This window comes from Aeromicrobium sp. 9AM (assembly GCF_902506105.1).
Lineage (GTDB): Bacteria > Actinomycetota > Actinomycetes > Propionibacteriales > Nocardioidaceae > Aeromicrobium.
In genome coordinates, this window is sequence record NZ_LR733304.1 from 2,427,482 (window position 1) to 2,482,583 (window position 55,102).

General features: G+C 70.1%; 55 protein-coding genes and 2 riboswitches (2 of these 57 cut by a window edge). Of the genes, 34 read left to right on the forward strand and 21 right to left on the reverse strand.

Annotated features, from left to right (window positions below):
- Positions 1-269 carry the 5' end (the start) of a D-alanyl-D-alanine carboxypeptidase/D-alanyl-D-alanine-endopeptidase gene (gene dacB / locus BOSE46_RS18510; protein ID WP_159541631.1) on the reverse strand. It extends 1,138 nt beyond the left edge of the window, so the window shows 269 of its 1,407 coding nt (coding positions 1-269); it begins with the start codon at positions 267-269; its stop codon lies beyond the left edge, outside the window.
- A 76-nt stretch (positions 270-345) separates the two neighbouring features.
- On the opposite strand from dacB, the gene BOSE46_RS18515 reads away from it, so the two are divergent.
- Genes BOSE46_RS18515 through BOSE46_RS18525 form a run of 3 tightly spaced genes read left to right on the forward strand, consistent with a single transcriptional unit; the run spans position 346 to position 3,408 of the window.
- Complete coding sequence (locus tag BOSE46_RS18515; protein WP_056209957.1) at positions 346-837, forward strand: inorganic diphosphatase; 492 nt, start codon at positions 346-348, stop codon at positions 835-837.
- A gap of 23 nt (positions 838-860) precedes the next feature.
- A complete protein-coding gene (locus BOSE46_RS18520) occupies positions 861-2,210 on the forward strand; it encodes a dipeptidase (RefSeq protein WP_159541632.1) in 1,350 nt (449 codons plus the stop codon).
- Positions 2,211-2,250: 40 nt separating this feature from the next.
- Positions 2,251-3,408 (forward strand): PQQ-dependent sugar dehydrogenase, encoded by a 1,158-nt coding sequence (locus BOSE46_RS18525; protein ID WP_159541633.1) that lies wholly within the window; start codon positions 2,251-2,253, stop codon positions 3,406-3,408.
- On the opposite strand, the gene BOSE46_RS18530 is transcribed toward BOSE46_RS18525, so the two are convergent.
- Complete coding sequence (locus BOSE46_RS18530) at positions 3,389-3,997, reverse strand: TetR/AcrR family transcriptional regulator (RefSeq protein ID WP_236551801.1); 609 nt, start codon at positions 3,995-3,997, stop codon at positions 3,389-3,391. The genes BOSE46_RS18525 and BOSE46_RS18530 overlap by 20 nt on opposite strands.
- A 76-nt stretch (positions 3,998-4,073) precedes the next feature.
- Here BOSE46_RS18530 and BOSE46_RS18535 point away from each other — a divergent pair, with 76 nt between their 5' ends.
- A complete protein-coding gene (locus BOSE46_RS18535) occupies positions 4,074-5,540 on the forward strand; it encodes an NAD(P)/FAD-dependent oxidoreductase (protein ID WP_159541635.1) in 1,467 nt (488 codons plus the stop codon).
- Positions 5,537-6,844 carry a cytochrome P450 gene (locus BOSE46_RS18540; protein WP_159541636.1) on the forward strand — a complete coding sequence of 436 codons (1,308 nt, stop codon included), beginning with the start codon at positions 5,537-5,539 and terminating at the stop codon, positions 6,842-6,844. The genes BOSE46_RS18535 and BOSE46_RS18540 overlap by 4 nt, the downstream gene beginning before the upstream one ends.
- Positions 6,845-7,045: 201 nt before the next feature.
- On the opposite strand, the gene BOSE46_RS18545 is transcribed toward BOSE46_RS18540, so the two are convergent.
- Positions 7,046-9,565 carry an RNA helicase gene (locus tag BOSE46_RS18545; RefSeq protein WP_159541637.1) on the reverse strand — a complete coding sequence of 840 codons (2,520 nt, stop codon included), beginning with the start codon at positions 9,563-9,565 and terminating at the stop codon, positions 7,046-7,048.
- Positions 9,565-10,116 (reverse strand): phosphatase PAP2 family protein, encoded by a 552-nt coding sequence (locus BOSE46_RS18550; RefSeq protein ID WP_159541638.1) that lies wholly within the window; start codon positions 10,114-10,116, stop codon positions 9,565-9,567. Before BOSE46_RS18550 ends, BOSE46_RS18545 begins: the two co-directional genes overlap by 1 nt.
- Before the next feature lie 67 nt (positions 10,117-10,183).
- Here BOSE46_RS18550 and BOSE46_RS18555 point away from each other — a divergent pair, with 67 nt between their 5' ends.
- Positions 10,184-11,143 (forward strand): NADPH:quinone oxidoreductase family protein, encoded by a 960-nt coding sequence (locus BOSE46_RS18555; RefSeq protein ID WP_159541639.1) that lies wholly within the window; start codon positions 10,184-10,186, stop codon positions 11,141-11,143.
- Positions 11,144-11,146: 3 nt separating this feature from the next.
- Here the strand turns inward: BOSE46_RS18555 and BOSE46_RS18560 are convergent, their stop codons facing one another.
- The 4 genes from BOSE46_RS18560 to BOSE46_RS18575 all read right to left on the reverse strand — a co-directional run bounded on the left by BOSE46_RS18560 (position 11,147) and on the right by BOSE46_RS18575 (position 17,332).
- Entirely contained in the window at positions 11,147-13,465 is a 2,319-nt protein-coding gene (locus tag BOSE46_RS18560) for a GNAT family N-acetyltransferase (RefSeq protein ID WP_159541640.1), read from the reverse strand.
- Positions 13,462-14,760: a lysine N(6)-hydroxylase/L-ornithine N(5)-oxygenase family protein gene (locus BOSE46_RS18565; RefSeq protein ID WP_159541641.1), complete on the reverse strand. Its 1,299-nt coding sequence runs from the start codon at positions 14,758-14,760 to the stop codon at positions 13,462-13,464. The genes BOSE46_RS18560 and BOSE46_RS18565 overlap by 4 nt, the downstream gene beginning before the upstream one ends.
- Complete coding sequence (locus tag BOSE46_RS18570; RefSeq protein ID WP_305782141.1) at positions 14,757-16,223, reverse strand: aspartate aminotransferase family protein; 1,467 nt, start codon at positions 16,221-16,223, stop codon at positions 14,757-14,759. Before BOSE46_RS18570 ends, BOSE46_RS18565 begins: the two co-directional genes overlap by 4 nt.
- 104 nt (positions 16,224-16,327) lie before the next feature.
- Positions 16,328-17,332, reverse strand: coding sequence for an aldo/keto reductase (locus tag BOSE46_RS18575; protein ID WP_201299672.1), 1,005 nt, complete (start codon positions 17,330-17,332; stop codon positions 16,328-16,330).
- A 101-nt stretch (positions 17,333-17,433) separates the two neighbouring features.
- Between BOSE46_RS18575 and BOSE46_RS18580 the strand changes: the two genes are divergently transcribed.
- Positions 17,434-18,291, forward strand: a complete 858-nt coding sequence (locus tag BOSE46_RS18580; RefSeq protein ID WP_159541642.1) for a helix-turn-helix transcriptional regulator — start codon at positions 17,434-17,436, stop codon at positions 18,289-18,291.
- A 9-nt stretch (positions 18,292-18,300) separates the two neighbouring features.
- Complete coding sequence (locus BOSE46_RS18585; protein ID WP_256366730.1) at positions 18,301-18,936, forward strand: DUF2461 domain-containing protein; 636 nt, start codon at positions 18,301-18,303, stop codon at positions 18,934-18,936.
- Positions 18,937-19,037: 101 nt separating this feature from the next.
- On the opposite strand, the gene BOSE46_RS18590 is transcribed toward BOSE46_RS18585, so the two are convergent.
- Positions 19,038-20,024 carry an aldo/keto reductase gene (locus BOSE46_RS18590; RefSeq protein ID WP_159541643.1) on the reverse strand — a complete coding sequence of 329 codons (987 nt, stop codon included), beginning with the start codon at positions 20,022-20,024 and terminating at the stop codon, positions 19,038-19,040.
- Complete coding sequence (locus tag BOSE46_RS18595; RefSeq protein ID WP_159541644.1) at positions 20,021-20,407, reverse strand: MerR family transcriptional regulator; 387 nt, start codon at positions 20,405-20,407, stop codon at positions 20,021-20,023. The genes BOSE46_RS18590 and BOSE46_RS18595 overlap by 4 nt, the downstream gene beginning before the upstream one ends.
- Positions 20,408-20,474: 67 nt before the next feature.
- Between BOSE46_RS18595 and BOSE46_RS18600 the strand changes: the two genes are divergently transcribed.
- Together BOSE46_RS18600 and BOSE46_RS18605 are read left to right on the forward strand one after the other, a co-directional pair.
- Positions 20,475-20,867 carry a helix-turn-helix transcriptional regulator gene (locus BOSE46_RS18600; protein WP_236551802.1) on the forward strand — a complete coding sequence of 131 codons (393 nt, stop codon included), beginning with the start codon at positions 20,475-20,477 and terminating at the stop codon, positions 20,865-20,867.
- A gap of 106 nt (positions 20,868-20,973) precedes the next feature.
- Positions 20,974-22,188 (forward strand): hypothetical protein, encoded by a 1,215-nt coding sequence (locus tag BOSE46_RS18605; protein ID WP_159541646.1) that lies wholly within the window; start codon positions 20,974-20,976, stop codon positions 22,186-22,188.
- A gap of 74 nt (positions 22,189-22,262) precedes the next feature.
- Here BOSE46_RS18605 and BOSE46_RS18610 read toward each other — a convergent pair whose 3' ends face one another.
- Positions 22,263-23,300: an NADP-dependent oxidoreductase gene (locus tag BOSE46_RS18610; RefSeq protein WP_159541647.1), complete on the reverse strand. Its 1,038-nt coding sequence runs from the start codon at positions 23,298-23,300 to the stop codon at positions 22,263-22,265.
- A 50-nt stretch (positions 23,301-23,350) separates the two neighbouring features.
- Here BOSE46_RS18610 and BOSE46_RS18615 point away from each other — a divergent pair, with 50 nt between their 5' ends.
- On the forward strand, positions 23,351-24,187 hold the full coding sequence (locus BOSE46_RS18615) for an SCO6745 family protein (RefSeq protein WP_159541648.1): 837 nt from the start codon (positions 23,351-23,353) through the stop codon (positions 24,185-24,187).
- Positions 24,188-24,203: 16 nt separating this feature from the next.
- Positions 24,204-25,169, forward strand: coding sequence for a non-homologous end-joining DNA ligase (gene ligD / locus BOSE46_RS18620; protein ID WP_159541649.1), 966 nt, complete (start codon positions 24,204-24,206; stop codon positions 25,167-25,169).
- A gap of 3 nt (positions 25,170-25,172) precedes the next feature.
- Here ligD and BOSE46_RS18625 read toward each other — a convergent pair whose 3' ends face one another.
- Complete coding sequence (locus BOSE46_RS18625) at positions 25,173-25,601, reverse strand: organic hydroperoxide resistance protein (RefSeq protein WP_159541650.1); 429 nt, start codon at positions 25,599-25,601, stop codon at positions 25,173-25,175.
- A 93-nt stretch (positions 25,602-25,694) separates the two neighbouring features.
- Between BOSE46_RS18625 and BOSE46_RS18630 the strand changes: the two genes are divergently transcribed.
- On the forward strand, positions 25,695-26,258 hold the full coding sequence (locus tag BOSE46_RS18630; RefSeq protein WP_159541651.1) for a TetR/AcrR family transcriptional regulator: 564 nt from the start codon (positions 25,695-25,697) through the stop codon (positions 26,256-26,258).
- Here the strand turns inward: BOSE46_RS18630 and BOSE46_RS18635 are convergent.
- Positions 26,255-26,812, reverse strand: coding sequence for a TetR/AcrR family transcriptional regulator (locus tag BOSE46_RS18635; RefSeq protein ID WP_159541652.1), 558 nt, complete (start codon positions 26,810-26,812; stop codon positions 26,255-26,257). The genes BOSE46_RS18630 and BOSE46_RS18635 overlap by 4 nt on opposite strands.
- Positions 26,813-26,908: 96 nt before the next feature.
- Between BOSE46_RS18635 and BOSE46_RS18640 the strand changes: the two genes are divergently transcribed.
- Complete coding sequence (locus tag BOSE46_RS18640; protein WP_159541653.1) at positions 26,909-27,613, forward strand: SDR family oxidoreductase; 705 nt, start codon at positions 26,909-26,911, stop codon at positions 27,611-27,613.
- Here the strand turns inward: BOSE46_RS18640 and cobF are convergent, their stop codons facing one another.
- Positions 27,614-28,348 carry a precorrin-6A synthase (deacetylating) gene (gene cobF, locus BOSE46_RS18645; protein ID WP_159541654.1) on the reverse strand — a complete coding sequence of 245 codons (735 nt, stop codon included), beginning with the start codon at positions 28,346-28,348 and terminating at the stop codon, positions 27,614-27,616.
- Positions 28,345-31,998 (reverse strand): cobaltochelatase subunit CobN, encoded by a 3,654-nt coding sequence (gene cobN, locus BOSE46_RS18650; protein ID WP_159541655.1) that lies wholly within the window; start codon positions 31,996-31,998, stop codon positions 28,345-28,347. The genes cobF and cobN overlap by 4 nt, the downstream gene beginning before the upstream one ends.
- Positions 31,999-32,024: 26 nt before the next feature.
- Positions 32,025-32,133: riboswitch (cobalamin riboswitch) on the reverse strand.
- 62 nt (positions 32,134-32,195) lie between these two features.
- Between cobN and BOSE46_RS18655 the strand changes: the two genes are divergently transcribed.
- The 8 genes from BOSE46_RS18655 (at position 32,196) to BOSE46_RS18685 (ending at position 38,032) form a co-directional block, all read left to right on the forward strand.
- On the forward strand, positions 32,196-32,675 hold the full coding sequence (locus tag BOSE46_RS18655) for an SRPBCC family protein (protein WP_159541656.1): 480 nt from the start codon (positions 32,196-32,198) through the stop codon (positions 32,673-32,675).
- 36 nt (positions 32,676-32,711) lie between these two features.
- A complete protein-coding gene (locus tag BOSE46_RS18660; RefSeq protein WP_159541657.1) occupies positions 32,712-33,254 on the forward strand; it encodes a ribonuclease H in 543 nt (180 codons plus the stop codon).
- Positions 33,251-33,976: a (2Fe-2S)-binding protein gene (locus tag BOSE46_RS18665; protein ID WP_159541658.1), complete on the forward strand. Its 726-nt coding sequence runs from the start codon at positions 33,251-33,253 to the stop codon at positions 33,974-33,976. Before BOSE46_RS18660 ends, BOSE46_RS18665 begins: the two co-directional genes overlap by 4 nt.
- A gap of 53 nt (positions 33,977-34,029) precedes the next feature.
- Positions 34,030-34,419 carry a hypothetical protein gene (locus BOSE46_RS18670; protein ID WP_159541659.1) on the forward strand — a complete coding sequence of 130 codons (390 nt, stop codon included), beginning with the start codon at positions 34,030-34,032 and terminating at the stop codon, positions 34,417-34,419.
- A gap of 35 nt (positions 34,420-34,454) precedes the next feature.
- Positions 34,455-35,333, forward strand: coding sequence for a sulfite reductase subunit beta (locus BOSE46_RS18675; protein ID WP_159541660.1), 879 nt, complete (start codon positions 34,455-34,457; stop codon positions 35,331-35,333).
- 76 nt (positions 35,334-35,409) lie between these two features.
- A complete protein-coding gene (locus BOSE46_RS21520; protein WP_159541661.1) occupies positions 35,410-36,060 on the forward strand; it encodes a precorrin-8X methylmutase in 651 nt (216 codons plus the stop codon).
- Positions 36,057-37,565: a precorrin-2 C(20)-methyltransferase gene (locus BOSE46_RS18680; RefSeq protein WP_159541662.1), complete on the forward strand. Its 1,509-nt coding sequence runs from the start codon at positions 36,057-36,059 to the stop codon at positions 37,563-37,565. Before BOSE46_RS21520 ends, BOSE46_RS18680 begins: the two co-directional genes overlap by 4 nt.
- Before the next feature lie 26 nt (positions 37,566-37,591).
- Positions 37,592-38,032: a hypothetical protein gene (locus BOSE46_RS18685; protein WP_159541663.1), complete on the forward strand. Its 441-nt coding sequence runs from the start codon at positions 37,592-37,594 to the stop codon at positions 38,030-38,032.
- A 1-nt stretch (position 38,033) separates the two neighbouring features.
- On the opposite strand, the gene cobM is transcribed toward BOSE46_RS18685, so the two are convergent.
- Complete coding sequence (cobM, locus tag BOSE46_RS18690; RefSeq protein WP_159541664.1) at positions 38,034-38,792, reverse strand: precorrin-4 C(11)-methyltransferase; 759 nt, start codon at positions 38,790-38,792, stop codon at positions 38,034-38,036.
- Positions 38,789-40,024 carry a precorrin-6y C5,15-methyltransferase (decarboxylating) subunit CbiE gene (gene cbiE, locus BOSE46_RS18695; protein WP_159541665.1) on the reverse strand — a complete coding sequence of 412 codons (1,236 nt, stop codon included), beginning with the start codon at positions 40,022-40,024 and terminating at the stop codon, positions 38,789-38,791. Before cbiE ends, cobM begins: the two co-directional genes overlap by 4 nt.
- A 73-nt stretch (positions 40,025-40,097) precedes the next feature.
- A riboswitch (cobalamin riboswitch) is annotated at positions 40,098-40,230 on the forward strand.
- Between the two features lie 45 nt (positions 40,231-40,275).
- Between cbiE and BOSE46_RS18700 the strand changes: the two genes are divergently transcribed.
- From BOSE46_RS18700 to BOSE46_RS18745, 10 genes are all read left to right on the forward strand, one after another.
- Positions 40,276-42,324 (forward strand): putative cobaltochelatase, encoded by a 2,049-nt coding sequence (locus BOSE46_RS18700; RefSeq protein WP_159541666.1) that lies wholly within the window; start codon positions 40,276-40,278, stop codon positions 42,322-42,324.
- Positions 42,324-42,938, forward strand: a complete 615-nt coding sequence (gene cobO / locus BOSE46_RS18705; protein WP_159541667.1) for a cob(I)yrinic acid a,c-diamide adenosyltransferase — start codon at positions 42,324-42,326, stop codon at positions 42,936-42,938. Before BOSE46_RS18700 ends, cobO begins: the two co-directional genes overlap by 1 nt.
- Entirely contained in the window at positions 42,932-45,364 is a 2,433-nt protein-coding gene (locus tag BOSE46_RS18710; RefSeq protein WP_201299674.1) for a cobyrinate a,c-diamide synthase, read from the forward strand. The genes cobO and BOSE46_RS18710 overlap by 7 nt, the downstream gene beginning before the upstream one ends.
- Complete coding sequence (cobA, locus tag BOSE46_RS18715; protein WP_159541668.1) at positions 45,355-46,332, forward strand: uroporphyrinogen-III C-methyltransferase; 978 nt, start codon at positions 45,355-45,357, stop codon at positions 46,330-46,332. The genes BOSE46_RS18710 and cobA overlap by 10 nt, the downstream gene beginning before the upstream one ends.
- Positions 46,329-46,784 (forward strand): histidine phosphatase family protein, encoded by a 456-nt coding sequence (locus tag BOSE46_RS18720; RefSeq protein WP_159541669.1) that lies wholly within the window; start codon positions 46,329-46,331, stop codon positions 46,782-46,784. The genes cobA and BOSE46_RS18720 overlap by 4 nt, the downstream gene beginning before the upstream one ends.
- Positions 46,785-46,927: 143 nt before the next feature.
- Positions 46,928-47,140, forward strand: coding sequence for a CbtB domain-containing protein (locus BOSE46_RS18725; protein WP_056210964.1), 213 nt, complete (start codon positions 46,928-46,930; stop codon positions 47,138-47,140).
- A gap of 66 nt (positions 47,141-47,206) precedes the next feature.
- Positions 47,207-47,992 (forward strand): CbtA family protein, encoded by a 786-nt coding sequence (locus BOSE46_RS18730; RefSeq protein WP_159541670.1) that lies wholly within the window; start codon positions 47,207-47,209, stop codon positions 47,990-47,992.
- Positions 47,989-49,023 (forward strand): nicotinate-nucleotide--dimethylbenzimidazole phosphoribosyltransferase, encoded by a 1,035-nt coding sequence (gene cobT, locus BOSE46_RS18735; RefSeq protein WP_159541671.1) that lies wholly within the window; start codon positions 47,989-47,991, stop codon positions 49,021-49,023. Before BOSE46_RS18730 ends, cobT begins: the two co-directional genes overlap by 4 nt.
- Before the next feature lie 10 nt (positions 49,024-49,033).
- The gene (locus tag BOSE46_RS18740; RefSeq protein WP_159541672.1) at positions 49,034-49,789 is read left to right on the forward strand and encodes an adenosylcobinamide-GDP ribazoletransferase; all 756 of its coding nucleotides are present in this window, start codon (positions 49,034-49,036) and stop codon (positions 49,787-49,789) included.
- A gap of 12 nt (positions 49,790-49,801) precedes the next feature.
- Positions 49,802-50,248, forward strand: a complete 447-nt coding sequence (locus BOSE46_RS18745; RefSeq protein ID WP_159541673.1) for a GNAT family N-acetyltransferase — start codon at positions 49,802-49,804, stop codon at positions 50,246-50,248.
- A gap of 9 nt (positions 50,249-50,257) precedes the next feature.
- Here BOSE46_RS18745 and cobU read toward each other — a convergent pair whose 3' ends face one another.
- Complete coding sequence (gene cobU, locus BOSE46_RS18750) at positions 50,258-50,788, reverse strand: bifunctional adenosylcobinamide kinase/adenosylcobinamide-phosphate guanylyltransferase (protein ID WP_159541674.1); 531 nt, start codon at positions 50,786-50,788, stop codon at positions 50,258-50,260.
- A gap of 59 nt (positions 50,789-50,847) precedes the next feature.
- Here cobU and BOSE46_RS18755 point away from each other — a divergent pair, with 59 nt between their 5' ends.
- Together BOSE46_RS18755 and BOSE46_RS18760 are read left to right on the forward strand one after the other, a co-directional pair.
- The gene (locus BOSE46_RS18755) at positions 50,848-51,780 is read left to right on the forward strand and encodes a cobalamin biosynthesis protein (protein WP_159541675.1); all 933 of its coding nucleotides are present in this window, start codon (positions 50,848-50,850) and stop codon (positions 51,778-51,780) included.
- On the forward strand, positions 51,777-52,490 hold the full coding sequence (locus BOSE46_RS18760; RefSeq protein ID WP_159541676.1) for an SDR family NAD(P)-dependent oxidoreductase: 714 nt from the start codon (positions 51,777-51,779) through the stop codon (positions 52,488-52,490). Before BOSE46_RS18755 ends, BOSE46_RS18760 begins: the two co-directional genes overlap by 4 nt.
- Here BOSE46_RS18760 and BOSE46_RS18765 read toward each other — a convergent pair.
- The 3 genes in view from BOSE46_RS18765 to BOSE46_RS18775 are tightly spaced (each overlapping or abutting the next) and all read right to left on the reverse strand, a layout consistent with a single transcriptional unit that may run on beyond the window.
- On the reverse strand, positions 52,474-53,208 hold the full coding sequence (locus BOSE46_RS18765; RefSeq protein WP_159541677.1) for a cobalt-precorrin-6A reductase: 735 nt from the start codon (positions 53,206-53,208) through the stop codon (positions 52,474-52,476). The genes BOSE46_RS18760 and BOSE46_RS18765 overlap by 17 nt on opposite strands.
- Complete coding sequence (locus BOSE46_RS18770) at positions 53,205-54,689, reverse strand: cobyric acid synthase (protein ID WP_201299754.1); 1,485 nt, start codon at positions 54,687-54,689, stop codon at positions 53,205-53,207. Before BOSE46_RS18770 ends, BOSE46_RS18765 begins: the two co-directional genes overlap by 4 nt.
- Positions 54,686-55,102, reverse strand: the 3' portion of a protein-coding gene (locus BOSE46_RS18775; protein ID WP_159541678.1) for an antibiotic biosynthesis monooxygenase. 150 nt of this gene lie beyond the right edge of the window; the window shows 417 of its 567 coding nt (coding positions 151-567); its start codon lies off the right edge, out of view — the gene reads right to left on this strand; it ends in the stop codon at positions 54,686-54,688. The genes BOSE46_RS18770 and BOSE46_RS18775 overlap by 4 nt, the downstream gene beginning before the upstream one ends.

Below are 55,102 nucleotides of genomic sequence, written 5' to 3' on the forward strand. Positions count from 1 at the left end.
ACCGGCCGGACCGCGGCCTTGAGCTTGGCCGGGTCGATGTCGCCGGGCGCGGGGCGCCGCGGTGCGGACTCGGCGGGCTGGGTGTCAGTCGTCAGCGAGCGGGGCGGGATGACGTTGGCGGGGCCGCAGTCGCCGTCGCAGATCAGGCCGTTGAGGTCGCCGCGGGACCACAGGAAGATGCCGAGCGCCACGACGATCGCGAGGACCAGCGAGGGGATGACGAACGCACCGCGTGGCTTCGCGACCCTGCTTTCCCCGTGAGACGGCACATGCGCCAGACTATAGAGACCCCGTTGCGCCGCGCTCAGGGCGCGCGCACCCCGAATTCAACCGCCGGAGGCACCAGTGATTTTCGACGTCACCGTGGAGATCCCCAAGGGCAGCCGCAACAAGTACGAGGTCGACCACGCGACGCATCGCATCCGCCTCGACCGCACGCTGTTCACCGCGACGCAGTATCCCGCTGACTACGGTTTCATCGACGACACGCTCGGCCTCGACAGCGACCCGCTGGATGCCCTCGTGCTGCTGTCGGAACCGACCTTCCCCGGCTGCGTGATCTCCTGCCGCACGATCGGCATGTTCCGCATGACCGACGAGGCCGGCGGAGACGACAAGGTGCTGTGCGTCCCGGCCAAGGATCCGCGCCAGGAGCACCTGCGCGACATCCACCACGTGCCGGAGTTCGACCGCCTCGAGATCGAGCACTTCTTCACGGTCTACAAGGACCTCGAGCCCGGCAAGTCGGTCGAGGGCTCCACCTGGACCGGTCGCGTCGAGGCGGAGGCCGAGATCCAGGCCAGCTACGACCGGTTCAAGGCCAACGGCGGCTACTAGCCCGTTCTCGTAGGGTCGGAGGCATGACGTCCTCCAGCCCCGGCGACCTGCGCGCCGCCCTTGCCGCCGTCCTGCCGTCCGTCCGCGCCGACCTCGAACAGCTGGTCCGGATCCCGTCCGTCAGCGCTGCGCCCGAGCACGCGGATGACGTAGAGGCGTCGGCCGAGGCCACGCGCGCCTTGTTCGCCGCCGAGGGGTTCGACACGCAGATCCTGCGAAGCGGCGGCGGGGCTCCCGCGGTGCTGGCCCACAAGCCAGGGCCCCCCGGCACGCCGACGGTGCTGCTGTACGCGCACCACGACGTGCAGCCGGAGGGCGATCACGACGCATGGGACTCCTCGCCGTTCGAGCCGACGGAGCGCGACGGCCGCCTCTACGGCCGTGGCGCCGCCGACGACAAGGCCGGCATCGCGGCACACCTCGCTGCGGTACGCGCGCTCGGTGACGCCCTGCCGGTCGGCGTCAAGGTGTTCGTGGAGGGCGAGGAGGAGATCGGGTCGCCGACCCTCGAGGCATTCATCGGCGAGCACGGATCGCTGCTGGAGGCCGACGTCATCGTGATCGCCGACTCGGGCAACTGGGACATCGGTGAGCCGGCACTGACGACGAGACTGCGTGGCCTCGTGCGCGCGACCCTCGAGGTCCGCACGCTCCGCCACGGCGTCCACTCCGGGATGTTCGGCGGAGTCGTGCCGGATGCGCTGATGGCGCTGACCCGCGTCCTGGCCTCACTGCACGACGACGACGGCTCGGTCGCGGTCGCCGGTCTGGTGACCTCCGAGGCTGCTGACGTCGACTACCCGGAGGACCGGCTCGCCCACGAGTCAGGCCTCGCCGACGGCGTACGCACGATCGGCACGGGCTCGTACGTCGAGCGCATGTGGACCAAGCCGTCCCTCACGGTGACCGGCATCGACGCGCCCAGCACGGCGGCAGCCAGCAACACGCTCGTCCCCGCCGCAACCGCCATGATCTCGATGCGAATCGCGCCGGGTGACACGTGCGAGGCGGCGTTCGAGCGCCTCCAAGAGCACGTCCTGGCCCATGCTCCCTGGGGCGCGCAGGTCACCCTGACGTACGCGGACGGCGGCGATCCCACGACCCTCGATGCGACCGGACCGGCGTACGACGCCGCCCGCGAGGCGATGACGGCGGCCTGGGACGGTGTGGCTCCGATCGACATGGGGGTCGGTGGGTCGATCCCGTTCATCGCGACGTTCGCCGACGCGTTCCCGCAGGCCTCCGTGCTGGTCACCGGCGTCGAGGACCCCGACACCCGCGCGCACGGCACCAACGAGGGCCTGCACCTCGCGGAATGGGAGCGCGCCTGCCTCGCCGAGGTCCTGCTGCTGGCCAGGCTCGGCGAGTCGTAGCCCGCGAGCGCGTTGACCCTGTCACGCGCACACTGGACGGATGAAGCGTTGGTCCCTCGTCGCAGTTGCCATGGTCCTGCTGTCCGCAGTCATCGGCCCCGCCTCCGCCCAGCCGACGCGCCCCACGCTGACGGTCACGGTCGTCAGGTCAGGCCTCGACATCCCGTGGGACGTGGCCTTCCTGCCCGACGGATCGATGCTCTACACCGAGCGGGCCCGCAAGCGCCTCACCCTGCGAGAGCCCGACGGTGATGAGCGGATCCTGCTCAACGCGCCGCCCGGGATGTGGTCCTCCGGCGAGACCGGTCTGATGTCGGTCGAGGTCGCCGCCGACTTCGCCACGACGCACGACATCATCACGTGCCACGGCTTCCAGTCCGGCTCGACCCAGGACGTACGCGTCGTGCGCTGGCACCTTGACGACGCGCTCACCACGGCGACGATCAAGCGGACGCTGGTCCGCAGCCTGCCGTCGACGAGCGGGCGGCACGGCGGCTGCGCCCTGCTGAAGGGGCCCGGCAACACGCTCTACATCGGCACCGGCGACGCCGCGACCGGCACCAACGCACAGAGCCTGTTCTCCGGCGGCGGCAAGGTCCTGCGGGTCGACGCCTCGACCGGCGGCACACTGCCCGGCAATCCGTTCCGGTCCAGCGCCAACCTGATGAAGCGCAAGGTCTTCACGTACGGCCACCGCAACGTCCAGGGTCTCGCCCGTCGCGCCGACGGCAGGGTGTGGTCGGTCGAGCACGGCAGCTATCGCGACGACGAGGTCAACCTGCTGCACACCGGCGGCAACTACGGCTGGAACCCCGTGCCACGCCGGAGCGGCGACCCTTCGTACAACGAGGGCGCGAACTCTCCGATGACCGACGACAGCCTGCCGGGCAAACAGATCAAGGCCAGGTGGCGATCAGGTGATCCGACGGTCGCGACCAGCGGTGCGACCTTCGTCAGCGGATCCGGGTGGGGAGCGTGGAACGGGGCTCTGGTGGTGACGGCGCTCAAGGACACCTCCGTACGCATCTTCCTGCTCAGCTCGTCCGGCACGCTGCTGGCGACGTGGAAGCCGGCTGTCCTCGACGGCACGTACGGCCGGTTGCGGGCCGCGGTGCGCGGGCCTGACGGCTCGGTCTACCTGACCACGTCGAACGGCTCGGACGACAAGATCCTGAAGGTCACACCGTCGAGCTCTTGAGCAGGGCACGCATCGTGTCGGCGAAGACCCCGACGTCGATCGTGCTGTCGAGCGAGCGCAGCGTGCCGAGCCCGATGCCGAGGCTGAGCAGCGTCGTCGCCGCCTGGTCAGGATCGACGACGTCCCCGAGGCCGGCCTCGGTGGTCACCCGGCGGACCAGCTCGGCGATCGCGGCCCGGATCTCCCGGTGCCGCTTGACGAGCTCGGTCGCGACGTAGGGGCTCTGGCGGGCGATGGCGCCGAACTCGACCTCGAGGGCGGTCCAGCGCGGCTGACCCAGTCCTTCGCGGGCCCAGGCGGCGAAGGCCTCGATGCGGCCATCGAGGTCGGTGTCCTGCGAGAACGCCGTGACGACGCCCTCAATCTGCTCCTCGTGGATGCTGTCGAGCACCGCCATGCAGAGCTGTTCCTTGCCGGCGAAGTTGGAGTAGACCGCGCCCTTGGAGAAGCCGGCACGCACCGCGACCTTGTCGAGCGACGTCGCGGCGTAGCCGTCCGACAGGAACATCTCGCGTGCGACGACGATGAGCCGCTCGCGCGTCTGAGCCTGCCGCTCGGCCCTGCTGACCCTCACGTTGTCGACTGCCACAACCGCTCCTCGTCCGTCGGGCCCTGTGGCCCGAGACACTCTTGCATCGTACTCAGATACCGATAGTATCTGAAACGTGATCAAAACGGACATCCTCATCGTCGGCACCGGCTTCTCAGGAATGGGCATGGCCATGAAGCTGCGCGAATCCGGCCGCGGCGACTTCATCGTCATCGAGAAGGCGGACGACGTCGGCGGCACGTGGCGCGACAACACCTACCCCGGCGCCGAGTGCGACATCCAGAGCCACATGTACTCGTTCTCGTACGAGCTCAACCCCGACTGGAGCCGCGAGTACTCCGCCCAGCCGGAGATCTGGGACTACATGCGGACGGTCGCGAAGAAGAACGCGCTCTACGACCTCATCCACTTCAACACCGAGCTCACGGGTGCGGTGTGGGACGAGGACCGGTTGCGCTGGACCGTCACCACGAGCCAGGAGACGTACGACACGCGGGTCCTGATCTCGGGCATCGGCGGCCTGCACATCCCCAACATCCCCAAGCTCACGGGTGCCGAGACGTTCCAGGGCCCGCACTTCCACTCCGCGCAGTGGCAGCACGACGTCGACCTGACCGGCAAGAAGGTCGCCGTCATCGGTACGGGCGCGAGCGCCATCCAGTTCCTCCCGCAGATCGCGCCCGAAGTCGGCCAGCTCGACGTCTACCAGCGCACGGCTCCCTGGGTCGTGCCCAAGCACAACCACGAGATCACCGGCCGCAAGAAGGCCTTCATCTCCAAGATCCCCGGCGGGACCCGGCTCTATCGCAACAGCCGCTACTGGCTCAACGAGGCCCAGCAGCTGGGCTTCACCGGACCGTTGCAGAACATCTCGAGCCTGGTCGAGAAGCAGGTCTCGGCCTACATCCGCAAGACGGTCGACGATCCCGAGACGGCCGAGAAGCTCATCCCCGACTACCGGCTGGGCTGCAAGCGCGTGCTCAAGACCGACAACTACATCCCCATCTACAACCGCGACAACGTCGCCCTCATCACCGAGGGCATCGAGGAGATCCGCCCCGACGGGATCCTCGCCAAGGACGGCACGTTCCGCGAGGCGGACGTCATCATCTACGGCACGGGGTTCCACGTGACGGACGCGTTCGAATGGGTCCACGTCACCGGCAAGGGTGGCCGAGACCTCTCCGACACGTTCAAGAAGGAGGGCATCGAGACCTACCTCGGCATCTCGGTCGCGCACTTCCCCAACTTCTTCTTCATGCTCGGCCCCAACACGGCGCTGGGCCACAACTCGGTCGTCTTCATGATCGAGCAGCAGACGAAGTGGATCATCAACATGCTCGACTCGATGAACGAGCGTGGTGCGCAGGCCGTCGAGCCCACCTCCGAGGCGCAGCGCGAGTTCAACGACGAGCTGCAGGAGAAGGTCAGCAAGGGAGTGTGGAGCCAGGGCGGCTGCACGAGCTGGTATCTCGACAGCCATGGCAAGAACCGCACGATCTGGCCCGGCTTCACCTTCCGCTACTGGTGGGAGACCCGCAAGGTCAAGGCGCACGACTTCGTCTGGGAGAAGGCGGCATGAGCCTCGCGCAGGACTACGACCTGCCTGATGGGCCGAGCATGTCTCCGGCCCGGATGACGTGGAAGTTCCTGCGCGACCGGGCCGGGACCGTCCCGGCGTACCACCAGGAGTACGGCGACACGTTCTCGCTGCGGATCCTGCCCGGCCCTCGTACGCTCGTCGTGTTCAGCGACCCGGCGGACATCAAGGAGATCTTCGCCGCCGACCCGTCGCAGTTCCACGCGGGCGAGGGCAACGCGATCCTCAAGCCCGTCATGGGCGAGCACTCGGTGCTGCTGACGGACGACGCCGAGCACCAGCGGGCCCGCAAGCTGCTGATGCCGGCATTCACCGGCCCGTCGATGCGGGCCTACCAGCCGCTCGTCGAGGCGATCGCCAAGATCGAGGTCGACTCGTGGCACGACGGCGACACCCTCGTGACCCTCGATCGGATGAACGCCATCACGCTCGACGTGATCCTGCAGGTCGTGTTCGGCGTGACCGACGAGGAGCGGCTCTCGGTGCTGCGACCCAAGGTCAACCGCATGGTCAACATCGACGCCAAGATGCTGCTCGCCTGGTCGTACCCGCGACTCTTCAAGCTGCCGCCCTGGCGCGGCTACTTCAAGAACCAGCAGGAGGTCGACGAGCTCCTGTACGCCGAGATCGCCGAGCGGCGGGCGGCACACGACCTCGACGGCCGCGACGACGTACTCTCACGGCTGCTGCGGGTCGGCGCCTCCGAGGGCGAGACGCCGCTGACCGACGCCGAGATGCGCGACCAGCTCGTCACGCTGCTGCTGGCCGGGCACGAGACGACCGCCTCGGCGCTGTCGTGGACGCTGCACGAGCTGGGCCGTGACCCAGAGATCCTGGCTCGCGCCGTCGCCGCCGCGGACACGGGCGACGACGCGTACCTCGAGGCCTGCCTCAAGGAGTCGATGCGCCTGCACCCGATCATCGACTTCGTCGCTCGTACGCTGCAGAGCGACCAGGTCGTCGCGGGCCGGTTGCTGCCTCGCGGCACGACGGTCACGCCATCGATCATGCTGTCGCACAGCCGTGAGGCGAGCTTCGCGGACGCGCACCTGTTCAAGCCTGAGCGGTTCACCGCCGAGAAGGTCGCGGCCAACACCTGGATCCCGTTCGGCGGTGGCGTACGCCGGTGCATCGGAGCGGCGTTCTCGTTGATGGAGGGCACGGTCGTGCTGCGCGAGGTGCTGCAGCGCTACGAAGTGACCGCCGACGCCGTCGCACCCAACAAGCTCCGCAACATCACGAACGTGCCGGGCGACAAGGCCCCGCTGCGGCTGACGATGCGCTAGACCGCGTTCGCCAATGAGGCCGCCCGCGGCCGAATGTGAGCGAAGCGAGGCGAACCAACGCAAGGTCGAGGACTCGCGCAATCCTGCTGTCTCACCACGCCTCGGTCGCTCGTCCCTCCCCCACTCGCTGCGCTCGCGGGAGGTGCCCCCAGCTCCCTCACACTCCTCGCAGAGCTCGTCGCTGGCGAGCGAATGCAGACGTCAGAGAGGGCCGACGTCCAGGATCGTGACCACCGCTTCGCCTGCCTCGTCCGACGCCGGCAGGTCGACCTGGGCCGTGATGCCCCAGTCGCGGTCGCCCTCGGGGTCGTCGAACGTCTGGCGCACCCGCCACGTGATCGCGCCCTCCTCGACCATGAACAGGTCGGGCCCTCGCGCCGCCGGACCGGTGCCGATCGAGTCGTACTCCTCGCGATAGGCCGCGATCGCCGCCATCCACTCCGTCGCGTCCCAGCCGTCCTCGCCGTCGAGCTCGCCCAGCGCACTCCACCGGCCCAGAGCCGCGAGCTCGACCCGGCGGAACAGCGCATTGCGGACGAGGACCCGGAACGCCCGCGCGTTGCCGGTGACGGGCCGCGGGGGAGCGCTGCCCTCGGCCTTCGCACGCACCTCGGCGGGATCGGTGTCCGGGTTGATCAGCTGCTCCCACTCGTCGAGCAGGCTCGAGTCGGTCTGGCGTACGAGCTCGCCGAGCCACTCGGTGAGGTCGATGAGCTCCTCGTTGCGCAGTTGCTCGGGCACCGTGCGCAGCAGCGTCTTGTAGACGTCGGAGAGGTAGCGCAGGACGAGCCCCTCGGACCGGGCGAGCTGGTAGTCGCCGATCAGCTCGGAGAACGTCATCGCGCGCTCCCACATCTCGCGCACGACCGACTTGGGCCGCAGCTCGTGGTCGGCGACCCACGGGTGCCCCTTGCGATAGGACTCGTACGCGACGCCGAGCAGCTCCTCGAGCGGCTTGGGGTGGGTGATCTCCTCGAGCAGCTCCATCCGCTCGTCGTACTCGATGCCGTCCATCTTCATCTCGTTGATCGCCTCGCCGCGGGCGCGATGACGCTGGGCGTTGATGATCGGTCTCGGGTCGTCGAGCGTCGCCTCGACCACCGAGACCATGTCGAGCGCGTATGCCGGGTCGTCGCGGTCGAGCAGCTCGAAGGCCGCGACGGCGAACGGCGACAGCGGCTGGTTGAGGGCGAAGTTGGCCTGCAGGTCGACCGTCAGGCGGAGCCTACGACCGTCGGCGTCCGGCGGGTCGACCTGCTCGACGACGCCGCCGGTGAGCAACGCGTCGATGATCTCGTCGACCTCGGCGAGCAGGCGGTCCTGCGACTCCTCGGTCTCGTCGCTCTCCCGCAGCAGCCGCTCCAGCGACGCGCGGGCGTCGCCGCGTCGCGAGATGACGTCGAGCACCATCGCGTGGCTGACTCGCATGCGCGAGACGAGGGCCTCGGGCGTACCGGTCGAGAGCTTGGTGAACGTGCCCTCGCCCCACGACACGAAGCCTTCGGGCGCCTTCTTGCGCTGGATCTTGCGCTGCTTCTTGACGTCGTCGCCGGCCTTGCGGACCAGGCGGGCGTTCTCGATGTCGTGCTCGGGCGCCTCGACGATGACGTGGCCGACGGTGTCGAAGCCGGCCCGGCCCGCGCGCCCCGCGATCTGCTGGAACTCGCGCACCTGCAGCTGGCGCTGGCGGACGCCGTCGTACTTCGACAGGCCGCTGAAGAGCACGGTGCGGATCGGCACGTTGATGCCGACGCCGAGCGTGTCGGTGCCGCAGACGACCTTGAGCAGGCCGGCCTGGGTCAGCGTCTCGACGAGCCGGCGGTAGCGCGGCAGCATGCCCGCGTGGTGCACGCCGACCCCCATGCGTACGAGCCGCGAGAGGGTCTTGCCGAACGCCGAGGAGAACCGGAAGTCGCCGAGGTGCTCGGCGATGACGTCGCGCTCCTCGCGGGTCGCGACCTTGATGCTCGTCAGCGCCTGCGCGCGCTCGAGCGCCGAGACCTGCGTGAAGTGCACGACGTACACCGGCGTCTGGTTCGTCTCGATCAGCTGCTCGAGGGTCTCCTGGATCGGCGTCGAGACGTACTCCGAGATGAGCGGGACCGGGCGCTCGGAGGTCGTGACGAGCGCGGTCGACCGGCCCGTACGCCTCGACAGATCGGCCTCGAACCGCGTCGTGTCGCCCAGCGTCGCCGACATCAGCAGGAACTGCGCCTTGGGCAGCTCGATCAGCGGCACCTGCCAGGCCCAGCCGCGGTCGGGATCGGCGTAGAAGTGGAACTCGTCCATCACGACCAGGCCGATGTCGGCGTTGGCACCCTCGCGGAGCGCCATGTTGGCGAGGATCTCGGCGGTCGCCGCGATGATCGGGGCGTCGGCGTTGACCGCGGCATCACCGGTGACCATCCCGACGTTGTCGGCACCGAAGATGTCGCAGAGGTCGAAGAACTTCTCGCTCACGAGGGCCTTGATCGGTGCGGTGTAGACGCTGCACTCTCCGCGAGCCAGCGCGGCTGCCATCGCCGCGGTCGCCACGAGGCTCTTGCCGGAGCCGGTCGGCGTCGCCAGGATCACGTTGGAGCCGGCGACGCACTCCAGGATCGCCTCGTCCTGCGCGGGATAGAGGGTGAGCCCGCGTCGGTCGACCCATTGAGTGATCGCGTCGTATACGACGTCCTCGTCCGTCGTCACGCCCTTGGGCAGCAGGTCGATGAGCCGCATCAGGCGGTCTTCCCCGTGGGCAGGCCGATGCGTCGCCACAGCAGCAGTGTGCCGCCGATCATGACGATCCCGACGGCCCAGCCGACGAGCACGTCCGTCAGCCAGTGGCCGCCGAGGTAGACCATCGCGGCGCCCGTGACGATGCAACCGGCTGCTCCGGTGAGCCCTACCGTGCGGCGGGCGGACGTCGATGTCCACTGCGGGACCATCAGGATCGCGACGAGGATCGACGAGGTCAGCACCGCATGGGACGAGGGCATCGCCGACCCGTGCAACGTCGTCAGCGCGAGGTCGGCCGGCGGGCGCGGTCGGTCGATCCGGTGCTTCAGGTTGCCGTTGACGATGACCATCGCCAGGAACGCGAACCCGACGGATGGCAGGTCCAGCCACATCCTGCGGACCACCAGGACCAGCAGGCCGACCACGACGAGGGCGGCGAGGAACACCGTCGACTCGCCGACGTCCTCGAGCACCCGACAGATCTTGGTGAGCACGGTGATCCGGTGATCTGCGCACCAGCGGGCTACTTCGACGTCGACGGATGCGCGCATGGGCACAAGAGTACGGACCGGATCGGGTGCTAAGCGCTCGCTTAGTCCGTACGCTAGTCTCGCGGACATGAAAGCCGTACAGATCACGTCTCTCGACGGCCCCTCAGCGGTCGAGCTCGTCGAGCTCCCCAGCCCCGAACCGGCCGCCAACCAGGTGCTCATCCGCGTACGCGCGGCCGGCGTCGCGTTCCCCGAGGTGCTCCAGAGCCGCGGGCTCTACCAGCTCAAGCCCGACCTGCCGTTCACGCCGGGCGCCGAGATCGCCGGCGAGGTCATCAGCGCTCCGGACGGTTCCGGCTTCTCGCCGGGCGACCGCGTGGCAGCGCTGTGCCTGCTCGGCGGGTTCGCCGAGGAGGCCGTCGCGCAGGTCGACCTGACGTTCCCGATCCCCGACAGCATCTCGTACGAGCAGGGTGCCGCGATCGTCTTCAACTACGGCACCGCCTACTTCGCCCTCGTCGAGCGCGGTCGCCTCGAGGCCGGCGAGTCGGTGCTGGTGCACGGCGCGGCCGGAGGCGTCGGCACCGCGGCGATCCAGGTCGCCAAGGCGTTCGGCGCCGAACGGGTCATCGCCGTCACCTCGACGCCCGAGAAGGGCGCAATCGCGCTGCAGGCGGGTGCCGACGCGTTCGTGCTGCCCGACGGGTTCAAGGACGCGGTCGCCGAGCAGGGTGGCGTCGACATCGTGGTCGACCCCGTGGGCGGCGACCGGTTCACCGACTCGCTGCGCAGCCTCAAGGCGGACGGCCGCCTGCTGGTCATCGGATTCACCGCCGGCGAGATCCCGACGGTCAAGGTCAACCGCCTGCTGCTCAACAACGTGTCGGTCGTCGGTGTCGGCTGGGGTGCGTACGCCCTGGCGCGCCCGGGTCACGTCGCCAAGGAGTGGGCGGCGCTCGCGCCGCACCTCGAGAGCGGTGCCCTGCGCCCCGTCGTCGGCCCGACGTTCCCCCTCGCCCAGGCGACGCAAGCACTCCTCACGCTCGACGAGCGCCGCGCCACCGGCAAGGTCCTGCTGCTGCCCTGATCGTCACCGGGAGATCGGGTTGACCAGAGTGCCGGCGAAGATCAGCGACTCGGCCTGGTCGGACAGGTCCACCATCTCCTTGGTGTTGCGCAGCTGCAGCCTGTTGAGGCACGAGTGATCGAACTCGGGGACGAACAGGTCGATCCGCGCGAACGCCTCGGCCAGCTCCGGATGCGCGGCCTGGTGGGCGGTGATCGTGCCCGCGACGAGTGCCCAGAACTCGTCCGGGCCCAGCACCCGGTCCTCGGCAAGGATGCCGGCAAGGAAGCGCAGGAATCCGTCGAACACATCGGTCAGCACCGCCAGCGGCTTGACCCGCTCCGGCACCGTCACGCGCACCCGCTCGACGTCGGCGGGCAGCGGCAGGTCACCCATCACGGCGATCTCCTCGCCGATGTCCTTCATCAGCACGCGCGTCGGCACGTGGTCCTCCATGACGAGGATGAGGTTCTCGCCGTGGGGCATGAACGCCAGCTCGTAGCGGTGCAGGCAGTGCACGATCGGGCGGAGATACGCCCGAAGGTAGCTCGCGACCCACTCCCTGGGTGACACCCCCGACGCCCCGATCAGCTCGGTGACCAGGTGACGGCCGTCCCGGTCGCGGTGCAGCAGGGAAGCCATCGTCGCGAGTCGTTCACCGGCGGCGAGCTGCGGCAGCGGGCTCTCCCGCCAGAGCGCGGCCAGCATCTTGGTGTACGCCGACGGCGTCCCGAGCCGGTGATAGGCGTCGCCGGTGTAGCCGATCGCCGCGCGCTCGCGCAGCACACCGAAGCCACACTCACGCAGCTCCTCGTCGGCGTCGACGAGCCCCGCGACCCAGTCGTTGATCGCCGGTGTCGCCCGCATGTACGCCGGCGAAAGCCCCCGCATGAACCCCATGTTCTGGATCGAGAGCGCGGTCTTGACGTAGTGCCGTTCGGGGCGGTCGGCGTTGAAGAACGTACGGATCGATTGCTGGGCGCGATAGCGGTCGTCGCTGCGGCCCAGGCAGACGATGTCGCGCCGGGCGACATCGGGAGCGAACGTGATCGCCAGCTTGTGCTCCCACTGCCACGGGTGCGCGGGCATCAGCAGGTAGTCGTCAGGGTCCAGGCCGAGATCGCGCAGCTCGGCGTCGAAGCACTCACGGGTCGAGGCGTCGAGCTCCCCGGCGTACAGGGCTTCCTCGTCGAGCCCCGCACCCAGCGAGAGATGCGCCTTGGTGCGGAGCACCGCGAGCCACACCACCGCGAAGGGCTGCCCAGCCTCCGGCGCGTACGCGGTGAAGTCCGATGCCGAGAAGCCGATGCGGCCGTTGTTGGCGACGAATCCGGGATGTCCCTCGGTCATCGCCGCTTCGATCGTCTGGAAGTCGGCGTGGACGAGGTCGGCCGAGGTCAGCGTGCCGTGGACGTGCTTCCATGCGGCGCTCGCGAGCGTGCTGCTGATCTCCTCGAGGTAGGTCGGCAGCAGCGCCTCGGGGATGCCCAGGACCTCCGCGTGCTCTGCGATGAACGCGAGAGCGTCCAGGTCGGCGGGCTCGCCATCGACCTCTCGCGTCACCGACCACGGCTCGACGACCCAGTGCTCGAGCTCGTGCCGATGCGCGTGGAACCGGTAGCGGGTGTCGCCGATCGTGACCTGGTGATCATGGCCGATGGGCTCCGGCATGAGCAGCCGCTCGTGCGAGAACTCCGCCAGCGCCTTGGCGACCAGGAACCGGTGCGCGCGCTCCATGGCGTCAGGCGTCAGGTGCGAGGCGACCCGCTGGGCCTCGTCGCGGCGGATCGCGCTCGCCAGGAACTGCTCACGGGTGCACGTGCTGAGCGCCGCGGTCTTGCCGGCGAGCTGCACCTCGCGCTCGACGCGGAAGCCTGCCGCCGTGTTGAGTGCGGCGATGCGCTCGTTGCGGATGTCGGGCTCGACGACGACCCGGCGATGGCGCGGATCGTCGAGGCAGAGCTCCATCACGGCGCGGAACACCGCAGAGGTGAAGCCGTGGCGCGGCCGGTCCGTCGGCGCGACGAGCACGTGCATGCCGATGTCACCGTCGCGCACCTCGTACGCGCCGGCGAGCTCGCTGTGGGCGGGATCGTACGTCTCGGCGAGGAACGCCGGTTCGCCGTCGACACGGCCGAGCCAGGCGCCGTGGTGCGGGTCGGCCGCGATGTCGGCGTATGCCGTCCGCACCTCATCGACGGTCGCAGCCTGCATGCCCCAGTAGACCGATCGCGGGTGCGTCACCCAGGAGTGGAGGGCCGCGGCATCACGGTCGAGGTCGACGGGTTCGATCGTGATCCGGCCGATGCGGGTGGCCCGGGCGAGAAGGGCGGTCGTGGTCATACCGGCACCTCCGTCCGAGCCGGTGCCGGCACTCCGAACTCCTGGAACGCGATCCGCTCCTCGACCGGATAGACCTCGCGCCCGCACATCGCGTTGACGATGACCGAGTTGCGGAAGGCGCCCATACCGAGGTCGGGCGCCACGAGGCCGTGGGTGTGCTCCTCGGCGTTCTGCACGAAGATCTGCTCCTGTTCGTCGATCGTGTAGCCGGCCGCGACGGCGTAACGGCCTCGTTCGTCCCAGCGGATCCGGTCCGTGATCGGTCCGACGAATCCCGGCACGTGTGACCGGTATCCCGTCGCGAGGACCAGCGCCTCGGACTCCAGCGCGAACGGCACCTCGAGCTCGGTGTGCCGGAGCTCGAGGTCGTACGCGCCCCTCGACTCATCCCAGGCCGCGCCGGCCAGCTCGGTGTTGGTCAGCAGGCGCGTGGGCACCTCGCCGTGCACCTGCTTGCGATAGAGCGAGTCGTAGATCGTGTCGATGAGGTCCCCGCTGATGCCCTTGTAGAGCTGGCGCTGCGAGCGCAGGAGCTCGTCGCGCTTCTGCATCGGCAGCGCCCGGAAGTACGCGGTGTACTCCGGCGAGGTCATCTCGAGCGTGAGCTTGGTGTACTCCATCGGGAAGAACCGCGGCGATCGCGTGGCCCAGACGAGCTCATAGCCGTACGAGTCGATGTCCTCGAGCAGGTCGAGGTAGACCTCGGCCGCACTCTGCCCGCTGCCGACGATCGTGATCGAACGCTTCGCCTGCAGGGCGGCCTTGTGGGTGAGGTAGTCGGCGGTGTGGATCACGGGTCCGTCGAGTCCGCGCAGCGCAGGAGGAACGTGCGGCTGCGTCCCCGTGCCGAGCACCATGCGCCTCGCCCGGTACGTCTCGGTGTCGCCGTTGCGGAGCCGGGCCGTGACGACGTACGCCTCACCGTCGTGCTCGACGCGATCGACGTGTCGGCCGAATCGGATTCCCGCGATTTGCCCCGCAGCCCACCGGCAGTACTGGTCGTACTCGGCGCGCAACGGGTAGAAGCTCTCGCGGATGTAGAACTTGTAGAGCCGGCCGGTCCGCTTGAGGAACTCGAGGAACGAGAACCGCGACGTCGGATCGGCCATCGTGACGAGGTCGGCCATGAACGGGACCTGCAGCGTCGCGTCGGCGAGCATCATGCCGGGGTGCCAGCTGAAGTCGTCGCGCGCCTCGAGGAAGATCCCGTCGAGCCCGTCGACCGGTTCCGCGAGGCAGGCCAGCCCGAGGTTGAACGGCCCGAGCCCGATGGCGGCGAAGTCGTACGTCCTCATCCGCGGGCCTCCGCTCGCAGCTCGTCGAGCAGCTCGCGGCCGATCTCGCGGATCAGGTCGAGCACGGCTCGCAGGTCGTCGGCGGTCGTCTCGGGGTTGAGCAGGGTGAACTTCAGCCACGCGCGGCCGTCCACCACCGTGCCGGCGATGACAGCGTTGCCGCGGCCGGCGATCGTACGGCGAATCCGCGGGTTGACCTCGTCGGCGATCCCCTCCGGCACGCCCGCAGGGCGGAAGCGGAACACCAGGGTGCTCAGGGTCGGCGCCACCACGACCTCGAAGTCAGGGTCGTCGCGGAGTAGTCCGTGGCCGACGTGGGCCAGGTCGATGACGTCGTCGAGGTAGTCACCGATCGCGTCGGCCCCCATCACGCGCAGTGTGAGCCACAGCTTGAGGGCGTCGAAGCGGCGCGTGGTCTGCAGGCTCTTGTCGACCTGGTTCGGCAGTGCCGCGGACCGCGGGTTGAGGTAGTCGGCGTGGTAGGTCACGTGCCTCAGGTCGTCGCCGCGGCGGACGATGACGGCGCTAGAGCTGACGGGCTGGAAGAACGTCTTGTGGAAGTCGATCGTCACCGAGTCGGCGCGCTCGACGCCGTCGATGAGGTGCCGTCGCCGGGTCGACACCAGCAGCCCGCCGCCGTACGCCGCGTCGACGTGCAGCCACACGCCGTGGTCCGCGCAGACATCGGCGACGCGGTTCAACGGATCGATGCTGCCGAAGTCCGTCGTGCCGGCAGTCGCGACGACTGCCATGGGGATCAGCCCGGCTGCCCGCGCCCGGGTGATCTCGGCGTCAAGCAGCCATGGGTCCATGCGATGCCGGTCGTCGGTCGGCACGGTGACCACAGCGTCGAGGCCGAGGCCCAGCACGTTCGCCGACTTCTGCACACTGAAGTGGCTGTCGCGTGACGCGAAGATCCGGAACCGGGTGAGCGTCTGTGCGAGCGGCTCAGCCGGGTCGGCATCCCCCGAGAGGTACGCCTGTCCGCGCGCGACAAGCAGGGCCTGGAGGTTGGACTGCGTACCGCCGCTCGTGAAGACCCCGTCGGCCTCCTCCCCGAATCCGATCCGTCCAGCGGCCCAGTCCACGAGCCGGCGCTCCACCAGCGTGCCGCCCGCGCTCTGGTCCCAGGTGTCGAGCGAGGAGTTGACCGCCGAGACGAACAGCTCGGCCACGAGGGCGGGGATCACGACCGGGCAGTTGAGGTGCGCCAGGTAGCGGGGCTCGTGGAACCAGACCGCATCGTCGAGATAGACCGTCCGCATCTCGTCGATGACCGCGTCGAGGTCTCCCAACGGCTGGTCGAGATCGACCTCCGCGACACGATGGGCCACCGAGGGCACGCCCGTGCCGGAGAACGGTTGGGTCACCCCGGCGACATGTCCGACGAGGGCGTCGAGCCCCGACGTCATGTCGTCGCGATAGCGGTCGAGATTGCGTGCGTTGAACAGGTGGTGGCGCACCACCACTCCTTCCCCCGAAGGTGTGTACTTAGGTCAGGCTTACCTAAGCAATGACCAACGGACAAAAGCAACCCGATGGGAGTTTGCTCACACGCCGGGTGGGTTCAGCGCTCGCTGTCGAGCATCGCCATCTGCTCCTCGGCGTAGCGCGTGCCGGCGACCTCGTCGGCCGGCATGGCAGCCTCGATCGCCGCGAGCTGCTCCTCGGTGAGCGTCACCTCCGCCGCACCGAGCGTCTCGGCGAGGCGCTCACGCGTACGGGCGCCGACGACCGGGACGATGTCGTCGCCGCGGGACGCGACCCACGCGATGGCGGCCTGCGCGACCGTGATGCCGGAGTCCGAGGCGACCTCGCGCATGGCCTCGACGAGCTGGAGGTTGCGGTCGAGATTCTCGCCCTGGAACCGGGGCGTGTGCGAGCGGAAGTCACCCGCACCGGTCTTCGACGCGTCGTAGTGCCCGCTGATCAGGCCGCGCGACAGCACGCCGTACGCCGTGATGCCGATGCCCAGCTCACGGCAGGTGTCGAGGATCTCGCCCTCGATGCCGCGGGAGTTCAACGAGTACTCGATCTGCAGGTCCGAGATGGGGTGCACGGCGTGGGCACGGCGGATCGTGTCGGCGCCGACCTCGGACAGGCCGATGTGGCGGACGTGGCCGGCCTCGACCAGCTCGGCGATCGCGCCGATGGTCTCCTCGATCGGGACGGCCGGGTCGAGCCGGGCCGGGCGGTAGATGTCGACGTGGTCCGTGCCGAGCCGCACGAGTGAGTACGCGAGCCAGGTCTTCACCGCGGCGGGCCGGGCGTCGAAGCCGAACCACGCGCCGTCGGGGCCGCGGAGGGCGCCGAACTTGACGCTGATGTCGACGGCGTCGCGGTCATGGTCCTTGAGGGCCTCGGCGAGCAGCAGCTCGTTGTGGCCCATGCCGTAGAAGTCGCCGGTGTCGAGCAGGGTCACCCCGGCGTCGAGGGCGGCGTGGATCGTCGCGATGCTCTCGTCGCGGTCCGAGGGTCCGTACAGTGCGGACATCCCCATCAGGCCGAGGCCGATCGCGGGGGTCGAGCCGAGGGTGCCGAGGGTCTTGGTGGTCAGTGTCGAAGTGGTCATGCCTCCAGCCTGCGTCGGGTCGGCCGTCTGCGGGAGAGGAGCGTTCAACCACGGACTGGCGATCCCTGTTTACGGCTTCGCGCGCGAGCGATGATGGACGTATGGATCGCAGCTCGCTCGCCGACTTCCTCCGCCGTAGGCGCGAGGCGCTGCAGCCCGCCGATGTCGGGCTCACGGTCGGTCCCCGCAGGCGCGCTCCCGGCCTGCGCCGCGAGGAGGTCGCACACCTCACCGGTATGTCGGTCGACTACTACGCCCGGCTCGAGCAGGCCCGCAGCCCCCAGCCGTCGATCCAGATGCTCCGCGCCCTCGCCCGTACGCTGCGCCTGTCCGAGGACGAGACCGACCACCTCTACCGGCTCTCCGGCCACGCGGCGCCCGACCGTACGGGCTCATCGACGCGTGTACGCCCGGTGCTGCTCCGGGTCATCGACCAGCTTCATGACTGCGCCGCGTTCGTGGTGTCCGACCTCGGCGTCGTCCTGGCCCAGAACCGGCTGTCGAAGCTCCTGCAAGGTGATCGCAGCGGACTCACCGGCGTCGAGGCGAGCATGACGTGGCGCTGGTTCGCCCACCCCGAGACCCGGGCCACCCCACTGGAGGACCAACCCGGGCAGAGCCGCATCCGGGTCGCCGACCTGCGCGCGACCTGGTCCCGGAGACCTCACGACGCCGATGTCGTGGCCATGATCGACGCGCTCATGGCGACCGGCAGCGAGTTCGCCGACATCTGGGAGCAGCACGAGGTCGGCCTCCGCCATCCGGCGTCGAAGCGGCTCGTCCATCCCAAGGTCGGGCTGCTCGAGGTCGACTGCGAGACGATGGCCACGGCCGAGGAGGGCCAGACCCTGGTGATCCTTGGTGCGGCGCCGGGCACCGAGACATACGGGAAGCTGCAGCTGCTCCACGTCCTGGGCGAACAGCGTCTCGGCGAGCAGGACGTGGCGGTCACGAAGTAGCCTCGCAGGGTGCCTGAGTTCACCGGTTTCCCCGTCGCGGCCCTCGACTTCTACGACGACCTCGAGATGGACAACACGAAGTCGTACTGGGAGGCCCACCGGGCGACGTACGACGGGGCCGTGGCCGCGCCGATGAAGGCTTTGGTCGGCGCCCTCACCGACGAGTTCGGCGACGCGAAGGTGTTCCGGCCCTACCGCGACGTGCGGTTCGCCAAGGACAAGACGCCCTACAAGACCCACCAGGGCGCGTTCGTGCCCAAGGGACCGTCGACCGGATACTACGTCCAGGTCGGCGCTCCCGGCGTACGCGTCGGAGTCGGCTTCTACGAGGCGTCGTCACCGCGCCTCGCGAGCATCCGCGACGCGATTGTCGACAAGCGGCGAGGCGGCGAGCTCGAGGAGATCCTCGCGACGATGCAGGCGGCCGGCTGGGAGCTCGGCGGTGACCGGCTCAAAACTGCACCCCGTGGGTTCGACGTCGACCACCCACGCATCGAGCTGCTGCGGCACAAGTCCATGACCTTGGGCAAGAGCTACGGCTTCGAGCCGTTCATCCACACGCCCGAGCTGCTCGAGCACGTCCGCGCCGACTGGCGCGAGGCGACCCCGTTCGTCGAGTGGGTCCTGCACTACGCCAAGGCGTAACCGGCGGTAGTTGAGATGCGGAGCGAAGCGGAGCCTCGAAACCACAGTGGTTTCGAGGCTTCGGCCGCGGGCGGCCTTCGCACCTCAACCAGCGGGAGTCGTCAGACGTGGACGGCGCGCATGCCGGCTTCGTCGTAGCGGTCCCCCTGGGTCACGCCCACGGGGGCCGCGTCGGCGAGTGCAGCCAGGTCGTCGGCGGTGAGCTCGACATCGACCGCGGCGACGTTCTCCTCGAGGTACGTCCGGCGCTTCGTGCCCGGGATCGCGACGACGCCGTCCTGGTGCAGCACCCACGCCAGCGCGAGCTGGCCGGGCGTGACGCCCTTGGCGCCGGCCAGTGCCCGCACCTTGTCGACGACCGTCAGGTTGTGCGTCATGGCCTCCTCGCGGAAACGCGGCATGTTGCGCCGCCAGTCGTTGTCGGGCAGGTCGGTCGGCGACGAGATCGCGCCAGTCAGCACCCCACGGCCCAGGGGCGAGTACGCGACGAACTCGATGCCGAGCTCGCGAGTCGTGTCGAGCACGCCGTTGACCTCGGGGGTGCGCTCGAACAGCGAGTACTCCGTCTGGACCGCGGTGATCGGATGCGTCGCGTGGGCGCGGCGGACCGTCTCGGGCGCCGCCTCGGACAACCCGAGGTAACGGACCTTGCCCTCCTCGACGAACTCCGCCATCGCGCCGACCGTCTCCTCGATCGGGACGTTCGGGTCGACGCGGTGCAGGTAGTAGAGGTCGATCGTCTCCATGCCGAGATGCCGGAGCGAGCGCTCGACCGCCTTGCGCGCGTACGCCGGGCTGCCGTCGGGCGGTCCCATGGTGCCGTCGTCCTCGATGTGGGTCGCGAACTTCGTCGCGAGCGCGAACTCGTCACGCCGGTGCCCGATCGCCTGACCGATGAGCTGCTCGTTGAGGAACGGCCCATAGATCTCGGCGGTGTCGATCATCGAGACGCCGAGGTCGAGCGCCCGGTTGAGGGTTGCGGTCGACTCCGTGTCGTCACGGTCGCCGTAGAACGCCGACATCCCCATCGCGCCGAGTCCCTCGACGCTGGCCTCGAGGCCCTGGTTCCCCCATGCGGTGGTCTTCATCCGTTCACCAATTTCTTGTAGTGGTCGATCTTGCGGTTGATCGCGGCGAGATGCGTCTGCACCTCGTTGAGCTCCTCGAGCACGTGCTCTCGATGCGCCTCGAGGATCGCCATCCGCTCCGGTTCACTGCCGTCGACGCGGTAGAGCTCGACGAAGCGACGGATGTCGCGGATCGGCATACCGGTGCGCCGCAGCATCACGAGCGTGCCGAGCCAGCGCACGTCGTCCTCGGTGTAGCGGCGCTGTCCCGACGCCGAGCGTTCGGGACGGTGGAGGGACAGGCCCTCCTTCTCGTAGTAGCGCAACGTGTCGACGCTCAGCCCGCTCAGCTCGGCGGCGCCGCTGATGGTCAGCCCCTCTGCGGGGACCTCGGTCACTGTCATGCCTTCAGCATTCACCCTGGAGTGCGCTCCAGGTCAAATCAACGGCGGGCGCTGTCATCATGGTCTCGTGGCCAACGAGGACCTGGTCCTGCTCCGCAGGGCGCGCGACACGATCGACCGCGAGTACGCCAAGCCGCTCGACGTGGAAGCCCTGGCCCGCGTCGCCCTGATGTCGTCGGGCCACTTCTCTCGGAGCTTCCGGGCGGCGTTCGGCGAGTCGCCGTACGGCTATCTCATGACGCGCCGCATCGAGCGCGCCATGGCCCTGCTGCGACGCGGCGACCTGTCGGTCACGGATGTCTGCTTCGAGGTCGGCTGCTCCTCGCTCGGCACGTTCAGCACCCGGTTCTCCGAGCTGGTCGGTGAGAGCCCCAGCGCCTATCGGGCCCGCGATCACGGGGACAACGAGGGCGTACCGGCGTGCATCGCCAAGGTCCTCACCCGGCCGCTGCGCCGCTGACGGCTACCCGAAAGTAATTTAGGTCTTCCCAAAGTGTGACGTGCGCCACTAGGTTCGGTCCGGGCCCGAAGGGTCGGAGGGAGCACGTCCGCCTAGGAGGCACCGCATGTCGCTGGTCACCCGAGCACGTCCACTCGTCGGAGGGCTGAGTCTGGCCCTCGCCGCACTCACACTCGTCGCAGCGCCGGCACATGCCGACGGCCCCGGCAGCGGCACGCCGTACGTCGTGTCGGTCGGCGACTCCTACATCTCCGGTGAGGCCGGTCGCTGGGCCGGTTCGTCCAACGACAGCGCCTCGCGCGCGGACGCATTGGGCGGCACGGCGTACTTCGACAACGCCGGCAACAACGCCGAGCAGATCAACCGGTGTCACCGCAGCAAGAGCGCCGAGATCTACATCGGTGGCGGCACGCTGGGCCTCAACCTGGCGTGCTCGGGCGCCAAGACCGCGACGTCGGACGGCAGCGACTTCAAGCCGGGCCTCGACTTCTACGACAACGGCGCCGGCAAGCAGGGCCAGGCCAAGATGCTGCAGCAGTTCGCCGCGACGCACAACGTCACGATGGTGGCCGTCTCGATCGGTGGCAACGACTTCAACTTCGCCAGCGTCGTGCAGTCGTGCGTGACCGACTTCCTCACGTCGCCGACCTGGTGGAAGGACTATTGCAAGGACGACAGCAGCGTCGTCGCCAACTTCACGAGCAGCAACGTGGCGGCGGTCAAGACGCGGATCGCGAATGCGTACGCCAACATCCGGACCGCGATGCGCAACGCCGGCTACGCCGACAGCTCGTGGACCCTGCTGGTGCAGAACTACCCGTCACCGGTGCCCAACGGCTCGGGCTTCCGCTACGGCGAGAGCGGCTACTCGCGGCAGAACACCGGCGGCTGCGGGTTCTGGAACGCCGACGCCGACTGGGCCAACAGCACGGCGCTGCCGACCATCAACAACACCGTGACCGGCGCGATCAGCCAGGCCGGCATCACGAACGCCAAGACGCTCAACCTGGCGTCGACGTTCAACGGCCGGCGGCTGTGCGAGAGCACGGTCGGCCTGTACGAGGAGGTTGGCCTGACGAACTGGACGGCCCAGACGGCGGTCGACCGTACGGAGTGGGTCAACCAGATCCGGACGGTGACGACGGCCGGCAGCAGCCCGTACTACATCCAGGAGTCACTGCACCCCAACTACTGGGGCCAGCTCGCGACCCGATCCTGCGTCCGTCAGGCGTACAACGCCGGTACGCCGAGGAGTGGCTCGTGCGTGCGCACCGGCACCGGCCTCACCCCGTCGGGCGAGCCGAGGATGACCCTGCAGTAGAACCTCGCTGGGAGTGACGTTTGGGTCGCGAAACGCCGTGTGACCGCGACGCAAACGTCACTCCCAGCGGGAGTTCAGCGGGTCGGGTCGGGGCCGACCTGAACGAGCAGCTTGCCGAAGCTCTTGCCCTTGAGCAGGCCGGCGAACGCCTCGGGCGCGTTCTCGAGTCCTTCGACGACGTCCTCGCGATGACGCAGCGTGCCGTCGCGGAGCCAGCCTGCGGCGTCGGACTGGAACGCCGCGTAGTGCGCCTTGACGAACTCGGTCTGGATGAACCCGCGCACCGTGAGGCTCTTGGTCAGGATCGTGGTCATCAGCCGCGATGAACGGTCGGGCCCGGGTGGCAGCTCGGTGTCGTTGTAGTGCGCGACGAGTCCGCACACCGGCACCCGTGCGTACGTGTTGAGGTGCGGCAGCACGGCGTCCCACACGTGCCCGCCGACGTTCTCGAAGTAGACATCGATGCCGTCGGGCACGGCGGCCTTGAGGTCGTCGGCGAAGGTCGGCGAGCGGTGGTCGATGGCGACGTCGAAGCCGAGCTCCTCGAGCCAGGCCACCTTGTCGGGACCGCCGGCGATGCCGACCGCGCGAGCACCCTTGATCCGCGCGATCTGGCCGACCGCGGAGCCGACGGGGCCGGCGGCGGCAGCCACCACGACGGTCTCGCCCGGCTGCGGCTGGCCGATCTCGAGCAGTCCGGCGTACGCCGTGAAGCCCGTCATCCCGAGCACGCCCAACGCGGTCGAGACCGGCGCCTGGGCAGGGTCGAGCTTGCGCACGTGCTTGGCCGAAGCGACGCCGTACGCCTGCCAGCCGACGTACGCCAGCACGATGTCGCCGGGTCGCAGCGAGTCGTCGTTCGACTCGACGACCTCGGCGACCGTGCCGCCCTCCATCACGTCGCCGACCTCGACCGGCGCGGCGTACGACTTCGCGGCGCTCATGCGCCCGCGCATGTAGGGGTCGAGCGACAGGTAGATCGTGCGGAGCAGCACCTCGCCCTCGCCAGGGACCGGGATCGGCGCGGACTCGATCGTGAAGTTGTCCGAGGTGGGCTCGCCGTGGGGGCGGGAGGCGAGCAGGATGCGGGTGTTCTGCGGTGAGTCAGTCATCGACGTCGACGGTACCGGCGGTCCCCAGCGGGCCTGACAGGATGGAGCCCATGACTCCTGGCACGACCTTCTGGCGCTCGATCGAGGCGATCCACGACGTCGTCTACTTCGCCCCTGACGCCAAGCAGCGCTACGAGGCGATCGGCCTCAAGGGCCACTGGATGGGCTACATGGCATCACGCTCCGCAGCGGTCGGGACGCCTCCGCCGCAGCTCGTCGTGGCGCTGTTCCACGGCTTCGCGCCGCGCATGGTCACCCGTGCGCTGCCTGACGCTTGGGCGATGGCGTCGCGCGACGAGATCCTGAGAGTCCGGTACGACCTTGCGCGGGAGACCCTCGCCCCGGCGCTGGCCGAGGCAGATGCCGGCCGCATCGCCAAGGAGCTGGCGGCGATCACCCGGGGCATCGACTTCGCCGGCAAGCCACTGGCGGCGGCGCACCACTCGCTGCCTGAGCCGGATGACGACGCTGGCCGACTCTGGCACGCCGCCACGGTGATCCGCGAGTATCGCGGCGACTGCCACGTCGCGGTGCTGACCTCGGCCGGCCTCGACGGCGCGGCGGCCAACGCCCTGGCCGAGGCCGCCGGACTCACGGACGACCAACAGCGCACCATGCGCGGCTGGACCGAGGACGAGTGGGCGGCTGCGATCAGCCGGCTGGCGACCCGGGGATGGGTCGACGCCGCCGGCGCGATCACCGACACCGGCCGCGCGGCGCGGCAGCAGATCGAGGACGCCACGGATCGTGTGTGCGCTGCCGGGGTCGACCGCGAGGCCACTGGCCGGATGATCACGATCGAGGAGCCACTGCTGGCGCTGGCGCGCGCGATCGAGGCGTCCGGCGCCGTGACGTACCCCAATCCCACGAGCGTACGTCGGCCCTAACCCCTAACGTGGGGCCATGGCCAAGGCATCGTCGCCCGCGGTGGAGATCGAGGTGGACGACAAGGTCGTGCGCGTCAGCAATCCCGATCGCGTCTACTTCCCGGAGCGCGGCTGGACCAAGCTCGACCTCGTCGAGTACTACCTCGCGGTCGGTGACGGCATCGTCAACGCGCTCTACGAGCGGCCGTGCATGCTGCACCGCTTCCCCAAGGGGCTCGCCGGCGACAAGGTGCACCAGAAGAAGCTGCCGTCGGGTGCGCCGCCGTGGGTCAAGACCGTCAGCGTCCACTTCCCGCGCTACAACCGGGACGTCCACGAGCTCTGCGTCACCGAGCTGGCGTCGGTGATCTGGGCCGTGCAGATGTCGACCGTCGAGTTCCACCCGTGGAACAGCCGCAAGGCCGACGTCGAGAAGCCCGACGAGTGGCGCATCGACCTCGACCCCGGACCGGAGTGCGACTTCGCCACCGTCAAGCGGGTGGCGCGGGTCGCCGAGGAGGTGCTCGACGACCTCGGCGCGATCGGCTTCCCCAAGACCTCAGGCGGCAACGGCCTGCACATCTACGTACGCATCAAGCCTGAGCACGAGTTCAAGGACGTACGCCGTGGAGCGCTCGCGTTCGCGCGTGAGGTCGAGCGGCGGGCGCCCGACGACGTCACTACGACGTGGTGGCGCAAGGACCGCGACCCGGCGCAGCTCTTCGTCGACTACAACCAGAACGCCCGCGACCACACGATCGCGGCCGCCTACTCGGTCCGGGGGTTCCCCGACGGCCGGGTGTCGACGCCGATCCGCTGGGACGAGGTCGACGACGTCGACCCGCACGACTTCACGATCGAGACCGTGCCGGCGCGTTTCGCCGAGCTCGGCGACCTCCACGCGGGCATCGACCAGGCCGTGCTCGACATCGCGCCACTGCTGGAGTGGGCCGACCGGGACGAGCGCGAAGGCGCTGCGCCGCCGGTCGACCCGGAGGACTGAGCCTCAGGCGACCTCGACGTCCAGGACGACGTCGATGTTGCCGCGCGTCGCGTTGGAGTAGGGGCACCACTCGTGCGCGACCGCGACAGCCTTCTCGGCGTCTTCCTGCGAGACGCCGGACAGCTCGACCCGCAGCGTCACGGCGAGGCCGAACCCGCCGAGGCCGTTGGGGCCGATGCCAACCTCGGCCGTGACGGCCGAGTCGGTGACGTCGACGCCGTGCTGCGACTTGCTCGACTTCAGCGCCGAGTGGAAGCACGCGGCGTAGCCGGCGGCGAACAGCTGCTCGGGGTTGGTCGCGCCACCGGCGCCACCCAGCTCGACCGGGAAGCGGACGTCGGTGTCGAGGAGTCCGTCGGTCGACCGTACGTGGCCGTTGCGGCCGTCTCCGGTCGAGGTGGCGACTGCGGTGTAGAGGATCTGCTCGGGCATGAGAACTCCTTGAGGTTGAGGTAGACTAACTAGTACGTCTACATCGATCAAACCACGATCGTGGGACGATGGCAAACCCGAAGGAGTGTGACGATGCCGACCACAGCAGCGCCCGTGCGCGAGCGCATCCTGGACGCCGCGACCCGTCGCTACTACGCCGACGGCATCCGCGCCGTCAGCGCCGATCGGCTCATCGCCGAGGCGGGCGTCTCCAAGGTCACGTTCTACCGGCACTTCCCCACCAAGGACGACCTCGTCACGACGTATCTCGCCCAACAGGTTGCCGCCGTCGAGGACGGCCTCACCGCCAAGCGCGCCGAGCTGCCGGACGATCCAGCCGGCGTGCTCGAGTGGTACGCCGAGGCCGTCGGCTCGGTGATGTGCATGCCGGGATTCCGCGGCTGCGCGTTCATCAACGCCGCCGCCGAGCTGCCCCGCGACCATCCGGGCAGCCGCGTGGTGCGAGACCACCGCACCTGGCTGATCGGCCAGTTCCGCGAGCTCCTGGGACAGCTCGGAGTCGACGACATCGACGGCAAGGCCGAGCAGCTCATGATGCTGCGCGACGGCGCCATGGTGGCCGGCTACGTCGGGGGCTCACCGAAGTCCGTCGCCGCGACCCTGCTCACCGCGGGCCGCGCCGTCATCGGCAGCTAGACACCCTGCGCGCTGAGCAGCGCCTCGACTGCTGTGCGAGCCGCAGGTGAAGCGCCACCGCGAACGACGCTGTAGGCACCGGCGCCGTCGAACATCATCGTCAGCTGGACGCCGAGCGACTCCGGGTCTGTCGCACCCGCCAGCCGGGCCTGGTCCTCGAAGAAGGCCGTGAGCTCGAGCTTGTAGCCCTTCGCGGCGACGCTCGCCGGATGCTCGCGATCCTTGAGCTCGGTCGCCACGCTGACGAAGGGGCAACCGAGGAAGTCCGGCGACTGGGCCTGCGCGTGCAGCGAGTCGAACACCGCGAGAATCCGCTCGCGCGGCGGGGCATCGGGGGCGGTGTCAAGCGCGGCCATGACGTCAGGAGCGCGGTGCTTGAGCATCGCGACGAGGACCTCGTCCTTGCTCCCGAAGTGCTGGTACATCGACCGCTTCGACACCTGGGCGACCTCGCACAGCCGGTCGACGCCGATGTGGACGCCCTCGGCGTAGAACAGCTCCTCGGCGGCTGCCAGCAGTCGCTCGCGCGGTTTCGCCTTCATGGTCGTCGTCACCACCCCAGAATAGGCGGCCACTTGCCAAAAGTAAACAGACCTGTGTACCTTCGCAGAAGTACACACATCTGTTTACTTTCTCTCGAAGGACTCATCATGACCGCACTCGCCAACCAGACCGTCCTCGTCACCGGAGCCAACCGCGGCATGGGCAAGGAGTACGTCCGTCAGCTGCTCGAGCGCGGCGCCAAGAAGGTCTACGCCACCGCTCGCGACGCCTCGACGATCGACACGAGTGACCCGCGGGTCGTCGCGCTCCAGCTCGACGTGACCGACGCCGACTCGGTCGACGCCGTGGTCGCCGCGACGCCCGACGTGAACGTCCTGATCAACAATGCCGGGACCGTGGCCGGTGGACCGCTGCTGACCGCGGACCAGACCGCGATCCGCCAGGAGTTCGAGACCAACTACTTCGGTCCGCTGCGCCTCGCGTCCCTCCTGGCCGATCGCATCGCCGACAACGGCAACGGCGTCATCCTCAACATGCACTCGGCACTCTCGTGGGTCTCGTTCGGCGGCACGTACGAGCCGACGAAGGCCGCGCTCTGGAGCGCGACGAACGGCCTGCGCCTGGCGCTCGCACCTCGCGGCGTCCAGGTCGTGGGCCTACACGTCGGCTATGTCGACACCGACATGGTCGCCGGCGTCGACGCACCGAAGTCCGATCCCGTGGACGTCGTGAAGTCCGCCCTCGACGGCATCGAGGCCGGCGACTTCGAGGTGCTCGCCGACGATGTCAGCCACCAGGCAAAGGCTGCGACCGGCATGCCGATCGAGGCGGTCTACCCCCAGGTCGCTTGATCAGCTCCGCAGCAGGTAGGCGTCCATGACCCAGCCCGCGTCGGCCTTGGTGGCGGCGCGGGCCTGGTCGATCTCGGCGGCGACGTCGGCGACCGGGCCGGCGACGAGGCGCTCGTGCTCGGTGCCGAGGTTGGCGCCCCACCAGATGTGCCACTCGTCGAAGCCGTCGAGGTCGATGCGGGCGCTCAGCATGACCAGGATGTTGTCGGCGCCGGCCTCGACCGCCTCGCGCAGCTTGCGCGCGGTCGTGACGGTGATCGGCTGGCCGATCTCGTGCAGCACGATGCGGTGCCGGGCGGCGAGCAGCTGCAGGCTCGAGATGCCGGGGATGACGTCCCACTCGGCCTCGACCTTGCCCCTGGCGAGGACACGCTCGACGATGCGGATCGTCGAGTCGTAGAACGCCGGGTCGCCCCAGACGAGGAAGCCGACATCGCCCTCGTGGTCGAGCATGACCCGCTCGTACGCCTCGGCGCGCGCCTCGTGCCAGTCGCTCACGGCGCCGCGGTAGTCGGCTGGATCCGCGCGGTCGCGCTCCGGATCGCGTACCGCCACGACCTGCGCCGCCGAACCGACGTGGCGGGTCAGCAGCTCCTGCCGCGCAGCCAACAACGGGTCGTCCGCACCCTTGTCGGCGACGACGAAGTAGGCCACCGAGTGCATCGCGGCGACCGCCTCGAGGGTCACCTGGTCCGGGTCGCCGGGTCCGATCCCGATGACCCGGATGCGCCTCATCCCCGGTCCTCGAGGTCACCCTCGATGTCGAGGTAGACCTGCTGCATCGCCGCGAGCACCTCGGGATCGGGATCGGCCCACAGGTCACGGTCGGCGGCCTCGTTGAGCCGCTCGATGATGCCGCGCAGCGCCCACGGGTTGGCGTCCTTCATGAACGCCTGGTTGTCCTCGTCGAGCACGTACTCCTTGGCGAGCGTCTCGTACATCCAGTCGTGCACGACACCGGTCGTCGCGTCGAAGCCGTAGAGGTAGTCGACCGTCGCGGCGAGCTCGAACGCGCCCTTGTAGCCGTGCCGCTGCATCGCACCGATCCACCGCGGGTTGACGACGCGGGCGCGGAACACGCGAGTCGTCTCCTCCTGCAGGGTTCGCGTGCGTACGGCGTCGGGTGTCGTCGAGTCGCCGACGTACGCCTTGGGGTCCGAGCCGGTCAGCGCACGGACGGTCGCGACCATGCCGCCGTGGTACTGGAAGTAGTCGTCGGAGTCGGCGATGTCGTGCTCGCGGGTGTCGATGTTCTTGGCGGCGACCGCGATGCGCTTGTAGTTGGCGCGCATGTCGTCGGCCGCCGGTGCGCCGTCGAGGTCACGCCCGTACGCGAAGCCACCCCACGCGGTGTAGACCTCGGCGAGATCCTTGTCGTCGCGCCAGTTGCCGGCCTCGATGACCTGCAGGATGCCCGCGCCGTACGACCCCGGCTTCGACCCGAAGATGCGGGTCGTGGCGCGGCGCTGGTCGCCGTGCTCGGCGAGGTCGCGCTGCGCGTGCGCGCGTACGTAGTTGCGGTCGTCGGGCTCGTCGAGCTCGGCAACCTGGCGGATCGCGTCGTCGAGGATGGCGATGACGTGCGGGAACGCGTCGCGGAAGAACCCGGAGATGCGGACCGTCACGTCGATGCGCGGCCGGCCGAGCTCGTCGAGCGGCACGACGCGCAGGCCGTTGACCCGGCGGGACGCGGGATCCCACTCCGGCTCGACGCCGATCAGCGCGAGCACCTCGGCGATGTCGTCGCCGGACGTACGCATCGCGGACGTGCCCCACACCGACAGCCCGACCGAGCGCGGGTAGTCACCGGTGTCCGCGAGGTGGCGCTCGATCAGCGAGTCGGCCATGGCCCGGCCGGTCTCCCAGGCGAGGCGGGACGGCACGGCCTTGGGGTCGACGGTGTAGAAGTTGCGGCCGGTCGGCAGCACGTTGACCAGCCCGCGCAGCGGCGAACCCGACGGGCCGGCAGGGATGAAGCCACCGTCGAGGGCGTGCAGCACGTGGTCGAGCTCGTCGGTGGTCTTCGCCAGACGTGGCACGACCTCGGTGGCGGCGAACTCGAGGACGCGCACGACGTCGGGCACGTCCGTCAGGCTGCTGGCGGTGGCAACGTCCCAGTCGGCGTCCTCCATGGCCTGGATCAGCGCACGCGCCTGGTGCTCGATCTCATCGATGTCCCGAGTCGACACGGTCCCTGAACCCGTCGAAGGGTCCTTGAGGCCGAGCGCGGCACGCAGGCCGGGGACGGCCCCGGTCTCGCCGCCCCAGATCTGGCTCGCCCGCAGGATCGAGAGCACGAGGTTGACCCGCGCCTCGCCCTGCGGCGCCTGGCCGAGCACGTGCAGGCCGTCGCGGATCTGGGCGTCCTTGATCTCGCACAGCCACCCGTCGACGTTGAAGATGAAGTCGTCGAAGTCGTCCTCGTCCGGGATGTCGTCGAGGCCGAGGTCGCGGTGCATCTCTGCGGCGCGCATGTGGGTCCAGATCTGCGAACGGATCGCCGGCAGCTTGGCCGGGTCCATGGCCGCGATGTTGGCGTACTCGTCGAGCAGCTGCTCGAGCTTGGCGATATCGCCGTACGACTCTGCGCGTGCCATCGGCGGGATCAGGTGGTCGACGATCGTGGCGTGCGCACGGCGCTTGGCCTGCGCACCCTCGCCGGGATCGTTGACGAGGAACGGATAGATCAGGGGCAGGTTGCCGATCGCGGCGTCGGTGCCGCAGGACGCCGACAACGCAGCGTTCTTGCCCGGCAGCCACTCCATCGAGCCGTGCTTGCCGAGGTGGACGACGGCGTGCGCGCCGAACGTCTCCTCCACCCACCGGTATGCGGCCAGGTAGTGGTGCGAGGGCGCCATGTCGGGATCGTGGTAGATCGCGACCGGGTTCTCGCCGTAGCCGCGAGGCGGCTGGATCATCAGCACGATGTTGCCGGCGCGGATCGTGGCGAGCACGATCTCTTGATCGTCGTTGACGAAGAGCTTGCCGGGCGCGGGACCCCACGCCTCGAGCATCCCGTCGCGCAGGTCGGGGTGGAAGCGCTCGAACCAGTCCGCGTACTGCGCGGCGGGGATGCGGACGTGGCTCTCGGTCAGCTGCACCTGGGTGAGCCATTCCTCGTCCTGGCCGCCGGCGGCGATCAGCGCGTGGATCAGCGCGTTGCCCGCCTCGGTCAGGTCGTCGAGCTCCAGACCCGGGATCTCGCCGGGCGCACCGAGGTCGTAGCCCGCATCGCGCAGCTCGCGCAGCAGGCGGATCGTCGACACGGGGGTGTCGAGGCCGACGGCGTTGCCGACCCGGCTGTGCTTGGTCGGGTAGGCCGACAGCATCAGGACGACCTTGCGCTCGGCCGGCGCCGTGTGGCGCAGGCGGGCGTGGGCGACGGCGATGCCGGCGACCCGGGCGCAGCGCTCGGGGTCGGCGACGTAGCGCGGCAGGCCGTCCTCGTCGATCTCCTTGAACGAGAACGGTGCGGTGATGATGCGGCCGTCGAACTCAGGGATCGCGATCTGGTTGGCCGAGTCGAGCGGCGTGACGCCGTCGTCGGACGCCGCCCAGTCCTCGCGGCTCGAGGTCAGGCACAAGCCCTGCAGGATCGGGATGTCGAGGGCCTTCATGCGCTCGACGTCCCACGCCTCGTCGTCGCCGCCGGCGCTGACCGTGCCGGGCTTGGTGCCGCCGGCCGCGAGCACCGTGACGATCAGGGCGTCGAGCTTGCCCAGCTCGGTGAACAGCTCGTCGGGTGCGGCGCGCAGCGACGAGGAGAAGATCGGCACGCCGTACGCCTCGCCGGTCGCGTCGATCGCGTCTGCGAGCTGGTGCGCGAACGCGCTGTTGCCGGAGGCCTCGTGGGCCCTGTAGTAGAGGATGCCGATTCTGGGGAGTGGTTTCGAGACGCTCGTTCCTCGCTCCTCAACCACCGGTGGTTGAGGTGCGGAGCGAAGAGCCTCGAAACCACGTTCCGCGATCCCGAACTCGGGCAGCACCGCGGGCGGCTCGAAGCCCTCGCCGGTCAGCAGGACCGTGTCGGACAAGAAGGCGTGCAGCTGCGCAAGGTTGGCCGGGCCGCCCTCGGCGAGATAGACGTGCGCGTCGGCGCAGACGCCGATCGGCACGGTCGACTGCTCCATGAGCTCGGCGTTCGGGGCCTGCTCGCCGCCGAGCACGACCATCGGCTTGCCCGTGGCCCGGATGCGTTCGAAGCCCTCGCACAGGTCCTGCGGCGAGCCCAGGATGCGGGCGACCACGAGGTCGGCCGACTCGATCGCCGCCGCCATCTCCTGGTGCCCGGGACGGGACGGGTTGGCGTACGTGTAGTCCGCGCCACTGGCGCGGGCCGACAGCAGGTCGGTGTCGGACGTGGACAGCAGCGCGATGCGCGTCATGTTCCTCCTCGGGGTTCTCGCCCCGTTGTGGTGGGAGTCGCCGCGGTCAGTGTCTGGCTCGTCCGAAGACTCACAGTGGCGGAACCGCCCCGGGTTTGCACCGGAGTTCCTGCATCCGCGGCGAGCGGGTGTGCTCAGCCTACCGGCCGTGCGCATGGGCGCGGCCCGGCAGACCGGGCGATCGGTAGGGTCGGTGCATGACCGAGCGCATCGAGGCCGAACGCTTCATCCCGGCCTCCGCCGCCGATGTCTTCGCAGTCCTGTGCGACCCCCAGGGTCACGTTGCGATCGACGCCTCCGGCATGCTGCAGGACGCCGACGGTGACATCGTCGGGGCGGCCGGCGACACGTTCGTCGTCCACATGGACCGGGAGTCGCTCAACGACATCCCTGACTACGGGAAGTACGACGTCACGGTCACGATCGAGGACTTCCAGCGCGATCGCCTGATCTCGTGGTCGATCCTCGGCAAGGTCCGTCCCGGCATGGGCCACACCTACGGCTATCGCCTCGAGCCGGCCGATGGCGGCACACTCGTCACCTCGTTCTACGACTGGTCGAACGTCAGCCAGGACTGGAAGGATTCCGGCATCTTTCCGGTGGTCTCGGTGACCAACCTGAGCGGCACGCTCGGCATCCTCGACCGGGCCGTGCGCCGCGGCTACGCACGAGGATGATGTGAGACTCTCACCCCCACCACCCAGGAGCAGCTCGTGACACTCGCCAGGACCCACACCGACGTGATGCAGCTGGGCGGCGCGATCGTCGTCGGCACCGACGGCTCGTGCATGACGAATCCCGGGCCGACCGGCTGGGCGTACGTCGCGGACGACGGCGCCTCGGCATGCGGCGGGCTGCTGCAGGGCACCAACAACATCGGCGAGCTGCTGGCGGTCGAGAACGCGCTGCGCGACTTCGCCGACCGGCCGCTCGTCATCCAGGCCGACTCGTCCTACACGATCGGCTGCTCGACGACGTGGGCCAGCGGGTGGGCGCGCAACGGCTGGCGCAACTCCAAGAAGGAGATCGTCGCCAATGTCGAGATCGTGCAGGGGATCTACGCGCTGATGCAGGCCCGGCGCGACTCCGGCGCTCCGGTCTTCTTCCAGAAGGTCAAGGCGCACCTCACGGACCTCTCGGTATGGCCCCTCAACGTCGCCGCCGACACCCTCGCGGGCCAGGCATCGGCACGCGCCGCACGCGGCGACATCACCGAAGTACGTACGACAGGGCTGCTCAGCGGCACGAATGGATGACCACCGGCCAGGATGACGTCGCGCTCGACCTCGCTGCCGAGGTCGGGCCGTTCTTCGTCCTGGACCGCTGGACCGCAGACGCCGGCTGGCGCCCGTTGCGCGAGCTCACCGACCCCGGTGTCATCGCCGAGCGCGTCGCTGCGGCTCGTGGGCTGCTTGCCGAGCGGTCGGGAGTCGCTCTCGACGAGATCGAGGAGCGCGCGACCGCGTCGATCGTGTTCCTCGGCTTGGCCGCCCGGCTCGTGTCGCCTGCCTTCGCGTCGGCGGTGCTCGCCGGTCGCGTCCCGCGCCTGCTCCTTGACGAGCTCTGGTGGCAGCCGGTCGTCGGCGGTCCGTGGCCGCTGGCCCGCAGCGCGGTCGGCGAGTCGCCGTCCGGAGATCTCGCGGACGACCTCGACGCCCGCATCCTGCAACCGATCGTCGCCCCGCTGCTCGACGCCTTCGGACGTACGTTCGCGGTCTCCCCGCAGGTGCTCTGGGGCAGTGTCGCGTCGAGCCTCGCCGGTGCCCTGACGATGCTCCGCACGGCGCGTCCCGATCGCGCAGAGGCGGCGACGCAGCTCGTCGGGCGGCTGCTCGAGGGCGGCACGCTGGCCGGCACGGGGGACCTCGATCCCGCAGGGCCGTCATTCGTACGGCGTTCGTGCTGCCTGTTCTACCGAGTCCCGGGAGCCGGCATCTGCGGCGACTGCGTGCTGGACGAGGCGCCGACCTCTGCGTGAGCCTCCGTCCGGTGGCACGATGGCGAAAGAACGCCCCGTCCCGAGGAGCCACGATGAGCTGGATCGGCCCGACCGCCAAGAAGAGCGCCAAGCTCGCGGTCAAGTACGGCCCGCAGGCCAAGATCGCCTGGGAGAAGGTCGGCAAGCCGGCGAGCGAGGTCGCCGCCAAGAAGGCGCAGAGCCAGCTGCAGCGACGCAAGGCGTTCGCCAAGGCGGCCACCGTGACCGACGGCGCCGTCCTGCGCCAGATCCATCAGGGCGAGCCGGTCTGGGTCGTGCTGTCGCACGGCGAACCGGTGGACTGCTTCCCGCCGGTCGACATCGACCTGCCGGAGCTGATCACGAACGCGGACCTGTCTGCTGCGGTGTCGTCGAAGGAGTTCGAGGAGAAGCGGGTCAAGGCTCGCGTCGAACGAGCCCGTCAGCGGCGGACCAAGCGCTAGACATCACGAGAAATCGCGCGTGACACCATGACGGGGTGACGAACCGCTCGCATCCCGACCGCTGTCCCGGCGTCCTGCGACCCTGGATCGCAGACGACGGCGCGATCGTGCGGCTGCGGCTCATCGGTGGCGTGCTGCCGACCTCGGCCCTGCGCGACCTCGTCGGCATTGCAGCCGATTTCGCCGACGGCACGATCCTGCTGACCAAGCGGACCAACCTGCAGCTCCGCGGCATCGAGCACTCCGACAGCTGCGTGCCCGCCGTGCTGGTGGACGCGATCGCCGAGGCCGGGCTGCTGCCGTCGCCGTCCCACGAGCTGGTGCGCAACATCATGGTGTCGCCCCTCACGGGTCGCCTCGGTGGCCGCGCCGACCTGCGCGAGACCGCGCGCGAGCTCGACCACCTGCTGTGCGCCGAGCCGGACTTCGCGGGTCTCGCCGGCCGGTTCCTGTTCGTCCTCGACGACGGCCGCGGCGACATCGCCTCACGGTCGCTCGACCTCGGGCTCATGGCCGTCGATGCCGAGACCGTCCAGCTGCGTGTGGGCTCGCACCAGTGGGGTCCGCTCGTGAGCCTCGACGAGGCACCCGCGGCCCTGCTCTCCTACGCTCACGCGTTCCTCCGGCTGCGGGGCGAGGGCGAGTCCGCGCTGTGGCACATCGACGAGCTGCCCGAGGGTGGCGCCGAGCTGCTCGGCACGCATCACGCCCGCGATCTCCGGACCCAGGTCAGCGCGCTCCCCCCGCCATACGGCATCATCGCGCAGGACGACGGCCGCAGCGCCGAACACCTCGCGGTGCCTGACGGCCTGCTCACCCCCGAGCTCGCGGCGACGGTCCTGGCTCGCGCCGGCACCGAGGTGATCGTGACGCCGTGGCGGAGCATCGTCATCCCCGACCTGGAGACTGCATGACCGAGCGGAGCGAGCGAATCATCAGGACACTCATGCCGAGGCCTCCTTACCATTGCTTCTTCGAGGAGGCATCGGCATGACGCCCGAGAAGCCCGCCCGCCACTACGACTACGTCGCCGACGGACCGGCGATCTACGTCGACTCGTTCGCGACGATCCGCGCCGAGGCCGAGCTGTCGCACATCCCGACCGACGCCGAGAAGGTCGCCGTGCGGATGGTGCACGCCTGCGGCCAGGTCGACCTGACCCGCGACCTCGACATCCATCCCCGACTGGTGTCGGCGGCTCGTGGCGCCCTCGAGGCCGGCGCGCCGATCCTGACCGACGCCACCATGGTCGCCTCCGGTGTCACCCGCGCGCGACTGCCCAAGGACAACGAGGTGCTGTGCCTGCTGCGCGACGAGCGGGTGCCGGCGCTGGCCAAGGAATGGTCGACGACCCGCTCCGCAGCCGCGGTGTCGCTGTGGGCGGACCGGCTCGACGGTGCCGTCGTCGCCTTCGGCAACGCACCGACAGCCCTGTTCCACCTGCTCGAGATGCTGCTCGACGGCGCACCCCGGCCGGCCGCGATCATCGGTACGCCGGTGGGATTCATCGGCGCCGCCGAGTCCAAGGAGGCGCTGGCAGCGTTCTCGTTGGACATCCCCTACCTGACGGTGCACGGTCGCCGCGGCGGTTCGGCGATGGCAGCATCCGCACTCAACGCGATCGCCCAGGAGCGCGAGTGACCGGCCGCCTCTACGGTGTCGGGCTCGGTCCCGGCGACCCCGAGCTCATCACCCTCAAGGCCGCGCGGCTGATCGCCGAGGCGGACGTCATCGCGTTCCACGCCGGCGTCGGCAAGCAGTCGAACGCCCGCCGGATCGCGGCCGGCCTGATCCCGGACGGTGTCATCGAGGAGGAGCTGCGCTATCCGGTGACGACCGGCGAGACCGCCCATGCCGGTGGCTACGCCGGCGCGATGGCGGAGTTCTACGAGGAGTCGGCGGCCCGTCTCGCGGTGCACCTCGAGGCCGGTCGTACGGTCGTCGTCCTGGCTGAGGGTGATCCGTTGTTCTACGGGTCCTACATGTACATGCACGACCGGCTCGCCGACCGGTTCGAGACCGAGGTCGTGCCGGGGGTGACGTCGTTCGCCGCCGCGACCGCGACCACCGCGTCGCCGCTCGTACGCCAGACCGACGTGCTCACGATCCTGCCCGGCACCCTCGACGAGCCCGAGCTCGCGCGGCGCCTCGCGGACACCGACGGCGCGATCATCATGAAGCTCGGCCGCACGTTCCCCAAGGTCGTCTCGGCGCTGCGTCAGGCCGGCCGGCTCGACGGTGCGCTGTACGTCGAGCGCGCCTCGATGCCCGAGGAGCGCTGGCTCCCGGTCGCCGACGTCGACGCGGACACGGTGCCGTACTTCTCCCTCATCGTCGTCCCCGGCGACACCAGTGAGTCTCGCCGGTCGAGTGGGGCGAGGAACGAGCCCCGTATCGAGACCAGCGAGAACACCACAGCCACCCTCCTCGTCGTCGGGCTCGGCCCCGGGCCCGACCGCTGGATCACCCCCGAGGTGTCCGCAGCACTGGCCGAGGTCGACCACGTCGTCGGCTACGCGCCCTACGTCAACCGGGTCCCGCAGCGCGAAGGCCTGACCCGGCACGCCTCCGGCAACACCGTCGAGGTCGACCGCGCCCGGCTCGCCCTCGACCTCGCGCTCAAGGGCGAGCGGGTCGCCGTCGTGTCAGGCGGCGATGCCGGCATCTTCGGCATGGCTGCCGCCGTGTTCGAGGCTGCGGAGGACGAGGCCTTCGCCGACGTGCCCATCCAGGTGCTGCCCGGTCTCTCCGCCGTGCAGGTCGTGGCGGCCCGTGCCGGTGCGCCGATCGGCGGCGACTTCGCGGTCATGAGCCTGTCGGACCGGCTCAAGCCGTGGTCGCTCATCGAGAAGCGGCTGCGCGCCGTCGCCGCGGCCGATCTCGTCCTGGCGATCTACAACCCGGCGTCACGCTCCCGCACGACACAGGTCGCCGACGCGCAACGGATCCTGCTAGAGCACCGTGCCGCCGACACCATCGTCGTCATCGGTCGCGACGTCGGGCGCGACGAGGAGTCGCTGACGATCACGACCCTCGCCGGCCTCGACCCGGAGACGATCGACATGAAGTGCCTGCTCCTCATCGGCGCCTCCGGCACGCGTACGACCGCCGCCGGGCAGACCTGGACGCCACGCTTCACCGAATAGGCACAGGCTTCTGACAGGATGTCTTCGTGACTGAAGTGACTCCGGTGGGACGCGCGTGGCGGGTGTCGATGTACGCCCTGTGCGTCGTCATGGTGCTGAGCGGGCCGGGATTCCTCGCGCTCGGCATCCTTCTCGACGCGGATCTCTGGGCCGTCATCCTGATCGCCGTGGTGCTCTCGCTGATCCTGGTCCCGCTCGGGTACGCGATGGGGTCGGACATACGCCGCACCGCACGAGGCATGCGCCGGCTCGACGTCGCGGGGGTCGCAGGGACCGCTGAAGTCCTCTCGGTGACCCACACGACATACGAGGACCGCACCCGGATCGAGCTCAACCTGTCGATCAGCGCGCCGGGCGTCGAGCCGTTCGAGGCACTCCACACCCGTGACGGCAGCGACGATCTCGAGGTCGGCACAACGCTCGGCGTCGTGGTCGACCCCTGCGACCGCTTCTACGCGGTGAGCTGACTCAGCGCCGCTTGGCCGAGCGGTCGCGCGCCGGGTCGTAGAGGTAGGACTCTCCTCCGCGCACGTCCTCGGCCAGCGCCTTGCCGACGAGAATGACCGCCGCCTGTCGCAGCCCCGCAGCCTCGACCTGGTCGGCGATGTCGCCGAGCGTGCCGCGCAGCACGACCTGGCTCGGCTGGCTCGCATTGGCCACGACGGCGACCGGGCAGTCGGCGCCGTAGGACTCGGCGAGCTCGGCGGCGAGCGTACGCGTGCGGGTGATCGCGAGGTGCAGGACGAGCGTCGAGCCCGTCGCGGCGAACCCGGCCAGCGCCTCGCCCGAAGGCATCGCGGTCGACCTGGCCTGGGTGCGGGTCAGCACGACCGACTGCACGACCTCGGGCACGGTGAGCTCGGCCCCCAGCAACGCTGCCGCTGCGGCATACGCCGGCACGCCCGGTGTCACGTCCCAGGGCACGCCGTGCGCGTCGAGCCGCTTGGCCTGCTCGTGGAGGGCGGAGTAGACCGACGGATCGCCGGAGCACAGGCGTACGACCTCGAGCCCGGCCGCATGGGCGTCGACGATGCGTGCGGTGATCTGGTCGAGGTCGAGGTCCTGGGTGTCGACCAGCTGTGCACCGACGGGGCAATGGTCGAGCACGGCGTGGTCGATGTAGGTGCCGGCGTAGACGCACACGTCGGCGGCCTTGAGCAGCGTCACTGCGCGCAGGGTCAGGAGGTCGGCCGCACCCGGGCCGGCGCCCACGAAGTGCACCGTCATGCCGGCACCTCGGACTTCGTCACGGCCCACTGCGTGATGGCGCGCGCCGGGGTCCAGCCGGTGAACGTGCCGATCGGCGCAGCGTGCTCCACGTGCAGACGAGTCAGCTCGCCGCCGAGCTCCGCGTAGCGAACCGCCAGCACCGCCTCGGTCTCGAGCGTCACCCCGTGCACCACGAGGCGGCCGCCGGGGCACAGCGCGGTCCAGCACGCGTCGAGCACGCCCGGCTCGGTCGCGCCGCCGCCGATGAAGATCGCGTGCGGCGCCTCGAGGTCGGCCAGCGCCTCGGGGGCGTGGCCGGTGCGGACGTCGAGAGCAGGTACGCCGAGTGCGTCGGCGTTGCGCGAGATGCGCGCGGCGCGGTCCTCGCGCGCCTCGATCGCGACCGCCCGGCAGGTGGGGTGGGCTCGCATCCACTCGATCGCCACGGATCCGGCACCGGCTCCCACGTCCCAGAGCAGCTGGCCCGGCAGCGGCGCGAGACGGGCGAGGGCTGAGGCGCGTACGTCGCGCTTCGTGATCTGCCCGTCGTGATCGAACGCGCCCTCGGGCAGCCCCGCGGTGAAGCCCAGCACCGTCGCGCCGGAGCTGACGAGCTCGACCGCGACGACGTTGAGAGCGGGCGCTTCGCGGTCACCCCACGAGGCGGCGACTCCGTCGGTACGCGACTCCGCTTCCGAGCCGAGGTCGGCCAGCACCGTCATCGGGCTGGCGCCGTAGCCGGCCGTCGTGAGCAGCCCGGCCACCTCGGCGGGCGTGGACCCGTCCGACGACAGGACGAGGAGCCTCAGGCCCGGGGCGAGGGAGCGCGCGACGAGGTGCGGGTCGCGGCCCACGAGGGTGACGACCTCGGTCGACTCGGCCGACCAGCGCATACGCGCACGAGCGAGAGCGACGGACGACAGCGCAGGCACGACCTCGACCGCGTTCTTGCCCAGCAGGTCGACCAGCGTCGTCGCGATGCCGGAGACGAGCGGATCGCCCGACGCCAGGGCCACGACCTTCTTGCCTGCGTGCTGCTCCAGCAGCGCCGGCAGACCCTCGCGCAGTGGCGACGGCCACGGCTCCCTCGTCTGGTCGGCCTCGTTCACTGAGCCTGTCGAAGGGAGCATCGCCAGGTGGCGCTCGCCACCCAGCACGACATCCGCGGCCTCGACCAGCTCGCGCGCTCGCGCGCTCAACCCGGTCCAGCCGTCCGCGCCGATCCCGACGACCGTGACCTGTGTGCTCATGCGGCTGACGATATCTGTCCGGTGACCACTGCCAACCCGGCGACCTACTGGCGTACGACGACAACCGTTAGTCTTGCGATCACAGTCTCGAGGTGCCCCTCACGGGGAGAATCGGGAAGCCGGTGAGAATCCGGCACAGGGCCCGCTGCGGTGACCCAGGCCTGGCCTGGGAAGTCCGAAGACCGGCCTCGAGGCTGACTGGCGGACGCAACCGCGCCCGTCATCGATGGCAGATCGAGCGGGAGCCCCATATGCCACAGCACTATCCGTTCAGCGCCGTCGTCGGTTCCGACGACATGGCGCTCGCCCTGACCCTCTCGACGATCTCGCCCGCGATCGGCGGCGTGCTCGTGCGCGGCGAGAAGGGCACCGCCAAGTCGACCATGGTGCGCGCCCTCGCGTCGGTGCTGCCGCCGATCGACGTGATCGCCGGCGACCGGTTCTCGACCGACCCCCGCGAGTCCAACCCGCTGTCGCCCGACGGCCCGTTCGCAAGAGATGTCGACGTCGAGACCCGTCCCGTACGCCTGGTGGAGCTGCCGGTGGGCGCCACCGAGGATCGCGTCCTGGGTTCGCTGCACCTCGAGAAGGCGCTGTCCGACGGCGTCACCGAGTACGAGCCCGGCCTGCTGGCCCGTGCGCACCGCGGCATCCTCTACGTCGACGAGGTCAACCTGTTGCACGACCACCTCGTCGACCTGCTGCTCGACGCCGCCGCCATGGGACGGTCGACGGTCGAACGCGACGGCGTCTCGGTCGAGCACGCAGCCCGGTTCGTCCTGGTCGGCACGATGAACCCCGAGGAGGGCGAGCTCCGCCCCCAGCTGCTCGACCGGTTCGGCCTCACGGTCGAGGTCGCGGCACCGCGTGATCCCGCGACGCGGGTCGAGGTCGTACGCCGCCGGCTCGCGTACGAGACGGATCCCGACGCGTTCGCCGCGACGTATGCGGAGGACGAGGCGACGCTCACCGATCGCATCCAGGCCGCGCAGAAGCTCGTCGACCAGGTCGACCTCAGCGACTGGGCGCTGCTCAAGATCGCCGAGGTGTGCGCCGCGTTCGAGGTCGACGGCATGCGCGCCGACATCGTCACCGCCCGCGCCGCCGCTGCCCACGCCGCGTGGAACGGACGTACGAGCGTGCTTCGCGAGGACATCCGCGCTGCGGCCCGCCTCGCGCTGCCGCACCGCCGCCGGCGCAACCCGTTCGACGCTCCCGGCATCGACGAGGACCTGCTCGACCAGATCCTCGGCGACGACGAACCGGAGCCGGAACCCGAAGGGGACAACACCGACGACGCAGAGACCCAGGAGTCCCCGACCAACGAGTTCGACTCACCCTCGGAGCAGGACGCCGCTGAGAGTGACGTTTCGTCCGCTTCTGACGGCGAGTCGCGACCCGAACGTCACTCCCAGCGGGAATCCCAGCCGGAACAACAGGCCGAGCAGCAGGCGGGCGGTACGTCCGAGGTCACCGTCGCCGCTCCGCAGCAGCCGTATCGGCCCCGGCTGTTCACGGTCGGCGGCACGGGAGCCGGCGAGTCCGGCAAGCGCTCGCGCGCGATCACCGAGACCGGTCGGCGCATCGGCGCCCAACGGCGTACGGGCCAGGGCGGCTCGATCCACCTCATGGAGACGATCCGCGCTGCTGCTCCGCACCAGCACGCCCGCGGGCGGGTCGGCAGCCTGCAGTTCCGCGCCGACGACCTGCGCCTCGCGGTCAAGGAGGGGCACGAGTCCAACCTGATCCTGTTCTGCGTCGACGCCTCAGGTTCGATGGCCGCGCGCAAGCGGATGGAGCAGGTCAAGACCGCGATCCTGTCGCTGCTGATGGACGCCTACCAGCGCCGCGACAAGGTCGGGCTCATCACATTCCGCCAGGACGGTGCTGAGCTCGCGCTGCCGCCGACCGGCTCGATCGACATCGCCGCGACCCGCCTCGCCGAGCTGCCCGCCGGAGGACGTACGCCGCTGGCCGAGGCGCTGCTCAAGACCGCCGACGTTGTGCGACTCGAGCGCGTACGCGACCCGCGACGCCGACCCCTGCTGGTCGTCATCACCGACGGCCGCGCGACGTACGGCGACAACGCCCTCGCCCGGGCGCACCAGGTCGCCAAGCACCTCGGCGCCACCGGCCTCGCGAGCCTCGTGATCGACTGCGAGACGGGGAAGTTCCGCATGGGCCTGGCCTCACAGCTCGCCGACCACCTGATGGCCGAGTACGTCCCGCTCGGCGAGATCAGCGCCTCCGCGCTCACCGACGTCGTGCGCTCCGGCCTCCACGAGACGGGAGCCGCCTGATGCCCAAGGGTCAGCCGGTCACCGTCCCCGACGACGGCCTCACCACCAGGCAGCGCCGCAACCGACCGCTGCTGATGGTCCACACGGGCGACGGCAAGGGCAAGTCGACCGCCGCGTTCGGCCTCGCGATCCGCTCGTGGAACCAGGGCTGGAACGTCGGCGTCTTCCAGTTCGTGAAGTCCGCCAAGTGGCGCATCGGCGAGCAGACCGTGCTCGAACGTCTCGGTGAGCTGCATGCCGAGACCGGTGAGGGCGGTCCCGTCGAGTGGCACAAGATGGGCTCGGGCTGGTCGTGGTCGCGCAAGGAGGGCTCCGACGAGGACCACGCCGCCGATGCCGCCGAGGGCTGGGCCGAGGTCAAGCGCCGCATCGCTGCCGAGACGCACGACCTCTACGTGCTCGACGAGTTCACCTATCCCATGAAGTGGGGCTGGGTCGACGTCGACGACGTCGTCGAGACGCTCGCCAACCGGCCGGGTCGGCAGTACGTCGTCATCACCGGCCGCAATGCCGACCCCAGGCTCGTCGAGATCGCCGACCTCGTCACCGAGATGAAGCACGTCAAGCACCCGTTCGACAACGGCCAGAAGGGTCAGCGGGGCATCGAATGGTGAGCCTTCCCCGGCTCGTCATCGCGGCGCCGGCGTCCGGCCACGGCAAGACCACGGTCGCCACGGGGCTGATGGCAGCGCTGTCGCGCGCCGGCCATGAGGTGTCGGGCCACAAGGTCGGCCCGGACTACATCGACCCCGGCTATCACGCGCTCGCGACCGGCAAGCCAGGCCGCAACCTCGACCCGCACCTCGTCGGTGAGGAGCGCCTCGTCCCGCTGCTCCTGCACGGCGCACGTGGCGCCGACCTCGCGATCATCGAGGGCGTCATGGGCCTGTACGACGGACAGATCGGCGGCGAGGGATTCGCGTCGACCGCTCACGTCGCCACGGTCACGCGTACGCCCGTGGTGCTGGTCGTCGACATCTCGCACGCGTCACGCTCGATCGCCGCGCTGGTGCAGGGCATGGTCGCCTTCGACCCGTCGGTGCGCATCGTCGGCGTGATCCTCAACAAGGCCGGCTCCCCGCGGCATGCCGGCGAGGTCGTCAGCGCGCTCGAGTCGACCGGGTTGCCGGTGCTCGGCGTGCTGCAGCGCGACGACGGCATCGTCGCCCCGTCGCGGCACCTCGGCCTCGTACCGGCTGCCGAGCGCGACGACGCGGCTCACGCCCTCGACCGGCTGGCCGCGCAGATCGCCGAGAAGATCGACCTCGAACAGCTCCTGGCGCTGGCACGCTCCGCGCCGGGCCTCGAGGCCGAGCCGTGGGATGCGGCTCAAGAGATGAGCGTCCCGGGTGCCGGACGACCGATCGTTGCCATGGCCGGCGGGCGGGCGTTCACGTTCCGCTACGCCGAGACCGAGGAGCTGCTGCGCGCTGCCGGGTGCGACGTCGTGACGTTCGACCCGCTCACCGACGAGGCGCTGCCCGAAGGCACCGCCGGGCTCTACCTCGGCGGCGGCTTCCCCGAGGTGCATGCCGCTGGGCTCTCCGCCAACGCACCGCTGCGTGACGCGCTCCGTGCGGCCGTGGACTCCGGCATGCCGACGTACGCCGAGTGCGCCGGCCTGCTCTACCTCTGCCGATCCGTCGACGGCATGCCCATGGTGGGCGCGCTCGACGCCGAAGCGGTCATGACGCCACGGCTCACGCTCTCGTATCGCACCGCGATCGTCCCGGCCGACCAGCTGACCGGTGTCGCGGGCACCCGCGTCACCGGGCACGAGTTCCACCGAACCGGGTTGGTCGAGCCTGTCGAAGCCACCGGTCCTGCCTGGCTCGTCGACGGTCAGCCGCACGGCTTCGGCTCATCCACGCTGCACGCCTCCTACCTGCACACCCACTGGGCCGGCCACCCGAAGATGGCCCAGCGCTTCGCCGACGCGGTCCACGCGTACGTGCCATCGGTCGGGACTCGCCCCTCGCCCGTTGAGCTTGTCGAAACGCCTGACGTCCTTTCGACAAGCTCAAGGACCGAGGGGTTGCGTTGGCATGGCGACCGGGAGCTGGCACCGGGGCTCATCGACTTCGCGGTCAACATCCATGACGACGTACGACCGGAGTGGCTCGAGGCAGCGCTGCGCGAGAGCCTCGGCGACATCGGGGCCTACCCCGACGCAACGGCGGCCCAGCACGCCATCGCCCAGCGCCACGGTCGCCGCATCGACGAGGTGCTGCCGACCGCCGGCGCCGCCGAGGCCTTCGGACTCATCGCCAGGGCACGGGCCTGGCGCCGACCCGTCGTCGTGCACCCGCAGTTCACCGAGCCGGACGTCGCCCTCGCCGCTGCCGGCCACCACCCCGAGCACGTCATCACCGACCCCGCGAACGGGTTCGTCCTCGACCCGTCGCAGGTCCCCGACGACGCCGACCTCGTGATGATCGGCAACCCCACGAACCCGACCAGCGTCCTGCACCCCGACCAGTCCCTGCGCCGACTCGTGCGGCCCGGTCGCGTCGTCGTGGTCGACGAGGCGTTCATGGACTCGGTGCCCGACGAACGCCACTCCCTCGCCGCAATCGCCGATCCCGGCCTCCTGGTCGTGCGCAGCCTCACCAAGCTCTGGTCGATCCCCGGCATCAGGGCCGGGTACGTCCTGGGGTCGCCGCAGCTGCTCGCCGAGCTCAAGCTCCACCAGGCCCCGTGGTCGGTGTCGACCGCAGCGATCGCCGCGATGATCGCGACGGCGACACCCGAGGCGCTCGCCGAGGCCGCGAAGCGTACGACCCGGATCGGCCAGCACCGCCGCGTCCTCACCGACGGCCTGACCGAGCTCGGCATCCACCACGTGCCAGCCGCTGCGCCCTACGTCCTCGCCAAGGTCGGCACCGGCGCCCACGACCGGCTCCGCACCGCGGGCTACGCCGTACGCCGCGCCGACACGTTCCCCGGTCTCGACGACACCTGGGTGCGCATCGCCGTGCGCAAGCCCGACACGACGCGCAAGCTGCTCTCGACGTTGCGGATCGAGGGGCCATGGACCTGACCCCTGGAACCCCCGCCCTCGTGATCGGCGGCGACGCGCGGGCCGCCGGCCAGGTCGCGACCCTGCTGAGCGCCGGCGCCGTCGTCACCGTCATTGCCCCGACGGCCACGGCGTCGATCGAGGACCTCGCCGACCGTGGACTCATCACCTGGCACGCGCGCGAAGCCGAGATGGCCGACATCCAGCAGGCCGGCATCGTCCTCACCGCGCACGCCGACCGCACGGCGCCCGACCGCATCCTCGACCGCGGCACCGTGACGTTGGTCGGCGGCGGCCCGGGCGATCCAGGCCTCGTGACGGTCGCCGGTCGCGAGGCGATCGAGCACGCCGACGTCATCGTCACCGACCGGCTCGCGCCCCTGGCCGCCCTGGCCTGGGCCCGCCCCGACGCGGAGATCATCGACGTCGCCAAGATCCCCGGCGGCCGGTCGACGAGCCAGGACGAGATCAACCAGCTCCTCGTCGAGCACGCCAAGTCCGGCAAGAACGTCGTCAGGTTCAAGGGCGGCGACAACTTCGTCTTCGGCCGCGGCAGCGAGGAGCTCCTCGCCTGCCTGCACGCCGGCATCGAGGCGCGGGTCGTGCCGGGCGTCAGCTCGGCGATCGCCGCCCCGGCACTCGCGGGCATACCGGTCACGCACCGCGGCCTGACGCAGGGCTTCACCGTGATCTCCGGCCACGTCCCGCCGGGCCACCCCGAGTCGACGCTCGACTACGCGGCGCTCGCCACCTCCGGCACGACGATCGTGGTGCTGATGGGCGTACGCACACTCAGCGCGATCTGCACGGCGCTGGTGGACGGCGGCCTCGACCCACACACCCCGGCAGCCGTGATCGCCGACGGCACGATGCCGAGCCAACGGGTCGTACGCGCGACGCTGGCGACGATCGACGAGGCGGCCGGCGATCTCAGCGCCCCCGCTGTCGCGGTCATCGGTGCCGTCGCCGACATCGAGGGCCTGGCGTGATCCTCTGGGTGCGGCACGGGCAGTCGACCTGGAACGTCATCGACCGCATGCAGGGCCACGAGCTCAGCCCCCCGTTGACCGAGCTGGGCCGCGAGCAGGCCGCCCGGTCAGCGGAGCTCCTCGCGGACCGTGACGTCGTACGCATCCTCAGCTCCCCGGCTGTCCGTGCGCGCGAGACCGCCGACATCATCGCCGCCCGGCTCGGACTCGAGGTGGTCGAGGAGCCGCTGCTCCTGGAGAAGGGTCTCGACGAGGACTACGCCTCGGTGCTGGTCCGCGTGCAGCAGCTCCTGGAGCAGGACCTGCCCGGCCAGACCGTCGCGGTCAGCCACGGCGACACCATCGGTCTGGCGGTCGGAATGCTGAGCGGCCAGCGGCCCGAGCTCCCGGCCAACGGCTCGATCACCCAGGTCGATCCCGACACTCGACAGGTCGCCATCACGATGCCCTAGGATGACTTCACCGAGGTCGAGGAAGCCGGTGAGAGTCCGGCGCAGTAGCGCTACTGTGACACCCACATCTGCGGGTGAAGCCAGACCCAAGGCCTCGGACGTTCATCCATTCATGGGACGCAATCATCCCGTCAGGAGAATTCATGTCACAGGTCACCACCGCCACACCCGAGATCGAGATCCCGTCGATCCCCCTTCGCGAGCTCGCCCCGTGGGCGCTGTTCTTCGGCCTCATCGGGGCCTTCATCCTCTTCTTCATCAGCGCTGACCAGGGCGCGGTGTCGATCCCGGCCGGCACGGCCATCCACGAGTGGGTCCACGATGGACGCCACCTGCTCGGATTCCCCTGCCACTGACCTGCCCCGACCCAGCCGGACCCGCACACGCGGTCCGGCTTTCTCGGCATACCCGAACGGATTGACATGACCCCCCGCAACTTCCTCGTACGAGGACTCCTCGCCGGCCTCATCGCCGGCCTCCTGACCTTCGCCGTGGCCTACATCGCCGGCGAGCCCTCGGTCGACGCCGCCATCAAGGTCGAGTCGGCCGAGTCCGGCGGTGGCCACCACCATGACGACGGCGCCGCCGCCGAGCACTCCCACCACGAAGAGGGCGGCACCGAGGTGTCCCGCCAGAACCAGTCGACCTGGGGCCTCCTCACCGCCACCGGCTCGACCGGCATCGCGCTCGGCGGCATCGTCGCCCTGGCCTCCGCCTTCGCCCTGGGCCGGATCGGCCGGCTCCGCCCGAGCCAGTCGACGGCACTCGTCGCCGCCCTCGGCTTCGTCTCGGTGGCGCTCGTGCCGTTCATCAAGTACCCCGCCACCCCGCCGGCCGTCGGCAACGCCGACACGATCGGCTCCCGCACGACGCAGTACTTCGTGATGCTCGCGATCTCGGTGCTCGCGATGATCGCCGCGGTGCTGCTGTTCCGCAAGCTCCACGAACGGTTCGGCACCTACACGGCGGTGCTGGTCAGCGCCGGGGCCTACCTCGCCGTCGTGATCCTGGCGGCGGCGCTGATGCCGACCGTCAACGAGATCGGCGACTTCCCCGCCGACACGCTCTGGTACTTCCGCCGTGGCTCGCTCCTGACCCTCGCGACCCTGTGGGGCGTCATCGGCATCGTTCTGACCGGCCTGATCGGCAAGCTGTACGCCGAGGAGTCCGCCACGCAGGCCCGCCGCGACCTGGCGGCGAGCCTGTGAACCGGTACGAGCCGGTCGCCGCGCCGTCGGCCGACGTCACTGCTGCCGCCGCGGAGCGCCTTGCGGGTCTCGCGACGCCTCCGGGCGCGCTCGGTCGGCTCGGCGACCTCGCTGTGTGGGTCGCCGCCACGCAGGGCACTGTGCCCCCGGCGCCGGTCGACCGCATTCGCGCGGTGATCTTCGCCGGCGACCACGGAGTCTCCGACCATGGCGTCTCGGCGTTCCCCAAGGCCATCACCCCGGCGATGGTTCGCACGTTCCTCATGGGCAAGGCCGGCGTCTCGGTGCTCGCCGCCCAGCACGGCGTGACCGTGCGCGTGCTCGATCTGGGTGTCGATGACGACCTGGAGGGCGTTGCCCCCGAGGTCACGGCCTTCAAGGTCCGCCGCGGCAGCGGCGCGATCCATCTCGAGGACGCCCTCACGACCGACGAGACACTGCAGGCGATCGCCGCCGGCGAGGCTGTCGCAGCTGAGGAGATTGCCGCAGGCGCTCAGCTGCTGATCAGCGGCGACATGGGCATCGGCAACACGACTCCGGCCGCCGCCCTGATTGCCGCGTCGCTCGGTCTGCCGGCGACCGAGGTCACCGGCCGCGGCACCGGCATCGACGAGCCCGCTCTGGTGCACAAGATGGCGGTCGTCCAGCAGGCGCTCGACCGCGCGGGTGAGCGTACGAACGATCCGGTCGACACCCTCACGGCGCTGGGCAGCGCCGATCTTGCCGCTGCCGCAGGATTCATGGCCGCCGCAGCCCGCGCAGGCGTACCCGTCCTGCTCGACGGTGTCATCTCGGTCGCCTCGGCTGTCATGGCTGACCGGCTGGCCCCGGGTGCAGCCGCATGGTTCGCGGCCGGCCACCGGTCGACCGAGCCTGCGCAGTCGCTGGCGCTCGACAAGCTCGGCCTCGAGCCGATCCTCGACATCGGCATGCGGCTCGGCGAGGGCAGCGGCGCCGTGGCCGCGGTGCCGCTCGTACGCTCGGCGGCCCTGCTGCTCTCCGACGTGGCGTTGCTCGCCGACCTGATGTGAACCGGACGCAGTGAACGACTCCTGGCGACTCGCCGTCGGCACCCTCACCGCGCTGCGGTGGAAGCACCCGACGGCGGTCGACCGGGAGGTTGCTGGGCGGGCGATGCTGCTCGCGCCGTTCGCGGTGCTGCCGCTCGGGCTCCTGGTGGGGCTGGTTTGCTGGGGCGGCCGCGAGCTGGAGCTGGCACCGTTGGCGGTCGCGCTTGTCGCGGTCGGTGCTTTGGCACTTGGCAGCCGGGCGCTGCACCTCGACGGCCTGTCGGATGTCGCCGACGGACTCACCGCGTCGTACGACCGCGAGCGATCCCTTGCGGTGATGAAGGGCGGCACGGCCGGACCCGCCGGTGCCGCCGCCCTCGTCGTGGTGCTCGGCATCCAGGCGGCCTCGCTGTCGGCGGTGCTGTCCGCTCCTCGCGGGCCCGTCGTCGCCGGCGTGCTCGTCTGCTGCTCGCGGGCGATCCTCGCGCTGTGCTGCGCTCGAGGGGTGCCGGCCGCACGGTCCGACGGCCTCGCGGTCACGTACGCCGGCACGGTCGGCCGCGTCATGAGCGTGCTGACCTGGCTCGTCGTGGCGGTGGTCTGCGTCGACGTCATCGACTGGGCCGGCGAGCCGTGGTGGCGCGGCCTGGTCGTTGCCGGTGCGGGCCTGCTGGTCGGGGCCGCGTTGACGTACCGGTGCGTCCGCCGATTCGGCGGCGTGACCGGTGATGTCTTCGGTGCGGCGATCGAGGTCACCCTGGCCGCGATGCTCCTCGCCGCCTCCTGAAGAATTCCTGTCGTGGAGCTCATCCCCTGCGACTGGTCGGACCCCGACGCCGAGGCGCTGCGAGCCGCCCAGCGCATCGACATCGAGGAGCGCTACGGCACGCCCGACAGCGAGCCGGGGCCGGCGCCGACTGCCGATGACATCACGGCGTTCTTCCTGCTGCGGGACGGCAACGTCGCCGTGGCGTGCGGCGGTCTGCGAGCGATCGACCGCACGAGCGGCGAGATCAAGCGGATGTTCGTGCCCGCGGAGCACCGCGGCCGTGGCCTCTCGCGGCTCGTCCTGACCGGCCTCGAGGAGCACGCCCGGTCACTGGGCTGGACCCGGCTGCTGCTGGAGACCGGCGACCAGCAGCCCGAGGCCATCGGCCTCTACATCTCGGCCGGCTACGAGCCGATCCCCAACTTCGGCCACTACGCCGACAGCGACATCTCGCTCTGCTTCGCCAAGAACCTCTGACGGCGGACCTCAGAGGCGCAGGACGCGACCCGCGACGACGAGCATGACGTCCTCGCACTCCTCGGCGACGCGCTGGTTGACCGTGCCGAGGATGTCGCGGAACACCCGGCCCGACCGGTGCTCCGGGACGACGCTCATGCCGACCTCGTTGGTCACCGCCACGACCGTGCCCTCGTGCTCGCCGATCGCGGCCAGGGCGTCGTCGAGCCGCTCGAACAGCACGGGCTCCCAGTCCTCGAGCACGGCGTCCCAGCCGTCGAGCTCGTCGATGATCGACGTGACCCACGTACCGAGGCAGTCGATCAGCACAGCGCCATCGGCCGAGCGGACCGCATCGCCGAGGTCGGTGGTCTCGACGGTCTTCCAGTAGGACGGCCGCCGGCTCTGGTGCCGGGCCACCCGCGCGGCCCACTCGGGATCCGAGACCGGATCGGCAGGCGGGCCCGGGGCGACATACGTGACCGTCGGCTCGGCCAGCAGCAACGACTCGGCATGGAACGACTTGCCGGAGCGCACACCGCCCGTGATCAGGACCTTCATCGCACCTCGCTACTGTCGATCTCACCTTACCGACCACGACAGTCCCCTGAGGAGCCCGAATGCGCGCACGTGCTGCAGGCCTGGCGCTGGGGTTCGCGGCCGACCGCCTGTTGGGCGATCCGGCCCGGTTCCACCCCGTCGCCGGCTTCGGGCTCATGGCGCGCGATGTCGAGCGTCAGGTCTATCGCGACGACCGCACGATGGGTCTCGCGTACACGTCGGTGCTGGTCAGCGGGGTCGGCGCCGCCGGGCTGCTGGCCGAACGGATGACGGCTCGACGACCCCTCATGCGTACGCTTCTCGTCGCCACCACGACGTGGGCGGCGCTCGGCGGCCGATCACTCTCGCGGGAGGCCTCGTACGTTCGAGCGTGGCTCGACGCCGACAATCTCCCTGCTGCTCGCGAGCAGCTGACGCACCTCGTCGGCCGCGACCCGTCGGAGCTCGACGAGCAGGAGATCGCGCGGGCCGTCGTCGAGTCCGTCGCCGAGAACACCTCGGATGCCGTCGTCGCTCCCCTCCTGGCCGGCGCGTTCGGCGGTGTCGCCGGCGTCGCGGCATACCGGGCGGCCAACACCCTCGACGCGATGGTTGGTCACCGCAGCGCCCGTTACCGCAACTTCGGCTGGGCCTCCGCGCGGCTCGACGACGTGCTCAACCTCGTGCCGGCGCGACTGTCGGCCCTGCTCGCGGCCGCCCTCGCTCCGATCGTCGGCGGCGATGGCGCCACCGCCCTCCGCACGTGGACGCGCGACGCCCATCGACACCCCAGCCCCAACGCCGGCCCGGTCGAGGCGGCCTTCGCCGGTGCGCTCGGCGTGCAGCTCGGGGGCACGAACGTCTATGGCGAACGCGTCGAGCACCGGCCGACCCTCGGCAACGGCCCCGGCGCGCTGCCGCGTGACATCGACCGGTCCGTGCGCCTCGCGGATGCCGTCGGCCTCGGCGCCCTCGCGGTCAGCGTCGTCGTGGCCCTGGGGCGGCGACGATGACCACGATCGTCACGGGTGGCACGCGCGGCATCGGCGCCGCGATCACCCGCGCACTCGTCGCGGACGGCCACAAGGTCGTCGCCTCGTACGTACGTGACGACGCCAGCGCCGAGGCTCTCGCGGACGAGCTCGAGCCGGTCCACGTCGTACGCGCCGACGTCACGACGGCCGAGGGACTCGACGCCCTGTTCGCCGCAGCGGAACAACACGGACCGCTGACCGGGCTCGTGAACAACGCGGGGGCGACGCTGCACGTGGGTCCGCTGGCGGACACCGAGCCCGAGATCATTCGCTCTGTCATCGACCTGAACCTCACCGCGGCGGTGCTGTGCGCCCGCCGGGCAGTCCAGGTCATGACCGGACGTGGCGGCACGATCGTCAACATCTCGTCCGGTGCCGCGACGCTGGGCTCACCCGGCGAGTACGTGCACTATGCCGCCGCGAAGGCCGGCGTCGATGCACTGACCGTCGGGCTCGGCAAGGAGGTGGCCGCCCTCGGTATCCGCGTCGTGGGCGTGGCGCCGGGCACGATCCGCACCGACATCCACGCCGACGCCGGGGACCCGGGACGACCCGATCGGGTGGCCCCACGGGTTCCGCTCGGCCGGGCCGGCGAACCCGGCGACATCGCCGGCGCGGTCGCCTGGCTGTTCCGGCCCGAGGCCGCCTATGTCACTGCAACGACGATCCGGATCACCGGCGGGATGTGACCCATGCGGCGGCCGCGGCGGGATCGCCGACCAGCTCGACCTCGGCCGGCACCGCCGAGCGACGGACGATCACGACCTCGATGCCCCGCTCGTTGGCGACCTGCATCTTGGCCCACGTGTGGGACCCACCGGAGTCCTTCGTCACGAGCACGTCGACGTCAGCCATGAGCTCGCGTTCGCCCTCCAGCTCGTACGGTCCGCGGCTCAGCTGCAGCGTCCATGGCTCGGGCAGCGTGAAGTCAGGCTGGTCGACGACCCGGACCAGCGCCGGCTTGCCTGCCAAGGCGTCGACGAAGCGGCCGAGCGACTGACGGCCCACCGTGAGGAACGGCCGGTCGCCGAGTGTCGCGGTCAGGCCCGCGGCCTCGTCGTGGTCATCGACCCAGTGCCAGCGATCGGCGCCGGGCGCCTCGGACCAGCCCGGCCGCTCGAGCCTCAGCAGCGGCACGCCGTCGGTGTGGCAGGCGGCGACGGCATTGGCGCTCATGCCCTCGGCGAACGGATGCGTCGCGTCGACGACCGCCGAGATCCGCATCTCCATCAGGTACGACCGCAGACCGGACACGCCGCCGAACCCGCCGATCTGCACCGCGCCGACTGGCAGGCGCGGACGGGCGACGCGGCCAGCGAGCGAGGAGACGAAGCGCACCCCGGCGTCTTGCAGCAGCACCGCGAGCTCGCGCGCCTCGGCCGTACCGCCGAGCACCAGGACCGTCACGTCGCCGCTCCCGGGGGCAGGAGAGGCACGTCAGGCGCACCGCGCTCGGCGATGGTGAGCAGCGCGTCGACGACGAGGTGGCGCTCAACCAGGTCTCCCAGCAGGTCGAGCCGCCGCTCACGGCTCGCGGCGAAGCTCACGTCCGAGGCTTCGTACGCCCGACCGCTCAGCTGTGCGGCTTGCGCCAGGAACGCCTTGCGGAAGCCGTCAGACTCCAGGCTGCCGTGCCACATCGTGCCGAAGACGTTCGCCGACCGGGCACCGCCGAGGAACTCCTCGTCGTGCCCCTGCGTGATGCGGCCGTGGTGGATCTCGTAGCCCGTCACCTCGGTGCCCAGCGCCGAACCGGTCGGCAGCCGCAGGACCTTGTCGCGGCGGAACGTCGTCGTGACGTCGAGCAGGCCGAGTCCCTCGACCGACGCTCCGGCTTCGCCTTCGACCCCGTCGGGGTCACTGACCCTACGGCCGAGCATCTGGAACCCACCGCAGATGCCCATGACCGGCAGCCCGGCCTTGGCATGTCGCAGGACCGCGTGGTCGAGGCCGCGCGACCGAAGCCACGCGAGGTCGGAGATCGTGGCGCGGGTGCCGGGCAGCACGATGACATCAGCGCCACTGAGGTCCTGCGGCTTGCCGGCGAACACGACGTCGACGCCCGGCTCGAGACCCAGCGCGTCGACGTCCGTGAAGTTGCTGATGCGGGGCATCCGGACGACCGCGACCCGCACTGCGCCGTCGCGGTCCGCGGAGCGACGGCCCTCGAGGTCGAGCGCGTCCTCGGAGTCCAGCCACACGTCGGGGCTCCATGGCAGCACGCCGAACACCCGTCGTCCGGTCAACGCCTCGAGGCGGTCGAGCCCGGGCCGCAGCAGGGTCTCGTCGCCGCGGAACTTGTTGACCACGAACCCGGCGACCAGCCGCTGGTCTGCCGGCTCGAGCAGGGCCACCGTGCCGTACATCGCGGCGAAGACTCCCCCACGGTCGATGTCACCCACGACGACCGTGGGGATGTCGGCGTGCCGCGCGAGCCCCATGTTGACGTAGTCGCCGGCCCGCAGGTTGATCTCGGCCGGGCTGCCTGCGCCCTCGCTCACCACGAAGTCGAACCGCGCCGCCAGGTCGTCGTATGCCGCATGGGCCGCGGCGGCCAAGTGCGTACGGCCGCCGATGAACTCGGCCGACGAGATCTCGCCGGCCGGCTGACCCATCACGACGACGTGGCTCTTGCGATCACCGCCCGGCTTGAGCAGCACGGGGTTCATGGCGGCCTCGGGCACCACTCCGGCCGCGAGCGCCTGGATCCACTGCGCCCGGCCGATCTCCGCGCCATCGCCGCAGACCATTGAGTTGTTGGACATGTTCTGCGCCTTGTAGGGCGCCACCTTGAGCCCCCGTCGAGCGAACGCCCGACACAGCCCGGTCGTGACGATGCTCTTGCCGGCGTCCGACGTCGTGCCGGCGACCAGCAGCGAGCCGGTCATCGCGTCCGCGCCGCGTTGAGCCACGGGTGCAGGAGCCGGGTGATCCACGGGAGCGCCAAGTAGGTCATGACCGGTGTCATCACCGCGGTGATCGCGAACACGCGGACGGGCAGCCACCAGTCGGCCGCGAAGTCCTTCGCGACGTAGTTGGCGGCGAGGCTCAGGGGGAAGAACACGATGAAGATCGCGCACATCTGCTTCCACCTGGGCGGCGGAGGCGTGACCGTACGCAGGTCCTGCACGTCGACGCTCGACGGCTCGTCGAACCAGCCCTCGATGCCGGTCCGGTGCTCCCGTGCCGACTCAGCGACGAAGCCCTGGGCCGAGTCGAGCCACCACCGGCGTTGCGCGGAGAGCTCCCACGCCTCCAGCGACTCCTGCGACGCGAACCGGTAGAGCATGTGCCACTCACT

What these genes read in the sequence shown, in the direction of transcription:
- cobF (WP_159541654.1), bottom strand. Translation starts at nt 28,348, where the DNA reads ATGAGGCGCATCCGGGTCATCGGGATCGGACCCGGCGACCCGGACCAG.
- cobM (WP_159541664.1), bottom strand. Translation starts at nt 38,792, where the DNA reads ATGACGGTGCACTTCGTGGGCGCCGGCCCGGGTGCGGCCGACCTCCTG.
- BOSE46_RS18700 (WP_159541666.1), top strand. Translation starts at nt 40,276, where the DNA reads ATGCCACAGCACTATCCGTTCAGCGCCGTCGTCGGTTCCGACGACATG.
- BOSE46_RS18520 (WP_159541632.1), top strand. Translation starts at nt 861, where the DNA reads ATGACGTCCTCCAGCCCCGGCGACCTGCGCGCCGCCCTTGCCGCCGTC.
- cobA (WP_159541668.1), top strand. Translation starts at nt 45,355, where the DNA reads ATGGACCTGACCCCTGGAACCCCCGCCCTCGTGATCGGCGGCGACGCG.
- BOSE46_RS18525 (WP_159541633.1), top strand. Translation starts at nt 2,251, where the DNA reads ATGAAGCGTTGGTCCCTCGTCGCAGTTGCCATGGTCCTGCTGTCCGCA.
- BOSE46_RS18665 (WP_159541658.1), top strand. Translation starts at nt 33,251, where the DNA reads ATGACCACCGGCCAGGATGACGTCGCGCTCGACCTCGCTGCCGAGGTC.
- BOSE46_RS18670 (WP_159541659.1), top strand. Translation starts at nt 34,030, where the DNA reads ATGAGCTGGATCGGCCCGACCGCCAAGAAGAGCGCCAAGCTCGCGGTC.
- BOSE46_RS18560 (WP_159541640.1), bottom strand. Translation starts at nt 13,465, where the DNA reads ATGACCACGACCGCCCTTCTCGCCCGGGCCACCCGCATCGGCCGGATC.
- BOSE46_RS18555 (WP_159541639.1), top strand. Translation starts at nt 10,184, where the DNA reads ATGAAAGCCGTACAGATCACGTCTCTCGACGGCCCCTCAGCGGTCGAG.
- cbiE (WP_159541665.1), bottom strand. Translation starts at nt 40,024, where the DNA reads ATGAGCACACAGGTCACGGTCGTCGGGATCGGCGCGGACGGCTGGACC.
- BOSE46_RS18540 (WP_159541636.1), top strand. Translation starts at nt 5,537, where the DNA reads ATGAGCCTCGCGCAGGACTACGACCTGCCTGATGGGCCGAGCATGTCT.
- BOSE46_RS18565 (WP_159541641.1), bottom strand. Translation starts at nt 14,760, where the DNA reads ATGAGGACGTACGACTTCGCCGCCATCGGGCTCGGGCCGTTCAACCTC.
- BOSE46_RS21520 (WP_159541661.1), top strand. Translation starts at nt 35,410, where the DNA reads ATGACGCCCGAGAAGCCCGCCCGCCACTACGACTACGTCGCCGACGGA.
- BOSE46_RS18725 (WP_056210964.1), top strand. Translation starts at nt 46,928, where the DNA reads ATGTCACAGGTCACCACCGCCACACCCGAGATCGAGATCCCGTCGATC.
- BOSE46_RS18655 (WP_159541656.1), top strand. Translation starts at nt 32,196, where the DNA reads ATGACCGAGCGCATCGAGGCCGAACGCTTCATCCCGGCCTCCGCCGCC.
- BOSE46_RS18770 (WP_201299754.1), bottom strand. Translation starts at nt 54,689, where the DNA reads ATGACCGGCTCGCTGCTGGTCGCCGGCACGACGTCGGACGCCGGCAAG.
- BOSE46_RS18550 (WP_159541638.1), bottom strand. Translation starts at nt 10,116, where the DNA reads ATGCGCGCATCCGTCGACGTCGAAGTAGCCCGCTGGTGCGCAGATCAC.
- BOSE46_RS18640 (WP_159541653.1), top strand. Translation starts at nt 26,909, where the DNA reads ATGACCGCACTCGCCAACCAGACCGTCCTCGTCACCGGAGCCAACCGC.
- BOSE46_RS18595 (WP_159541644.1), bottom strand. Translation starts at nt 20,407, where the DNA reads ATGACAGTGACCGAGGTCCCCGCAGAGGGGCTGACCATCAGCGGCGCC.
- BOSE46_RS18710 (WP_201299674.1), top strand. Translation starts at nt 42,932, where the DNA reads ATGGTGAGCCTTCCCCGGCTCGTCATCGCGGCGCCGGCGTCCGGCCAC.
- BOSE46_RS18730 (WP_159541670.1), top strand. Translation starts at nt 47,207, where the DNA reads ATGACCCCCCGCAACTTCCTCGTACGAGGACTCCTCGCCGGCCTCATC.
- BOSE46_RS18755 (WP_159541675.1), top strand. Translation starts at nt 50,848, where the DNA reads ATGCGCGCACGTGCTGCAGGCCTGGCGCTGGGGTTCGCGGCCGACCGC.
- BOSE46_RS18615 (WP_159541648.1), top strand. Translation starts at nt 23,351, where the DNA reads ATGACTCCTGGCACGACCTTCTGGCGCTCGATCGAGGCGATCCACGAC.
- cobN (WP_159541655.1), bottom strand. Translation starts at nt 31,998, where the DNA reads ATGACGCGCATCGCGCTGCTGTCCACGTCCGACACCGACCTGCTGTCG.
- cobO (WP_159541667.1), top strand. Translation starts at nt 42,324, where the DNA reads ATGCCCAAGGGTCAGCCGGTCACCGTCCCCGACGACGGCCTCACCACC.
- BOSE46_RS18610 (WP_159541647.1), bottom strand. Translation starts at nt 23,300, where the DNA reads ATGACTGACTCACCGCAGAACACCCGCATCCTGCTCGCCTCCCGCCCC.
- BOSE46_RS18605 (WP_159541646.1), top strand. Translation starts at nt 20,974, where the DNA reads ATGTCGCTGGTCACCCGAGCACGTCCACTCGTCGGAGGGCTGAGTCTG.
- BOSE46_RS18630 (WP_159541651.1), top strand. Translation starts at nt 25,695, where the DNA reads ATGCCGACCACAGCAGCGCCCGTGCGCGAGCGCATCCTGGACGCCGCG.
- BOSE46_RS18580 (WP_159541642.1), top strand. Translation starts at nt 17,434, where the DNA reads ATGGATCGCAGCTCGCTCGCCGACTTCCTCCGCCGTAGGCGCGAGGCG.
- ligD (WP_159541649.1), top strand. Translation starts at nt 24,204, where the DNA reads ATGGCCAAGGCATCGTCGCCCGCGGTGGAGATCGAGGTGGACGACAAG.
- cobU (WP_159541674.1), bottom strand. Translation starts at nt 50,788, where the DNA reads ATGAAGGTCCTGATCACGGGCGGTGTGCGCTCCGGCAAGTCGTTCCAT.
- BOSE46_RS18545 (WP_159541637.1), bottom strand. Translation starts at nt 9,565, where the DNA reads ATGCGGCTCATCGACCTGCTGCCCAAGGGCGTGACGACGGACGAGGAC.
- BOSE46_RS18575 (WP_201299672.1), bottom strand. Translation starts at nt 17,332, where the DNA reads ATGACCACTTCGACACTGACCACCAAGACCCTCGGCACCCTCGGCTCG.
- BOSE46_RS18625 (WP_159541650.1), bottom strand. Translation starts at nt 25,601, where the DNA reads ATGCCCGAGCAGATCCTCTACACCGCAGTCGCCACCTCGACCGGAGAC.
- BOSE46_RS18590 (WP_159541643.1), bottom strand. Translation starts at nt 20,024, where the DNA reads ATGAAGACCACCGCATGGGGGAACCAGGGCCTCGAGGCCAGCGTCGAG.
- BOSE46_RS18760 (WP_159541676.1), top strand. Translation starts at nt 51,777, where the DNA reads ATGACCACGATCGTCACGGGTGGCACGCGCGGCATCGGCGCCGCGATC.